Here is a 57,671-nt window from a genome sequence, read left to right on the forward strand (position 1 = left end):
GTCTACTTCCTTCCTTTAATGCTTGTGTCGTGTTAGCTGAAAGCGCGCACATTTTTTATTTAAAATATTTTATCATTTCTATCAAAATTATATCTTTTTTACCTAATTCTATTTCTTTTACTTTCTTAAATCCAAATGAGTTATAAAATTGCTTAGCATATATTGTAGACCAAGTTTTTATACTTTTTATACCTTCTTTTTTAGCTTCATCTAATATTTTATTTAATAATTTTTTACCTATACCACATTTTTGATATTTGATATCTATAAATAAAGTATGAACTTTTTCTTTATCATATCCACAAATTCCTATTACTTTTTCATTTTCAATCGCAACAAAATATTTTACAGTTTTTGATCGATTAATTAAATTTTCAGGACTATTCCCCCATATTTGTAATTCAATTCCTTTTTTTGTATGCCCTCTAATATTTAAATTAAGAAAACATTCTTTAATGATTTGACTTACTTCATTAGCATTTTCTTCTTTAAATTTTTTAATTTTCATAAAAATTAAATCTCATGCAAGCACTTTCACTTCTCACAATGATATTGATAAGCATGGTGTTACTGTCTTTTTTAATTGGTCTAAACAGAGTATTGAAAACTGTAGAAACAGGTCTTTACCTGTCTGCCGTCAGGCAGGGACCTGTTAATAACAGACCTAAAGGTCTGTTTCTACATTTATTTGAAAATCTTATTTGAAAACTTTGGGTGGGCAGAGACGTCCACCCCTACTGAACTCAGGTGATATAAACTCTATCAACTCGTCCACTGACACCGCAGAGGACTTCGTAGGGGATTGTGTCGAGTTTTTCTGCGATTTCGTCAGCGCCTATGAATTCATTTCCCTGGTTTCCGATGAGTATGACCTCATCTCCAACCTTTACATCAGGAATATGGGTTACATCTGCCATGAACTGGTCCATGCATACTGTGCCGACAATTGGCGCCCTCATACCTTTTATGAGGACTTCTCCAAGGTTGGTTAGTTTCCTGTTAAGCCCGTCTCCATAGCCTGAAAAGATTGTAGCTATTTTTGACTCGCGGGTTGTAAAAAATTTTCTGCCATAGCTAATGCTCTTGCCAGCGCTTAGGGTTTTCAGATGCAAAACTTTTGTTTTAAGAGTCATTACAGGTTTTAAAGAGATTTTGTTTTTAAGCCTTTTGTGGGGATGGTAACCGTACATTGCGATTCCGATACGGGCAAGGTCAAACCGTGCCTCTGGAAATCCAAGAAGGGCAGCGCTATTGGATGCATGGACAGCAATTTCATTAAAATCTTTTTTTATTAATTCAACGGCTTTTCTGAAAATATCCATCTGATACATTGTATAGGATGGGTCTTCAGCCTCTGACTGGGCAAAGTGGGTCATGACTCCTTCAAGTTTTAGATTTTCACTTTTTTTAATTTCAGAGAAAAATGTTTCTAATTCATCAGGGCTTATTCCAAGCCTTCCCATACCTGTTTCAATTTCAATATGAAACGGGAGGAGTTTATTCTTTTTTTTAGCTTCAAGGTTGAGTTTTTTGATTAAAGGAACAGAAAATACAACAGGGGTTACTTCAAGCTCAATTACCTGAGAAACTTCTTCTTCAAAAAGGGATCCAAGGACAAGTATTTTTCCTTTGATTCCTGCATTTCTCAGGATAGAAGCCTCTTTTAAAGAAACAACTCCGAGAAATGAGGCACCTTCCTGAAGGGCTTTTTTTGCCACTTCAGCATAACCGTGCCCATATGCATTAGCCTTTACAACAGACAAAAGTTTTTGAGAAGGGGAAAGAAGTTTTTTTATTTGTGCTAAATTGAATGCAAGATAATTAAGATTAATCTCTGCAACAGTTGGGTTCAATATGCTCATTATATGCTTACCATAATTTGAAGAGAAATAATTGCAAGTTCAAATATCAAAATCCAGATATCAAATCAAGCAAGAATGTAAAATGACAAATCAAAATTTGAAGATAAGTCGGATTGAGGAGGCTTTTCTTTTTGACTTGAATATTTGATTTTTAATCTCTGTTTCAATCTATTCCCAGGGTTCTTCCTGGAAGCTCAGGTTTTCAAATTTGGTGCATTCGCTCCTGAAAGCAAGCTTCACTGTCCCGATAGGACCATTTCTCTGCTTGCGGATTATGATTTCAGCTATATTCTGGTCTTCAGTGTCCTTGTTGTAGAGTTCGTCCCTGTATATAAATGCGACCAAATCAGCGTCCTGCTCAATTGCGCCTGATTCCCTTAAGTCAGATAAGATTGGCCTGTTGCCTGACCTGCCCTCAGGTGCCCTGTTTAGCTGTGAAAGGGCAATTACCGGAATCTTTAATTCCTTTGAAAGGGCTTTCAGCGCGCGGGAGATTTCAGAAATTTCCTGCTGCCTGTTCTCAACTCTTCCGTCTCCTCTCATAAGTTGCAGATAATCAACTATGAGAAGCGATAAGCCAACATTGTTTTTCAATTTTCTTGCCTTTGCCCTCAATTCAAGCATAGAGATTGCAGGAGTATCGTCAATATAAAGCGGCGCTTCAGAAAGCTTGCTGGCTGCAAGAGTAAGTTTTGAATAATACTTAGTTTCCAAAAAACCGGTTCTCAGTTTATGAGAATCAATCCTTGCCTGGGAACACAGGAGCCTGAAAAACAATTGTTCATCAGACATTTCAAGGCTAAAGATTACAACAGGCAGGTTTTTTACCACTGCTATGTGTTCTGCAATGTTAAGGCAGAAAGCAGTTTTCCCCATGCTTGGTCTTCCGGCTATAATGATTAGGTCCGACGGATGCAATCCAAGGGTTAGCTTGTCAAACTCAAGAAACCCTGTTTCAATCTCTGATACCAAACCTCCCTTTTTATAAATATTGTCTATTGTTTCAAAGCTATTATGGATTATATCCTTCAACGGAATCGGTCCTTTGGATACAGACCTCTGGGATATATTATAAATACTTTTCTCTGCCTGAGTAAGAAGTTCTGTAGAATCTGAACCACCTTCATAACAAAGATTGGCGATGCTGGTTGTTGAGGAGAGGAGTTCTCTTAACAGGGATTTTTCTTTTACCAGTTTTGAATAATAAGAGATATTGCTTGCAGTTGGCACTGTTTCAAGGAGTGATGAGAGATAAGTGATTCCACCTGCTTCATCCAGTTTGTTTAAATTTTTAAGGGCTTCTTTGAGAGATACAAGGTCTATGGGTATTCCTTTGTTATCCAGCTCAGCCATTGTGGAGAAGATTATCTTGTGGGATCTTTTGTAAAAGTCTTCTTCTTTGAGAATTTCAAGTACACTGTTTATTGAGCTGTTTTCGAGCAGTATTCCTCCTAATACCGACTTTTCAGCCTCTAAGTTTTGTGGAGGAATTCTTTCTGTCAGATTGCCCAAGATAGCCATAGTAGCGAGTGTTTCTTAAATTACGCAAATTATTATAGCAAGGATATTTTTAAAGTTCAAATATCAAAATCCAAAATTTTAAAATTTGTAATTTGAATTTTTAATTTTATTTGAACTTTGAGCTTTGACATTTGGAATTAACCTGTAAAAAACCTATTCCTTAAATAAAAGGGTTGATAGCCTTTATTCTTCTTTTTCTTTAACAACCCAAATATTAACTTCAACTGTTATTTCCTGATGAACCTTAACAGGAATATGGTATATTCCAAGTTTTTTTATTGGCTCATCTAGCAAAATATTTTTTTTATCTATCTTAAATCCTTCGTTTTCGATGCTTTCAGAAATATCCATGGCAGTTACAGAACCAAAAAGTTTGTCTTCTTCTCCTGCGTGCCTTACAATAGTACAAGAGATTTTCTTCAGCTTTTCTGCTATTTCCATGGCAGCTTCTTTAATTTTATCATTCTTTTTCTCTTCTATTATTTTTTCATGCTGAAGAATTTTTAAGTTTTTATCAGTGGCTGGAACTGCCAAGCCTTGTGGCGAGAGGTAATTTCTCCAGTATCCATCCTTTACCTTTACTACATCCCCTGATTTTCCAAGATGTTTTACCTCTTTTTTTAGTAATACTTCCATGTTGTTTGCACTCCTTGTTTCTTCGCTTTATGCGAAGACTACTTATTATCACTTTTTGTTAGTTGAATTGAAAATCTAAATTAAATACTAAATCCTAATTTCTAAGTTCTAAACAAATCCAAAATTCTAAATTCAAATATTCAAAAATGTTTTGAATTTTTTATTTTGAACATTTGTGCTTGTTTAGGATTTAGTGCTTAGAATTTATCTTTAATTAACCCCTTATTACTTATTCACAGTAAACGGGAGAAGAGCCATATTCCTTGCTCTTTTAATTGCTGTTGTCAGGGATCTCTGGTGTTTAGCGCAATTGCCTGAAATCCTTCTTGGCATTATCTTACCCCTTTCTGTGACAAAGCTTTTAAGCTTTTTTATCTCTTTATAATCTATATCAGTATTTGTGGAACAGAATCCACAAAATCTTTTCTGCAGAATAATTCTTTTTTTCTTTTGAAATTTAGGTCTTTTCATTATTCTCCTCTATTGAGCTATAAGCTGTGAGCTATAAGCTATAAGGTATTAGTTTAAGGTTAAAATGGTGTTTCCTCCTCCTCCCCAAGAGAAACATCGTTGCCTTCTTCTTTTGTTGCCGAATTTCTGCTCTCTTTTGTTGGAAGGAATACAACATCATAAGCTTCAATCTTTATTTTTGACCTGCGGTTTCCTTCTTCATCTTCCCATCTGTCTTCCTTAAGCCTGCCTTCTACCAGAACCGGAGAGCCTTTTTTTAAATACTCTCCACAATTTTCTGCCAATTTTCTCCATGCGGCTATCTCAAAAAAGCTCACTTCTTCTCTTTTTTCGCCTTCTTTTGTTGTGTAAGCCCTGTTTACAGCTACGCTAAAATTAGTAACCGCGATCCCTCCGGAAGTATAGCGGAGTTCCGGATCTTTGGTTAGGTTTCCAACAAGAATAACCTTATTGAAGCATCTCATATCTCATCCTCCTTGGGGAGTTCCACTACAGCTATATTTTTTTTCAAGTCCTTTTCTTTGAGACTAATGGTCATAAATCTTAAAATACTTTCATTAATCTTGAAATTCCTTTCAAGTTCAGTTACCAGAGCAGGATTTCCTTTGATCTGATAAAGGATATAATAACCATCCTCATGTTTTTTTATGTTATATGCAAGTTTTCTCAATCCCCATTTTTCAGTTTTCAGAATTTCTCCGTTGTGCTTTTCTACAACCTGATTAACTTTTGTAAGGATTTTTTCCTCTATTGTGTTTTCATCAATATCGGGTCTAACTATATAAAGAATCTCATATGGTTTCACAGCAATCACCTCCCCTCGGATTTATCAGCCCATAATAAAGAACAGAGAGCAATTATGCCCTGTTTTTATGAGCAGGGAGTTTAACTTCTTCTGTTAAACTCATTCAATGTGGCTGTTATACCGCTTGTTAATAAAGTTTCAACTACTTTTATTGCTCTGTCTGCAAGAGACTGGAGCCATTCTTTGTCCTCTTCACCAAATGCAGAAAGAACATAATCTGCAATATCTTCTTTTGTATCAGGTCTTCCGATTCCTAATCTTATCCTCAGAAAATTATCGCTTTGAAGTTCACTGATTATTGATTTAAGTCCGTTATGCCCTCCGTCACCGCCACGCTGTTTTATTTTCAAGGCTCCTTTTTCCAAATCAATGTCATCATGTACAACTACAAGGTTTTCAACAGAAAAAGAAAAAACATCAAGAAGTTTTTTTACAGCTTTACCACTGTTATTAACATATGTCTGTGGTTTGGCTAAAACTATATCAGAAGACTTAATATTCCCGGTTCCCACCTGCGATAAGGCTAATTCCCTGTTTATTTTTATTCTGTGAGCCTTGCCGAGACTCTCAACGATTTTAAAACCAATGTTATGCTTTGTGTTCTTATACTTGGTTCCGGGATTTCCTAGTCCAACTATTAATTTCAGAGATTTCATCAGCTGGAAGCTTTAGTTTCGCCTTTGCCTTTGGGAACTTTCTGTTCGCCAGGAGCAGCTTTCGCTTCGGTTTCTCCTTCTTTTGGAGCTGCAGCTGCAGCTTCAGCTTCAGCAACTGGGACTTCCGCTTTTACTTCAGTCTCTACGTGAGGCGCTGTTACAGAGACAATCGGAGCATCAGGGTCACCGAGAATCCTTATTCCTTTACCTGCTTTTAAATCTCTTATGTGCATGGAGTCATTTATGTCCAGGCTTGTAATATCAACCTGAAGGCTTTCAGGCATAGCTAATGGAAGACATTCAATCTCAATCTCTCTGCTTATGAAGTTGATCACTCCTCCATTTTCTGCCACGCCTTTGGATTTTCCTGTTAAAACAACCTCAACCCTGACTTTTATCTTTCTGGTCATATCAATATGCTGAAAGTCTACATGGAGTGCCTCTCCTGATACAGGGTCATGCTGCGTATCTTTTAAAAGCACATGAGGCTTGTCATTTTCTCCTTCAAATTCCAGCTGGATTATCGGGTGCTCGGAAGGGTTTTTCTGGAGTATGCCCTGAAGGTCTTTCTTGTTAAATACAAGAGGGACAGAATCTTCTCCTTTACCATAAAAAATCCCGGGGATGAAACCTGTGGTCCTGAACCTTCTTGATGTGGCTTTCCCAATCTGTTCGCGTTTTTTAACTTTTAAACTTGCAATTTCCATTCCTATCATTCCTCCTAGATAAACAGGGAGCTTACTGAGCTTTCTGTGTGTATGTTTTTTATTGCTTCTGACAAGAGCTGTGCTATTGAAAGAACTACTATCTTTTTTATTTTTTTACTGTTATCAAGCGCTATAGTATTTGTTACAATTACTTCCTCAAGGGAAGAATTATTAATCCTTTCTATGGCAGGCCCTGACAATACTGCATGAGTGCAGCTTGCAAAAACTCTTTTTGCCCCATTTTTTTTCAATGCCTCTACTGCCTGAATCAGAGTTCCGGCAGTATCTATTATATCATCTACAACTATTACATCTTTTCCCTTAATATCTCCTATGATATTCATTACTTTTGCTACGTTTGGCACGTCTCTTCTTTTATCAATAATTGCAAGAGAAGCGTCTATTCTTTTTGCTATTGCTCTTGCCCTTTCAACTCCTCCTGCATCAGGAGAGATGACAACAAGGTTATCAAAGTTTTTGTTATTAAGGTAATCAATTAATACCGGTGCAGCATAAAGGTGGTCAACCGGAATATTGAAAAACCCTTGTATTTGTCCTGCATGAAGGTCCATTGTCAGGAGCCTGTTGGTACCTGCAGCCTCGACTAAGTCAGCCACAAGTTTTGCGGTAATCGGAACACGTGGCTGAACCTTGCGGTCCTGTCTTGCATAGCAGTAATAGGGCATTACAGCAGTGATTCTGGCTGCTGAGGCTCTCTTAAAAGCATCAATCATTATGAGAAGCTCCATTAAGTGCTGGTTAACGGGATTAGAAACTGATTGAAGAACAAATATATCCTTCCCTCTCACATTTTCATTTATCTGCACCTGAATCTCGCCGTCGCTGAAAAGCGTTATGTCAGCATTTCCAAGAGGTATTTCAAGGTATTTGCTGATTTCCAGAGCTAAGGCTCTATTTGCATTTCCTGTAAATATTTTTAATTCATTTTCCATTTTAAAATTCTTACCCTTATAATAAATTTGAATTAGCTCGGGGGCAGGGACTCGAACCCCAATAAAGGGCTCCAAAGGCCCTTGTCCTACCATTAGACGACCCCCGAATATTCAATTTGGGAACCTGTTTAAGCAAAGTCATCTTATACTTTTACAATACTCAATAAGAGATTCACTGCGACTTATTTCAGAAAATCTCCAATGGTGAGGAGTGTTTATCTATTTATTTCTGCCAACCCGGCAGGTTGAATCAGGTTAAATGGCTTTATAGCTATTTTTAAAAAACAATTAACTTGCTGTAGTACTGCTGTGCACCTCTTTTTTCAAAACCTCTTTATTATATTCTGCAAGGATTTTATCCTCAATTTTTTTTCTGGTTCCGTTATCAAGCGGATGCGCAAGGTCTTTAAATGTACCATCCTTTCTTTTACGGCTTGGCATGGCTACAAAAAGGCCACTTTTCCCATTAATCACTTTGAGGTCCCTGACGACAAAGCAGTCGTCAAAGACGATAGTCACATATGCCTTTAACTTTTCTTCCTCAACAGGGAAAACACGTACTTCAGTAACTTCCATAGAATAGACTCCCTAAAAAAAAGTTGAGATTAATTTAGTTTAACGACACCCTTATATTGAAACGGATTTAAATTATCAATATATTTTTTTATTATTTGATTACACATGTTTCTTTGTTAAAATCAGCCTTTGTAACCTTTTTATAATTTCTGCAATCATTAAATCAAAAGGTCAATAAAAATTTAAAGATTTTTTACAAGAAAAACGCTTCCAAATTCTCTGTCCTTTAAAGCATTGTAAGCTGTCAAGGCTTTATTTCTTGAAGCAAAAACGCCAAAAACAGATGGCCCGCTTCCAGACATCAGAACATTCAAAGCCCCGTTTTCCATAATAGCATTTTTAATCTCTGTCAGTACCGGGAATTTCCGCAAGGTCACGTTTTCCAGGTCATTGAGGAGGTATTTGCTCCATAAATCAGGGCTTTTACCTTTTTTTAACAAAGAAAGTAATTCATTATTATTTTTAGTTTTTTTTGTCAATGCCAAATTTAAATTCTTGTAAACCCAGGCAGTTGAGACAGGAAACCCGGGGTTTACCAAAATTAACCAGAAATCCCTTTTAATTTTAATTGGATAGATTTTTTCTCCAATCCCCTTTGCAAGGGCTGGTTTTCCGTAAATGAAGAAAGGGACATCTGCTCCGAGTTTTAAGCCCAATCGCATTAATTCTGTTCTGGAAAACCCGGTTTTCCAGATTTTATTTAATGCAATAAGAGTTGATGCTCCGTTGCTGCTTCCTCCTCCCAAGCCGGAAGATATAGGTATATTTTTTTTAAGCTTTACCAGCACTCCTTCCTCCCACCCTGTTGTGTCCCAGAGAAGCTTGACCGCCTTGTTGATTATGTTTCCATTGTCTACAGGTAATTCTTTGTTATCACAGATGATTTTTATCTGTTTCCTGTTGGTGCTGGAAATCTCCATTTCATCCCACAGAGAGACAGGAACCATTATTGTTTCAAGATTATGATAGCCATCTTTTCTTTTTGAAACCACATTGAGAATCAGGTTGATTTTTGCAGGAGATTTTATGATTGCAGGTTTTTTTTCAGAAAACCTTTTCATCGAGGTTAAAAAACCTTGCCTGTTGACAGGACTGACATTCCTGTCCTTACTGTTTTCATGTTTTGTAACCTTGCTGGTCATAAACGGATTGTTTGAATTCATTCCTGATAAATTATCTTGAATCCTGAAGGATTTTGATTGCTGAAAAGATCAAAAGGCATTTCAGTATTCAGTGATATATCTTTGAAATTTATTTCAATCGAAATGTTTTTTAAAAAGAAGCCGCAGATTATTTTTTCAGGCAAAGGGCAGTTGTCAATATTTTGATATTCTGAATAATTTACTTCATAAACGATATTTCCATTACTGTCAGAGACTTTAATTCTTAATAGATTAAAGTTTTTGCTGTCAATCCAATATTTTCTTGTCAAATTATCAGAGTCAGGTCCTTCAGTCAAAACATATAGATTATTATCTTTATCAAGCTGTATTGTTCTTTGATTGCTTTTATTGAATGATATAGTTCCTGTAATTATTTTAAGTAGTTCCTGTGGCATCAAGGGGATTCCGAGAAATTTTTCAGATGAAGAGATTGAAACAGGAGTAAGAATTATGCGAGAGTTTTTCAGGTCTGTTTGATGGATGTTTTGTCCATCGCTTGTAATGAATGTTATTACCTGACCAAAGGGGTTAAGGATTTCAATTCTTAAAAGGTCAGGGTTTTTCAAGGCAATAACTGCATTAAAAGAATTTTCTTTTTTGCCTATTTTTAACTTTATGCGGACAACCCCTTTGAGGTTTTTGAAGTATTTTGCTTTTTCTTCTAAAGACTTTTCAATAAAAGAAGTGTCTTGAAGTGTTTCTAAATTTTTTGACTCTCTTATTAATGCTTTTTTTGCGGAACATCCTGAAATTGAAATCAGGTTGAGAAAGGAAAGAAATAAAATAAAAAAAGAGATGATTACTGATGACTTAAGGGTTTTCATTTCTAACCGTATTGAAGCATTATAATGACTTAATCATATCAAAACTAACCTCAGGCTATAATCCAGTTTTGCTTTTGTCAAGATATTAACAAATTATTAATCTGTGCAATTAGATATTTTTTATAAAAGTTATTGATGAATAAATCAATTTACAGGGGATGAAATATAAGTTTGGCTGTGAGAGCAGAACTAGTCGGGATATATTTTTACTCCATTCCGACCATCTTTTTTAGCCATATACATTGCTTTGTCAGACAAATCAATGAGCACTTCAGGGTCAGTCGAATGGGTTGGGTATGTGGCAATTCCAAAGCTTGCAGTTATATTGATTATTAGATTATTTTTTCCATAAAATTCTGTGTTTGAAATTATCTTTCTCAATCTCTCCGCAACATATTTTCCTTTTGCTTTATTTGTCTGCGGCAGAATAATTACAAACTCATCTCCTCCGAAACGGGCTGATATATCTGTTTTTCTTAAATATTTTTTCAAAAGGGCTCCAATCCTGCTGAGTACGCTGCTTCCAACAAGATGACCATGGGTATTATTTATTTTTCTAAAAAAATCTAAATCAAAAAAAACAAGAGAAAAAGGCTTTAATGTCCTGTCGGCTCTTTCCCTTTCAATTGTCAGGAGCTTTTTAAAATGCTTCATATTATAACGCCCTGAAACATAATCAATAATTGACAACTCAAGGGCTTTTTCATAGAGGAGGTGATTCTCTATTACAATTGCAATAATATCTTTTACAGAACCTATTAATAGACAGTCTTTTTCTGTAAAAATCCCGGAACCGGCTTTGTTTATAAACTCTATTACTCCAACAGGTCCTCTTTTGCTGGATAATGTGGCAAAAAGGGTTGATATGGGTATCTTTCCCTCCATGTGAATAGCCTTTGATTTATCAATGAACCTGGTATTGTTTTTCATCATTACAACTGCCTTCCCGCTTTCAATTGCATTCCTTACAGCTTCCTCATCTATTGGCAGCAAGCTTTTCTTTGCCTCTGTTTTTTTTCTGTCATCTGAAAAGTAAGATTCCAGTTTCTGGGTACTGCTGTCAAGCAAGTGAATAATCTGAACTTCAGGTTTAAACATTGAATCCAAAATGTGCATTATGTTTTTTAATGTTTCTTTTAAAGTTGATTTTGCTGTGACTGAACGGGTTAATTCGTTTATAAAATGGAATTTTTTTGAATCAATCGATTCAAAAGATTTTGAGGTTATGGACAGATGTTTTTTTTTGGTCTCTTCCCTGCTTTTAGGTTCAGTCATATTGAACAAGATCTCAGTTTGATGGGTTTTGCTTCTGGCAATCTGTTAATTTTTCAAAAAGCTTTGCATTTTTGATTGCTATGGTAGCGTGGCTTGAAAGGGTAGAGAGTAGTTCTTCATCCTGTGCTGAAAAGGCATTGGGGCGAACACTGTCAACATTTATGACTCCTATGATTTTTCCTTCCAGCAACATTGGAACAGCAAGCTCTGAGTTTACTTCCTTTAAGGCTGAAACATAGTATGGATTTTTCAAAACATTTCCTTCTCTGATAGGCTTTCCGGTTTTGGCTACAATACCGGTTATTCCCTGTCCAAGCTTCAGCTTGATTTTTTCAGGAGCATCAGGCTGGAGCCCTCTTGCTGATTTTATGATTAGAACATCGCTTCCTTCTTCTATCAGAATCAGCGACCCGCTTGTTGCAGAAGTAAGATAAATTGCTTTGTCGATTATCAGGTCCAGAAGCCTCTGAAGTTCCAGAGTTGATGTCATTGCCATTCCTATTTCAAACAGTGCTGTAAGTCTTTCGTTTTTCTTGCGCATCATTTCGTGAATTCTGGCATTCTGGACATCTATAGCCGCAAGACCTGCGAGAACATTAAGAAGCTTGAGGTCATCTTCTGTGAAATCGCTTCTGTCAGTTTTTGAATCCGCTGTAATAACTCCAAGGACTAATTCTTCTATTTTTAATGGCGCTGCTATAAAAGATGATACGCCAAGTTCATTTTTTGGTTCTAAACTCTGGTCTTTTACAAGCTTTGGCTTTCCATCTTTTGCAACCTTTCCTATAATTCCTTCTCCAATATTTATTTTGAAATTTTTTATAAACTCATTTGTTACCAGACCGCTTCCGGAACGGATTGTAAGGCATTTATTCTCTTCATCTATTAACATCAGAAGACTTCTTTCGACTTCAAGTATATTTGGTACTGAAGAAGTTATCAGTTCAAGGGTATGCTGAAGGTCTTTTATGGAGCTGTTCATAGCCTTTCCGATTTCATAAAGCATTGTAGTCTGAATCTGGTACTTCGAATGCTTTTGAAACTCAGAAGGTTTCAGGAAAAGATTTTTTATTTTTGAAATCATTCAGAAAACCCCTAAATCATTTTTGTTTTTGTCCTTACATCGTCACCCATATCACATAGGGTGATTATTTTTCAATCAATTATAATAGTTGAGAGTTCTTTTTGTGTTCTTGTATATAATTTTATGGTATTAAATATTTATCTCAAATTCCTGACATTTTCTCATTAAAGTATTGCGGTGGATACCCAATACTTCTGCCGCCGCACTTCTGTTTCCCCGGTTATTCTTCAAAACTCTTATAATGTAGGCTTTTTCCAATTCTTTGATTGAAAGCTTGCCTTCAAATATTTGATTTAATTTCTGGAAATCATTTTCCTCTTTCATAAGAGAAAGTGACGGAATCTGGCTTATTGAACTTTCTTTTAAAACCTTTGGTATGATTTTTTCTGAAGCAACCAGATGGATTCCGTTCACTTTATTTTTTATTTCCTTGACTAATTCAGATGCAATGTGGATTCCTTCCATTATGGAATTTTTTGCTTTCCCAAGCCTTTCTATTATTTCAGATGTTATCGGTTTTTCATGTTGGGAATGGTTGACCCTTCTTGCTGCCTCAACAGAAAGAACAGGCATTACCCCAGCAATAATTTTTACTCCTTTTCCTTCAGTATACTGGATTAAATTTTCAATCTGTCTGATACTGTATATAGGAGTTGTGATTATAAATTCAATTCCTGCCTCTATTTTTTGTTTTATGGTTTCCCCGCAGGATTCTGAGTTGCCGTTTTCAAGATTAAGAAGTGTCCCGACTGTAAAGGAAGGTTTTTCTCTTATATTTTTGTTTGAAAAGTCTTTTCCTTCTTTTAGGCGGTGAATAAAGTTAATCAGTTGTAGTGCATTGACTTCTTTTGTTTCTGATGTTTCGCTTTTACTTTTTATTATGGAAACTTTTTCTGATGTTATGCAAAGGTTTTTTATTCCAAGCATCCACGATGTCATAAGAAAGGCTTCAAGAAGCTTTTTTGTTTTTCCGCTGCATGCAATATGAACAATCGGGTCAATACCGCTGTCTTTAAGAAGATGGCATATTGCGATTGACCCTATTTTTGAATTGAACTGCAGTTCATCGCTTATAAGCATTCCATTTATAAAACTACTAAAGAAATTAGCGGTTTTAATGGCATCAAAGGCGTCATCCGGGCAACAAGATTCTAAATGAGTTGTTACCAGAAAATCATTTCTTTTAATAGATTCTGAAAATTGCATTGATATATTAAGATATAGAATTAATTTTTATAATAGATTTAAAACAGAAAAAGTCAACAGCAATTTATTATAACGATTATACGGATTATAAATTGACACAATATGGAAATAATATAAATTATTTACTAAATTGATTATGTAAAATCAGGCAATGTTTCGCAAAAAAACTTATAACTTACTACTTATAACTTGTAAGAGAGAAAGCAGATATGTTTGTAAGCAGTATTGTCAATAAACTGATATATTCCTTCTGGGCTGATTGCATAGGATTGTATGAAAATGGCACAGGAACATTTGAGGATATAGACAAGCTCTGCAGATTTGGTTTTGGTCATAAAAAAGGACCTTTTGAGATAATGGATGAAACAGGGCTTGACAGGGTAGCGGATGATTTAAAAATACTCTTTGAAAGAACAGGCGATGAGAGGTTTCGTGCTCCTGAATTGTTAAATAAAATGAGAAAGGAAGGAAAACTTGGGAGAAATTCAGGAGAGGGTTTTTACAACTGCATCAAAAAAAAATCTCAGAGTTCAGAAGATGATAGTTCCAAGCCTAAAAAATCTTTTGCTGGAGTCAAAAGAGTTGGAGTTGTTGGTTTCGGATCAATGGGCAGAGGAATTGTACAGGTTGTTGCTGAGAGTGGATTTGAAGTAGTTGTCAGAGAAGTAAGTCCTGACCTTTTGGATAAGGGAATAGGTTTCATTGAAAAAATTCTGACAGCCAAGCTTGATAAAGGAAAAATCAGTGAATCCGGAAAAAAAGAGATAATGGAGAGAATAAAAGGAACAATTGATTTAAGCGTGCTTAGAGAAAGTGATATAGTGATTGAAGCTGTTTTTGAAAAAATGGATTTAAAAAAGGAAATCTTCTCATGGATTGATAATATAGTTAAACCTGAAGCTATTCTTACCACAAACACTTCCTGCTTATCTGTGACTGAAATCTCTTCTGCTACAAAAAGGCCTGACAGGGTATGCGGGCTTCACTTCTTTAACCCTGTCCCTCTAATGAAACTTGTTGAAGTAATAAAAACAGAAAGGACATCTGAGGAAACATACAGAAAAACTGTGGATTTTGGAATTGCTTTGGGGAAGGAGACAGTTAAGTCCAAGGATTCTCCTGGTTTCATTGCAAACAGAATCTTATGCCCATATCTCTATCTTGCAGTGCAGGAATATGCTGACGGCTTATTTACAAAAGAAGAGATAGACGGTTCAATAAAGCTTGAAGCAGGGTTTCCAATGGGACCTTTTGAGTTGATTGATTTGATAGGAATTGATGTCTGTCTTGATATAGGTGAGGCAATGTACAAAGAGACAGGTATTCAAGAGCTCAATCCGCCAGCATTATTGAAAGAGATGGTAAAAAAAGGGTGTTTTGGAAGAAAATCAGGCAGGGGGTTTTATGATTATGGTTGATAAAGTTCGGAGTTTTGTGTTCAGACCACATCCCTAAGATCATCAATAACCATCGGTATTAAAATTCCGGATTTTTCATGAATTGCATAATCAGATTTTTGGATTCAGGATTTTGGTCATTTGAATTTGTTTGCCCCGCTTAGAAATTTTAATTTCTAACGGGGTTTAGGATTTAGAGTTTAAAATATTTTACCAACTATTTCTTACACGGCAGTTTGATATAAAAAGCTGTTCCTTCTCCGAGACTGCTCTCAAAACTTACCATTCCGGCATGTTTCTCAACAATCTGGTGCACAATTGAAAGGCCGAGGCCTGTTCCTTCACCGATTTTTTTAGTTGTAAAAAAAGGTTCAAATATTCTGTCTTTTATATCTTCAGGAATCCCGCATCCGCAGTCTTTAATCTCCACTAAGGCATAGTTCTTATCTGTGCCATCCATATAGGTTTTTATTGAAATGCTTCCCTGTTGTCCTTTCGTAGCCTGAGAGGAATTAAGAAGAAGGTTTAAAAATACCTGGCTCAGTTCCCCTCTGTTTCCGTAGACTTCACTGAGATTATTTCCATAACTTCGTTCAATTTTTAGGTTCATAATCTGGAACTGGTAATCAACAAGGTGAATTGTGGTTTCAATACATTCATTTATATCAATAAAATCGAAATCAGAGGCTTTGGACTGCCTTGAAAAAATAAGCAGGTTTTGGACTATGCTCTTGCACCGTATTCCTCCTTTTGATGCAGTCTGAAGCCATCGGTTTTTCTTTTCTTCGTTTTTCATGATGTTCTGGAGGATTTTATCAATCTCAGAAAGCCTTTCTTTATCTTTTATTTCTGATTCGCATATCTTCATTATATGTTTATAATGGCTTTCAGTGAAGGAGTCGAGATTGAGGATATGTTCCAGATTGGTTACAACGCCGCCAAGGGGGTTGTTTATCTCGTGCGCCACTCCTCCTGCAAGCTGGCCGAGGGCAGCCATTTTTTCGGACTGGAAAAGCTGTGCTTGGGTTTGCTCTAATTTATTTGATGTTGAAAGAAGCCTTTTATTCTTTTCTTCTGTCAGCTTTGCGTTTTCAACTGCTATGCCTATCTGGCTTGCAACAATAGAAACATGTTCTAGGTCAGTTTCATCAAAGGGCTGTTTGTCCTTTCTGTCCATACTGATAATTAACCCAACGGTTTTGCTTTTTGACACTACAGGGATAAGGAGGAAATCTGCAACCTGAGGAACAGATTTTTTAATTATTTCCTGTGACTCAAGATTTTCAGGCAATTGTTCATTGATTTTGAATTTATTGAGTACAAGGGCTTTGTTCTGATTTAAAACAAAGGTTACCAGAGAGAACTGATTTGCATTAAATGATTTCAGATATTCATTGATTCCTCCGCCTATTCCATAGTTAATATCAAGACTTCCTGTCTCTTCATTGATTATCAGCAGTGTCTGGGCTTCACAGGGTATTAGTTCATCTATGCCATGAACAGAGAGTTGAAGAAGCTCGTTTATATCAAGGGTTGAGCAGATTTTATTTCCCAGCTCACTTGTCTTTTTTAATTCTGACAGGAGTTCCTTGTTAAAGTCCGCAACGGTTTTATATTTTGATGCATTTCTCAAACTTATAGCCAGAAGTTCTGATAACTTTCTTAAAATGCTGAAGACCCTCGGCGTTATCTGGGTATTTCCCTCTTCTTCTTCTGCATAAGCGGATAGAATTCCGACAACTTTTTCATCAAGAACCACAGGAAATAGTGCAATTGATTTAATCTTCCCGAATTTTGACATATTCTGAAAGCTCTTGTTTGGATGGACTTTGACATCCTCAACATAGATCTCCCTGCGTTCCGAGTAAAGAGTCTCTGAAAGAGAGAAATCCTTTATATTAGAATGAGGGAAACGTTTAAGAAGCTCACCTGAAATCCCCCTGCTATCCTTTATCCGCATGGTACCATCCTGGCTTATATCTATGTAAGCACATTGTTTTATTGGGAGCTTATTGATAATCTCATCAAGAACTGATGAAATTATTTTATCAAAGTTAAGGCTTGAGACAATTGTCTTTGTAATTGTTGAGAGAATTTCCATATCTACTTCTTTTTCTTTAAGCGCAGCTATGGTCAGGGATTCTTTCTTTATCAGGTTAAATTTATTTGCAAGCTTTTTTATCATCATGCAAAAGTTTTCAGTCATGATAGGCTTTATAATGCATGCAGCATTGCTGTCAGTCTTGAAATATGACCTTGCTGTATCCGCGTAATCGATTTCAGTGAGGATGACAAGATAAGTGTTTGGAAATTCTTTTCTCAAGGCAACGAAGAAATCCTTTGGAGAGATGTCAGGGATGGTATTTTGAAAAACTATTACAGAGAATTCTCCATGCTTTTTTACATCCGAGAACGCCTCCTTTGCAGTATGCGTATAGGTTATGTTGAGGTCATATTCAGTGGCTAATTGAGAAATCTCTTTTTCCCAGTCAGGCCCAAACTCCCCGACAATCAATACTCTGTTGTTCTGTTCAAAATCTATCTCGTATGGAGATGATTTAAGAATTGTTATATTGTTCAAAGTATTTTGCATAAAAAAGTTGTATAGACTGTTTTTATTTCCGGCTTGATTGGTATATCAATCAGGAGGTTTTGTCAATAGAGCTGGAAAATGTCTTTCTCTTTATGTTTGACTTATTGACAATGGGATTTTGAGATTATATTTTAGGGGTTGTCATTTGGATTTTGAAATTTGAACTTATTATAAAATAGGCAGGACAAGAAAACCCCGCTAAAAGGACTTCTAATGAAACTTATAAAAAACAGATTGTGCAGGATTATATTGTTAATCATTTTTACTTTCTTATTCTTCTGTTCTTCAAAAGAAAAGCATGAAGACAAGGTTAGGCTTGGCTATCTGGATAATGACCTCCACCATCTGGCTGCCTTTGTTGCCATTGAGAAGGGGTTTTTCAGGGAAAGCGGAGTTGATGTTGAAGTGGCAGGGGTTTTCAAGGCAGGACCTGAGGAGATGTCAGCTTTTGGCGCTGATGCCCTTGATATTGGTTATGTTGGACTTGCTCCTGCAACAGTAGCAAAGAGCAATGGAGTGGCTGATGTTAAAATAGTTGCTCAGGCTAATTGCGAGGGTTCATCAGTTGTTGTTGGCAGAGATTCTGCTGTAACTGCTGTTTCTGGGCTGAAAGGGAAAATAATTGCTATTCCCGGAAACGGAACTGTACAGGATTTATTAATCCACAAACTCCTTGATGAAAACAGGATTTTAGACGGAGTAAATATTGTAGTTATAAAACCACCTGAAATGGCACCGGTTCTGTTGAAAAAAGAGATTGACGGGTTTATTTCATGGGAACCTTATCCGTCAAAGGTTGAGAATGAAGGAACAGGCAGGGTTCTGATAAATACCGGGCAGATATGGGAGAACCATCCCTGCTGTGTTCTGGTTGTAAGCAAAAAACTTTTTATGAAAAGCCAGAAAACTATCGGAGGCATTGTGAAGGCTCATATTAAAGCTACTGATTACATCAACAGCCATCCTGATGAGGCAGCCAAGATAGCAGAAAAATATACCGGTATGAATACAGATGTTATAAAGTCCGCAATGAAAAGAATAAAGTTTGTCTGGCTGCCTGATAAAAAAAGGGCAGAGGATTACATTTCTTTTTTAAATAAAATGGGCTATATCAAAGAAGAGAATTCAGAGAAATTTCTTGGTGAGTTTATAGATGAAAGTTTCTGCAAAAGATAAAGGGTTTAAAAGGTTTTCTGTCCTGATTTTAATTATTCTTTCATTGCAGATTTTATCTTCTCTGGGGATAATTTCTAAAATGAGTTTTCCTTCACCTCTGTCTGTTTGCGCTGGGATAGGAGAACTTATTTTAACAGGAATGCCGCCGGGGTATCGTCTTTTAACCCACATTGAAGAAAGTCTTGTAAGAGTTTTTCTTGGTTTTATACTCGCTTTAATGACTGGGTTTTTACTCGGTATAATCATGGGATGGTCAAAAAGAGTCAGTTTTTATTTCAATCCTGTTTTAGAACTGCTGAGACCAGTTCCTCCGCTTGCATGGCTGCCGCTTTCTGTGCTCTGGTTTGGGATTGGAATAATGTCCAAGTCTTTTTTAATTTTTCTCGGGGCATTTTTCCCAATACTTGTAAACACGATATTGGGTGTTAATTCAATTGAGAAATCTTTGATTGACGGGTGTTATTCCCTCGGGGCAAGCAGGAGAGATATTATTTTCAAGGTGGTAATTCCGGGTTCAATGCCATCTGTTTTAACAGGAATCAGAATTGGAATGGGAATAGGATGGATGACGCTGGTTGCTGCAGAGCTGACAGGTGTAAAAAGCGGATACGGGCTCGGCTATATGATAATGACAGCAAGGGACCTTCAGAGAATTGATTTGGTTGTTGCAGGGATGGTTACAATAGGCATTGTCGGATACCTTCTTGATGCAGGGGTCAGGCTTGTTGAGGAGAGGGTGTTGAAGTGGAGAATGTAGGTATTAATGAGTATCTTTGAAGTTAAAAACATTAAAAAAATATTTCAACCCACTAACAACGGAGCTTCGCTTTTAGCCATAGAGAATGTGAGTTTTAAGGTCAGGGCAGGGGAGTTTGTTTCCATCATGGGTCCGACAGGGTGCGGTAAAACAACCCTGCTAAAAATAATTTCCGGGCTTGAATTTCCCACTGAGGGGGAGGTAAGTTTTGATGGACAGAAGGTCTCAAGTCCAAAAAAAGAGATTGTCCTGATTTCTCAGAGCGAGGACCTTTTGCCGTGGAGAACAGTAACCAGAAACATTGAATTCGGGCTTGAAGTAAGAGGGGTTGGCAGAGAGGATAGAAGAAAAAAATCAGGAGAGATGATAAAGACTTTCGGGCTTTCAGGGTTTGAGGAGTTTTATCCAAAAAATCTTTCAGGAGGGATGCGAAGAAAGGTTTCTTTTATACGTTCAGTAATAACAGACCCTGCTGTGATGCTGATGGATGAACCTTTTATATTTCTTGATGAAAACACAAAAGATGAGCTGCAGGTTTTTTTGCAGAATCTCTGGATGAAAACAGGCCAGACAATAATTTTTGTAACCCATAGCCTTGAAGAGGCAATCTTTTTAGGGGAAAGAATTGTTGTACTTTCAAAAAGACCTTCAAGGGTTGAAAAAATATATGATGTAAGCATTGGATTCCCAAGAGACAGGTTTGAGCAGGAATTTATGGATATTAAACGGGAAATAGGAAGGGAATTGCAAAGGAGAGATATAATTTGAACAGGTCAAATATTTCCTATTATATCGCTTCCTTTCTTTTCCATCTGGTTTTTCTGCTGCTGGCTTTTTTTATAATCAAGCCATCTGTTGAAAAGCCATTGAAACAAAAATTTGATGTGCTTTTATACCATGAGCCAAAATCTCAGGTACTAGGACAGAAGGGAGCTTCTGTACTTACTGCGCAGGATAAAAGCAGAGGTGCGGCAAAACTTGCAGAAGATAAGGAAATTGAGGCTGTAAAAGAGGGACTGAAAAAGGGAGTTGAAATTGCAGAAAAGGAGGCAATGAGTCAGGGGTCAGGAGCCAGAAGCCATGAATCAGATGTAGCCGCAGGTTTTAGCCTGCGTAGTAGAGTTCAGAGTAAGAGTGAGAGAAATAAAACTTCAAAATCTAAAAGTCAAAAGTTTGAAGAAAAATTGAGCCAGAGCAATGATGGACTCAAAATAGCAAAGAAGAAAACTGAAAATCGGGAGATTGATAAAGAGGCGAGGAACCTTGGAAAATCTGAAGAAAAAACTGGTGGTGGCAGTGTAGCATCCATCGGGGAGTCTGGAGACGGCAAGAAAACAGGATTTTCTGCCAGGAAAATTGACAAAGACCTTTTGGCAAAATATGTAGGGTCTTATAATAAAGACGGGCTTGGGGGAGAGGATGAAGACGGAGAAGGAGGATTTGATAAGGTTGGAGGTGCCGGAAAGGTACTGGATTTAAACACAAATAACCTGAAATATATTTCATATTTTAAACATATCAAGGACTTAATAGAAAATGTCTGGGTATATCCAAGGGAGGCAAGAGAGAGGGGTATTGATGGACGTCTGGTTATAAAATTCACGATTAAGGAGAACGGAGAGCTTGGGGATGTTGAAGTAATAAGCTCTTCAGGCTACAAGTTTTTAGATAACGCTGCTGTCAGGGCTCTCAACGATGCTTCTCCCTTTCCTGAACTTCCTAAAACATGGAAGAAAAAAGATTTAACTATTTCAGGGAATTTTATATATTATCTCACAAGGGGAGGAATATTTTACTGAAGTCTTGGTCTAATCCCCACTTACTCCACCTTGCAAAAAAAAGGGGGGGGAATTTTAAGGGTTCGAGGGAAACTCTTTTAGTCATTGCGAGTGAATCAATCCCCCTTTAGCAAAGGGGGATACAGGGGGATTTGCTGATAGCTGAAAGCTTAATTGACAAGGATTGATATAGACTCATGATAGCTGAAATTGTTTGCATCGGAACTGAGCTTTTGCTGGGGCAGATAGTTGATACTAACTCTACATTTCTTGCTGAAAGGCTTGCTGCAATCGGAGTTGACCTCTTTCACAAGACAGTTGTTGGCGACAACATAAGGCGCATAGAAGATGTTTTGAAGCAGGCTCTTTCACGGGCTGATTTTGTTATTACTTCAGGGGGGTTGGGACCAACAGAAGATGACTGTACAAAGGAGGCAATCTCCAACATTACTTTTTCCCCTCTTGAGTTTGACAAGGAAGTTCTTGAGCGTATCAGAGAAATATTTTCAAGCCGCAATGTTGAGATGCCAAAAAACAATGAAATACAGGCTATGTTTCCGAGAGGTTCAAAAGTCCTTTCAAATCCAAGGGGTACTGCTCCGGGATTTGTGCTGGAATTCAATGGCAGGGCAATTATATCCCTGCCGGGTCCTCCAAGAGAATTAAAGCCAATGGTTGATAAGGAGGTAATTCCATATATATGCTCAAAACTTAAAAACCCTGCAATAATAAAATCAAAGGTCCTGAAGGTTGCTGGAATTTCAGAGTCAAAGCTCAGCGAGATATTAAAGGATATTTTCATGGGTTCATCAAACCCAACACTTGCATATCTTGCAGGAGAAAAAGGGATTACTGTGAGGATAACTGCAAAGGGAAAGGATACGGAGAAAGCAGACTCCCTGATTTCTAAAATGGAAAAGCAGGTAAGGGAAAGAATTGATAAACTTATTTTTGGTGTAGATGATGATACACTTGAGGGTGTTGTCGGAAGGATGCTTCGTAAAAAAGGACTAACCCTTGCAGTTGCAGAGTCCTGTACAGGAGGGCTTATTTCTGACAGGATAACAGATATTCCGGGGAGTTCTGAATATTTTATGATTGGGGCTGTAACATACAGCAATAGGGCAAAAAGTGAAGTTTTAAAGGTTCCTGAGGATATGATAAAAAGATATGGTGCTGTGTCAAGAGAGGTGGCACAGGCAATGGCAGAAGGAATAAGAAAAATTTCAGGGACTGATATAGGAATCGGAGTTACAGGTATTGCAGGTCCATCAGGAGGGACTCAGGAGAAACCGGTTGGGCTTGTACATATTGCCTTATCTGCTGAGGATAAAATTTGTCACAGGGAATACCGTTTTGGCGTGGAAAGGCTCAGGAACAAATCCTTTACAGCTTATATGGCGATTGAGATGCTCAGAAAATATTTGCTTGGATATTTAGATGAATAATAATGATTGCATAGATTAAGTTCAGATTACACAGGCGATTGAGAATAAAATGAATTCAATCATTCTAACATCTAATTCTGTAAACGATACCATGTCACTTGGCAGGGATATTGGAGCTATGCTGGTTCCGGGTGATTTGGTTGCCCTTGTTGGAGAGCTTGGAGCCGGCAAGACCTACCTTACAAAAGGGATAGCTTCAGGGCTTGGTATTGTTGAATCACAAAAAATCGTGAGTCCAAGCTTTACGATTATCAACGAATATACCTGTCCTTCAATGGAAGAGAAGTTTACCAGAAAGATTTCAATTTACCATATAGATTTTTACAAGGTAAACCGTGCTGAGGAGATGGAGGTAATAGGTATATTTGAGTATTTTGATGATAAAAATGCAATAAAGGTAATTGAATGGGCTGATAAATTCCCTGAGTTTCTGCCAGAGGAGTATTTTCAGGTTACAATAAAAGCATTGGATGAAAGCAGAAGAGAGATAAAGATAAATGCAAAAGGCAAAGACTGTGAGAAAAGACTTAAGGATATGAAGTCTTCAAAGACCAATGTTACCCATATGATGGAAAAAAGGCTTCCGGGAAAAATATCAGACTATTTTAACCAGATAGGGAGAATCGCTGATGAACTTGGAGTAAATGCCTATGTGGTTGGGGGTTTTGTGCGGGATTTGATACTGGATGAGGATAATTTTGATCTGGATATTGTTGTGGAAGGCGACGGGATAAGCCTTGCAAGAGAATTTTCAAGGAGGCTTGACGGCAAGTGCAAAGTCCACAGAAGATTCGGGACATCGGTTGTTCTTTTTTCTGACGGGGACAGAATTGATTTTGCAACTGCAAGAAGTGAATACTACAAATCTCCTGCTGCTCTTCCTGTTGTTACACACAGTTTGATAAGGGATGATCTTTTCAGGCGGGATTTTACCATTAATGCTCTGGCAATAAAGCTTGGAGGGAACGGGTCCAATGTGCTTGTTGATTATTTTGGAGGACAGAGGGACATCAGGGAAAAGAAAATCAGAATACTCCACAAATTAAGTTTCGTGGATGACCCAACAAGGGTTTTCAGGGCAATAAGATTTGAGCAGAGATTAACATTCTGTATATGCAAAGAAACGGAGAAGCTGATTAGGGAAGCAGTGGGAAAAGAAATGTTCCACAGGCTTTCAGGAAAAAGGCTTTTTGCTGAACTTATTTTAATTCTTAAGGAAAAACATTGCTACAGGTCTATATGGAGAATGAGGGAATTCGGGCTTTTGCAGTTTTTTCAGCAACAACTTGATTTTACCAAAACAAGGGAAGGTTTGATTAAAAGAATAGATGAGGTCATTAACTGGTACAGGTCGTCAGGTATTAAGAGGGAATGCCATGAGTGGCTTGTTTATTTAATGGGGCTGGTTATTATGCTTGAAGAAAGGGATTTAAAAGAATTTTCAGACAGGCTTGCTGTGCCACACAAGTTTCGCAGCAGGATTAAGGATGTGAAAGAGAGATATGAGAATATCCTTAAAAAGTTTAAAGATAAAAGAAAATTAAAGCCAAGTGAAATAGCAGGTATTTTGCAGGGCTTGGATATTGAAGGGCTTCTTTTCCTGATGGCATCTGCAAAGAACAAAAAATCCAAACAGTACATATCAGACTATCTGACAAGGCTGATGGAAGTTAGAAGAGAAATCAACGGCGATGATTTAAAAAAGCTCGGAATAAAACCGGGTCCTGAATATAAAAAAATTCTTAATGACGTATACAATGCAAGACTTGACGGACTTATAAAATGCAGGAATGAAGAAATAGAGTTAGCAAAAAAATTGGCTGAGAGGTATAAAAGTTAATTTCAAATTTCAACAGCCTGTTGAAAAAGACATTGAGTGTCATTGCGAGGAGCGATTTTAGCGACGAAACAATCTCTAACTAATTGATATTAATATAACCGAGATTACTTCGCTTCGCTCGTAATGACAGTAACCTGAGTTTTTCAACAGCCTGTCAAAATCCAAAGTTCAAAAATAATATCCAAAATATTTTACTATTTTTCGTTCCCACGGAAGTGGGAATCCAGTCCTTCGACAAGCTCAGGATACATGGTGAGCCTGTCGAACCATGGATTCCTGCTGGAGTTTACCCTCATGGAAATGGGGGTGGGAATGACATTAATTACCCCTCACCCTTCCCTCTCCCGCAAGGGGAGAGGGAAAAATGATGGGCAGGGTCAAACCCTGTCCCTACATCAAATTAGGAAAATTTGAGATTGCCACGCTCCCTGCGGTCGCTCGCAATGACATTTTCCGAAAAAACCCTTGAACCCTCGAACCCTTGACCCCTTCTTACACACTATTCTGCGCATCAACAACTGCAATTGAAGCTATATTGACAATGTCGTTGACTTCTGCCCCACGCTGTAGCACATGGACAGATTTTCTCATTCCCATCAGTATTGGTCCGATTGCCTCAGCACCGCCGAGCCGCTGGAGTAATTTATACGCAATGTTTCCTGATTGCAGGTCAGGGAATATAAGTACGTTTGCCCCATCCTTTAAATCAGAGAAGGGATATGTATTTTTGATTATTTCAGGAACAACTGCTGTATCAGCTTGCATCTCGCCATCTATCACAATATCGGGCCTTCTTTGCTTTACAATTTCAACTGCCTTTTTAACCTTTAAGGGAAAAGGATGCTTTGTGCTTCCGAAGTTTGAGAACGAAAGCATTGCAACCCTTGGCTCGATGTTAAACCTTTTTGCAAGGTCTGCTGAACAGATTGCAATCTCTGCCAAATCCTCTGATGATGGCTCAATGTTCACAGTTGCATCAGCAAAAAAGAAAACCTTTTCCTTTATTATCATCATGTAAAGCCCGCTTACTTTATTTAAATCATCTTTCTTTTTGATTATCTGAAGCGCAGGTTTTATTGTGTCAGGATAATGAAGTGTCAGTCCTGAGACAAGCCCGTCAGCATCTCCCATGTGGACCATCATTGAACCGAATATGTTCGGGTTATGCATCAGATTTTTTGCTTCATTTAAAGTAACCCCGTAGCGCTTTCTCAGATTGTGAAGCTCTGCTACATAGGTATCAAACTTTTTAGACTTTAACGGATTTACTATTTCTATACCATCAAGGGCGATGTTAAAATGTTTTGCTTTTGATTTTATTCCCTCTTCCTTTCCAAGAAGTATTGGGTGGGCTATTTCTTCATCAATCAGTATTTGGCTTGCCTTCAAAATCTTTTCCTGCTCGCCTTCAGGGAAGACAATCTTTTTTGGTTTTGCCTGTGCCTTGTGAATGATAGTCCTCATTACCTCTCTTGACTTTCCAAGCCTTGCCTCAAGCCTTTCCCTGTATTCATCTATATCTATTTTTGTCCTTGCGACCCCTGACTCTATTGCAGCTTTTGCGACAGCAGTTGACTCCCAAGTGAGTACTCTGGGGTCAAAGGGTTTTGGTATTATGTATTCAGGACCGAATTTGAATGTCTCATTTCCATATGCCTTGCAGACTGATTCAGGGACATCCTCTTTTGCAAGGTCTGCAAGGGCATGGCAGGCAGCAATCTTCATCTCCATGTTAATAGCAGTTGCCTTCACATCAAGGGCTCCGCGGAAGATGAAAGGAAAGCCTAACACATTGTTCACCTGGTTCGGGAAATCGGACCTCCCTGTTGCCATGATTATGTCATCCCTTGCGCTTTTTGCATCATGGTATGTAATCTCAGGGTCAGGATTAGCCATGGCAAACACAATTGGTTTATCATTCATTGTTTTTACCATTTCTTTTGTAATCGCATCCTTTACTGATACTCCAACAAAGACATCTCTTCCCTCCATTGCTTCCTGAAGAGTGCGAAGTTTTGTATCAACGGCAAATCTATCTTTATAAGGGTTCATACCACTTTTTCTTCCTGTATATATAACTTCCTTTGTGTCGCACATTATAATATTTTCTTTTTTGACACCAAGGGAAAGATACAGTTCAGCGCAAGCAATTCCTGCAGCTCCTGCGCCATTGAAAATAACTTTTACTTTGTCTATTGGTTTCCCGACTATCTCCAAGGCATTGAGAAGCGCTGCTCCTGAGATTATTGCTGTTCCGTGCTGGTCATCGTGGAAGACAGGAATTTTCATTTCTTTTTTCAGGGTCTCTTCTATGTAAAAACACTCCGGAGCCTTTATGTCCTCTAAATTTATTCCTCCAAATGTCGGTTCAAGGAGTTTAACGACTTTTATAATATCGTCAGGATTTTCAGAGTCAACCTCAATGTCAAAGACATCAATGTCAGCAAATCTTTTAAATAGAACTCCCTTTCCTTCCATAACGGGTTTGCCGGCTAAAGCTCCGATATTTCCGAGTCCAAGCACAGCAGTCCCATTGCTTACAACTGCTACAAGGTTTCCTTTGGCAGTGTAGAGATAGGCTTTTTCCGGGTCTTTTTCTATTTCAAGACATGGCTCAGCAACACCCGGTGTATAGGCAAGTGAGAGGTCTCGCTGGGTTGAGCAGGGTTTGGAAGAGATAACTTCAATTTTCCCTTTCCTTCCCTGAGAATGATAGTCCAAGGCATCCTGTTTTCTAATCATTTTTCTGCTCCAAAATATAATTTTTACAAACCAACCTAATACACATTTACCTCTTAACAGAGATGGTTTTATATGATAAATGTTTAAGAAATGTCAAGAAGTGTTTGTTGAATAAAGTTCATAATGGAGTCATTGCCTGCCTACCGCAGGCAGGCGAGGAGCGATAGCGACATGGCAATCTCAAATCCCACTATATCCCCCTTTTTTTAAAGTGGGAGAAAGGGAAAATTGCGGAACAATGTCATTGCGAGCGAAGCGAAGCAATCCCCCATGTTTTCTTAAGTGATTATACTCAAATAAAAAGTTTCCAAGATTCATTATAAGATTTTTTATAAACTTCCAGCTTTATCTTTAAATTGCATTCAGGCCTCCTTTGGTTTATATCTGATTTTAATTATACCAAAAGAGTTACCTGATTAGTGAGCATTAACAACCGTCCCCTTTATTTCCTTTTATTTCTCCTTGCCTGCGTACAAATCAAGGTAGGAGAGGGCGGCTTTGACAAAGTCCCTGAAGAGGGGATGGGGATTGTGGGGAGTGGATTTGAATTCAGGATGAAATTGGGAGGCAATAAACCACGGATGCTCTTTTAGCTCTATTATTTCCACATATTTTCCGTCAGGTGAAAGCCCTGAAAAACAAAAACCATTTTTTGAGAATACTTCTCTGTAATTGTTGTTAAACTCATAGCGGTGGCGGTGCCTTTCATTTATCAGCTCGCTCTGATATGCATCAAATGCCTTTGTTCCTTTTTCAATCCTGCACGGGTATGAGCCAAGGCGCATTGTTCCGCCTTTTTCCTTAACCTCTTTCTGCTCTGTTAAGAGGTCTATAATGGGATCTGGAGTGTTTTTATCAAACTCACTGCTGTTTGCCTCTTTAAGATTACAAACATTTCTTGCAAATTCTATGCTTGCAACCTGCATTCCGAGGCAGATGCCAAGAAAGGGAACATTGTTTTTCCTTGCATAAGTGACAGCTTTGATTTTTCCTTCTATGCCTCTTTCTCCAAACCCGCCGGGGACCAGAATTCCGTCCACATCAACAAGGTGTTTTTCTTCTCCTTCTGTGATGATTTTTTCAGCATCAATCCATTTTATATTTACCTTTGCGTCGTTTGCTATTCCGCTGTGTGCAAGGGATTCGGTCAGGCTCTTGTAGGATTCACGGAATTCAACATATTTTCCTACTATCCCAATTGTTACCGAATAGGTTGTTTTTTTGATTTTTGCAACAATGTTTTCCCATTTGGAAAGGTCAGGAGCATTTGTGTTAAGACTTAAAAGCTTTACAATTATACCGTCAAGCCCTTCATTGTGAAGGTTTAATGGGACTTCATATATGCTTTCAACATCCTGCGCTGTTATTACTGCATTTACATCAACATTACAGAATAGACCGATCTTTGCTTTTAGTTCTTTTGAAATGAATTTATCTGTCCTGCACAGCAGTATATTTGGCTGGATACCTATTGAGCGCAGTTCTTTGACGCTGTGCTGTGTTGGTTTTGTTTTCAGTTCTCCTGCAGTTTTGATATAAGGTACTAAGGTGAGGTGTATAAAGATGACGTTTTCTCTTCCCTGTTCAATCCACATCTGTCTTATTGCTTCAAGAAATGGTTGGCTTTCAATATCTCCGACTGTACCTCCTATTTCTGTGATAACAACATCCATGCCATCAGCTATCTTTAATATGTTTGACTTGATTTCGTCTGTTACGTGCGGAATCACCTGTACTGTCCCGCCAAGATAATCACCGCGCCTCTCTTTTTTTATGACCGAGTTATAAATCTGCCCTGCTGTGAGGTTATTCAGTTTGCAGGTGCGCGAGCTGACAAATCTTTCGTAATGTCCAAGGTCAAGGTCTGTTTCAGCCCCGTCATCGGTGACAAATACTTCTCCATGTTGGTAGGGATTCATTGTGCCCGGGTCAACATTGAGATATGGGTCAAGTTTCTGGAGCGTTACTTTCAATCCACGGCTTTCAAGAATAGCTCCTATTGAAGCTGATGCAAGCCCCTTTCCGAGAGAAGAGACAACACCGCCGGTAATGAATATGAATTTTGTGCTCATTTAGTTTCTTTTATAACGTCTTCAACTACTTTTACATCTTCAGGTGTATCAACGCTTATCGGGTTGTACTCTGTATCAAGAACTTTCATCCTGAAACCATTCTCCAAAACCCTTAACTGCTCAAGCCCTTCAGCCCTTTCAAGAGGTGATGGGGGAAGGGAAGAGAATTTTAAAAGAAATTCCCTGTCAAATGTATATATCCCAATATGTTTATAATAGAAAATTTTTTCTTCCTTCTGTCCGCGGGGGAAAGGTACCGGGTGTCTTGAGAAGTAAAGAGCAAATCCATTCCTGTCAGAAACAACCTTTACCACACTCGGGTCATTGATTGCATTATGGTCTGAAATCTGTTTTCTGAAAGTGCATACCTTTACTCTCTTATTGGCTTTCATAAAAGAAAGGGAATTATCTATCAATGACGGGTCTATCAACGGTTCATCTCCCTGAAGATTCACGATTAAATCATATTTTAAACTTTTTGCTATTTCTGCAATACGGTCTGTTCCTGAAACATGAGAAGCGGAGGTCATTCTGACTTCACCGCCGAAATTTTCGACTTCTTTATATATTCTTTCATCATCAGTAGCAACGATTATTTTATCAGCCTCTTTTGATTCAAGGGCTCTTTCATAAACGCGCTGAATCATTGTTTTTCCCCTGATTACAGCAAGAGGCTTTCCGGGGAATCTTGATGACCCATAACGGACAGGTATTATGACTGAGGATTTCAAAAAAATCTCCTTTAACATTAATTTCAAATGTCAAAGCTCAAATATCAAATGAACGTCAAAGTTTAAAGTTTAAAAAAAATTTACCATTTTGTTATTTGAAATTCTTTTGGTATTTGGATTTTGACATTTAAAATTATAATTCTATATTACTTATATCCTATTTCCAACAGCGAATCATACAATTTTTTAAAATCAAAAACAGATAAGGTTTCAGCTCTCAATTCAGGGTCTATCCCTGAAGAGCTTAAAAGCATGTCAATCAGATGAGGAGATTTTTTTACTTCATCTAAATTTTTTAAATTATTTCTCAATGTTTTTCTCCTCTGAGCAAATGAAGTTTTTACAAGTTTAGAAAATAAATCATAATCCTTGATTTCTATTCTCGGAGCAGGGAGTGGGGTTATTTTGATGACTGCTGAATCAACCTTTGGCTGAGGGTAGAAACAGGTTCTTTTTACTTCAAAGCCTACTTTTATGTCGGCGTATGTTTGAAGCAAAACTGTCAGGCTGCCATAGTCTTTTGTTCCGGGTTCTGCCAGTATTCTTGCTGCAAGCTCTTTCTGAAGCATAATGATTATATCACTAACATATCTTTTTACCTTTAGCAATTCAAACAGAATCGGCGTGGAGATGTAATAGGGAAGGTTTCCGGTTACTCTTGTCTTTTCTCCCGGGGATAATCTGTTATCAAAAAAATCTTCAAGGTCAGTTTTAAGAATATCCTGTTTTATGAATTCTATATTATCTGATTCCTGTTTCAGTTCTTCTGCAACCGCTATCAGCCTTCTGTCGGTTTCAATGGCAAAAACCTTTTTTGCTTTTCTGCAGAGCGGAAAGGTAAGGGTTCCGATTCCGGAACCTATTTCCAAAAATATGTCGTTTTCCAAGGGGTTAATGAAGGAGATGAGGTTCTTTAATATATCATTATTATTTAGAAAATTCTGCCCAAGGGATTTTTTGAGAGTGATTTTATTATTTTTTAAAATTGACCTGAGGCTGTTAGTTAGCAAAGGGATTGCTTCCGGTTTTTCTTGGAGTTGATTATATTTATTAATGAACCTGCAGCCTCGAAAACCTCTTTGACCTGAACTTCTTTCATGCACCTGACAGAATCGCAGGTTCTTTTGTAACAATTTTTGCATTCCAGATCTTTCTGAACTATTCTGTTCCAGTTTCCATAAGGTCCATTTTTTTCAGGGTCAGATGGACCAAATATCGCAACAGTGGGAATTCCCATTGCAGATGCCATGTGAAGGGGTCCGGTGTCTCCTCCTATAAATAAGTCAATACGGCTTAAAAGTGCTGTCAGTTCTTTTAATGTTGTTCCGCATATTACAAGAGCCTTGTTCCCTGTTTTCCTGTTTATTTCTTCTACCAGAAATTCCTCTCCCTTTCCTGATATAAGCAGGACTTGGGGATCAAATTTTTCTTTTAACAAGTCAAAGAGCATTGCAAATTTATCTATTTCCCATCTTTTTGTAACCCATCCACCTCCCGGATAAATTCCAACAGTGAATTTTCTCTGGTCAAGATTATATTCCAAAAAGATTTTATCAGCCAGTTTCTGTATTTCCAAATCAGGATATATGAGCCTGAACTCACTACCATTCACTCTTATTCCCAGCTTTTTCAGGAGGCTCAGATTTTTATTAACCATGTGATTATCTCCCTTTGAGGGAGCAACCTTAATCTTTGTGAAAATGGCATTTAACGGTTCTCTGCAGTTTTCCTTGTCAAAACCTATTGAAAATTTTGCATTTGAAAAAAAGGTGATTATTCCGCTTTTTATGAGTCCCTGAAAATCGAGTGCCAGGTCGAAATTTTCATTTCTTAAAATTTTAAAAAACCCTTTGACTTCTTTTATGAGAGGTAAAAATGATGCCGGTTTGCGTATCTCTTTTCTCCACCGTTTAGTGTCAACGATATACAGCTTGTCTATATTCTTGTTACCTAAAAGAATTTCCTTGGACTTTTCTTCAACAACCCAGCTTATTTTTGCATAAGGAAAAACGCTTTTGATAGCGTTCAGGCTTGGCAGTGTGTGGATTATATCTCCGATTGAACCAAGTTTGACAATTAAGATGTTATTAAAATCCATTTTTAAGCCAGGTTAATGAAAGGTTATTTGTTCTGAAAAATCAAAGGATGTTTTGTGTTTATACCTTCTGCTGTCTCTTTAATCAGAGACTCAATATTAATATTTTCACTTATCCAGCAAGATGTCAATTTTTTTATTAGGTTAATAATTATTTTCATCTATGATATAAGTTTGAAGCAGTCAAGCAAGATTTAAAGTTTTTTGTCAAAACCCAAAAGGGTTGACTTCCTTGCAGGTAAAAGATTACAAGAAACTGGTTATGAAAAGAATAAATCCTTTCAGAGTCAAAATTATTGATAAATACCTGATAAGGGAGATATTTTTCCCTTTTATATCACTTCTTTTGATATTTACCGTACTGATAATCCTTGGGAATATCAGAATACTTATTGACCTGATAGTAAACCGCAATATCGGGCTGATTTATATAATTAAGTTATTTATTTTCCTCATTCCACAATTCATAGGGTTCATCATTCCAATGGCACTTTTTATTGGCGTTATTACTGCAATGTTCCGTATGTCCTCTGATAATGAAATGACTGTGATTAAGGCTTCGGGGATAAGCCTTTACAGGGTATCAGCTTCAGTGCTGGTTTTTTCCTTTCTGTGCACACTTGCGTCTTTGATGATGATGCTTATAGTTACCCCTGTGTCTTACCGTTATTTCAGGGATTTTGCTCTGGAACTGATTCAGAATCAGGCTGTTGTAGGACTTCAGGAAAAAACATTCAATGAGATAACTGATGGTGTTGTTTTATATCCAAATGAAATTTCTTCAAAAGGGGTGCTTGATGAAGTTCTGATTTCAGACAGCAGAAATGAGAATAACAAGAAAACAATCTTTGCCAAGAAGGGAAGATTGATACCCGGGAAAAGTTCCTATGAGATAGCATTGATGCTTTCTGACGGCACTATTCATATTGGGAAAGGTTTGTCAGAAACATACAGGCTTATAAGGTTCTCATCTATGACTTTACGGTTAGACCTTCTAAAGAAAATTGACCCGAGTGAATTCAAGCCACAGCAGAAAATGATGTCTGTTGATGAATTATTGGAAAAAAGGGAAAACAAGAAAAGTAACTTAAAGAGGTACAATAGTATCACAATGGAGATACACCAGAAGTTTGCAATTCCATTTTCATGTATAGTGTTTGGAGTTGTTGCAATTCCGTTCGGAATAATTTTTCAGAGAAGCGGCAAAGAACCGGGGTATATAATCTGCATCTTTTTGATGTTAACCTATTTTATTTTTTTCATGGCAGGAAAGAGATTAGGAGAGGAAGGAATAATAAACCCGTTGGTTGCCACATGGTCTCCAAGCTTAATTTTTTTGTCAATCGGGGCTTATCTGCTTCAAAGAGTGGCTAATGACAAGAGCTCGTGGATACTTGAAATCTCCCAAAGAATCACTTATATATTATCTTCCATTCAAAGAAGACTGTTCAGAAAGGGTTTTTAGAAAGGTTTCTTAAAAAGCAGCAAGATTAGACCTCTATCTTAAGAGATCTATGCAGAGCTTTTCATAAGCCCTTGCTTCAATTTCGTTATCAAAATATTTCTCTGCGGTGAGCCGTGCTTCTTTCCCTGTTTTTATTCTTAGCTCCATGTCTTTTAAAAGAATGAGCAGTTTTGTTTTTAAATCTTCAATATCCTGATCTCTTGCAATCATCCCATTGGTTGCGTCTGATATGATTTCATTAATAGCTCCGAACCCGAAAGCTACTACCGGTTTTCCGCAAGCCATAGCTTCAAGGGCAGCCCTGCAGCTACCGTCATTTCCTTCACCAAGGAGAAGTAATATGTCCATTGCTGCGTAAAGCTCAGGAAGGTCATTTCTCCTATATCCAACAAAGATGACATTCTGATTAAGTTTCCGGCTTTCAACAGCTCTTTTTGTTTCTGCAAGAGTCTCTCCCCTGCCAGCAAAAATAAGCCTTATATCAGGGTAGCTTTCTTTTAAAAATGGCAGAACTTTTAAAATGAGGTCATGCCCTCTGCCCGGTTTAAACCTTGACACAAGCCCTATGACAGGAGAATTCTGCGGTATTGAGAGTTCCTCCCGTATTCTCAATGGAGACAGAGAGGAATTGAAGTATTTTGTATCTACAGAGCCATATATGACCTTTATTTTTTCATCATTGATTCTGAAATTTCTCAAAATCTGCGATTTATGAAATTCTGATATAGTTGTAATTGCATTGCAACCGCCGGAATATAATATTCTGCTGTCAGCTCTTTTTATTGCTGCCTTCTGGTTGTGGATTGTTCTGATGATTTTAGGCTTTGTTTTTGAGAGAAAAAGAGAAAGCATTGATATCCAGTGGTCATGGGAGAGATGGGTGTGAATGATATCGATTCTGTTTTTATCAATTATCCCTGAAAGCCTGCTGATGTCGCTTAATATCTTCAGAGGGTTGGCGCTTCTTTCAAGGGATAGCGATGTCTGAGCATTTACTCCGCGGTTTCTTGCATCCAGCACAAGGTTTTTCTTAAGAGAGCTGCAGAGAAAAATAATATTATGACCAAGCCTTTGCAGTCCTGAAGCCAGAGCAAGAGTTGGTGTTGCCGCTCCTGTCAGATGGTAGCTGCTGATAATCTGGACTATGTTCAGTTTTTGCAAAGATTTCTTTTATGAGGATTGAATATGTTCTGTAATCCTGTATTCTATAAAACAGTTTTCAAAAATATTTTTTTATTAAGCTCCATAGCATCTTTATTATTTATCAAGTTTTATTGCTTCTTCTATGAGCATAACCGGAATATCATCTTTTATCTGATACAAGAGTTTGCAGGAATCACAGATTAATCCGTCTCCTTTCTCATTCTGATAGATATCCCCCTTGCATTTCGGGCAGGCTAATATATCAAGCAGCTCTTTATCAATTGGCATAGAATCCTCCTCTGAGATTAATTTCTAAATCCTAATATCGTTCGACATTAATACCCCTCTAAATGTCAACGGTGGAGTCCCGAAATAATTTTTATAATATCCTTTGTTGAATGGTCCTTTGGGTCTCCTGTGATAGCAACCGTGCCTCCATAGCTTTTTACTGTCTCTTTTTCAGGCACGGAATCTTCAGTATAGTCAGAGCCCTTTGCGTGCACATCAGGCTTAAGCCTCAACAGGACATTATCCATATTGAGTTCTGAAAAAAGCGTGACATAGTCAACACACTCAAGGGCTGATATTATTTCAATTCTTTCCTGTTCAGTGGTTATTGGTCTTCCGTTTCCCTTTAATGCCCTTGTGGACTCATCACTGTTTAATGCAACGATTAGAACATCGCCGAGGTTCTTTGCTCCTGTCAAATAGCGTATATGCCCGACATGGAGGATATCAAAACAGCCATTGGCGAGAATGATTTTCTTTTCCTGCTTTTTTAAGCCTTTTACGATGAGCTCAAGGCTGTCAAGGCTTTTAAATTTAGGAGCCTGCTCAGGCATTCAATACATCCTTTAATTCTTTCTGTGTTACAGTTGCAGTTCCCCTTTTCATAACTACTATTCCGGCAGCATAGTTTGCCAAATTCATTGCTTCTTCAAGTGTTGCCCCTGCCACGAGCGAGAGTGTAAATACGCTGATTACCGTATCTCCGGCGCCTGTTACGTCTGCAATCTCATCAGAACCAAAAATCGGCATGGAAGTTATTCTTCCGTTTTTTTCAAATAGCCTCATACCCTTTCTTCCGCGGGTAATCAGGACAGCAGCCGGGTCAATCATTTCCATAAGTTTTTTCCCTGCTTCATTAAGTGTGCCGTTGTCTTCATCTCCAATCGCAATGCCTGCGCACTCTGATGCTTCGGGTTCATTTGGTGTTACCGCAGAAACATTTCTGAACTGGGAGAGGTTAAACCTTGAGTCAACTGTTATTATGGTATCAGTGTGATTTTTTGCCATGTTGTTTATTTTATCTATTACTGCTGGCGACAAGAGCCCAAGCCCGTAGTCCGAAACCATTACTGCGTCAACTTTTTTTATCTTTGAATCAAGAAAGTTTATAATCTTCTCTTCAGTGCTGTTTTTTATCATTGAATCAGGCTCTCTGTCAATCCGGATAACCTGCTGCTTTGTTGTGTGGTAGCCTCCTGCAAGAATCCTTGTTTTTCGTGTTGTGACCCTGTTTTTTTCAGAAAAAATCCCTTCTGCAGGAATTCCCATTTTTTTTATATTTGATAAAATTATTTTTCCAAAATAATCGCTACCTACTACCCCAACAGGAATTACCTTGCATCCAAGGCTTTTGAGGTTGTTTAAAGCGTTTCCTCCTCCTCCCAAAAAAATATGTTCAGAGTCAAAACTGAGAATCAGCACAGGGGCTTCTCTTGAAACCCTGCTTGTACTTCCATATATATACTCATCAGCTATTATATCTCCAATTGTAAGTATTGTAGCTGATTTAAACTTATCCAAAAATTTTATGAGTTTATTCCTGTTGACCATTTTGACCTTTCAGAACCGCACAGTTTTGTCTGTTGTTTCTATTCCTTCCTGTGAAAAAATCCATAAGACAGCTTCAAGCAGGTCTTCAGCTATAAAAAGAGGTTTTATGGATGAATCTGACCTGTTAAGTTTCAGTTCTCCTTTCCCGTAACCGCTCTTTACAATTATTGGCATTGCGCCTGCGTTTTTTGCAAAATCCACATCGCTTAACTTGTCACCTATAACATAAGATATTGATAAGTCCAGATTAAAATCCCTTGAAGCCTTAAGAAGCATTCCGGGTTTTGGCTTTCTGCAATTACATTTGCTTCTATAAGGTTTTTTGCCTGTTTCAGGATGGTGCGGGCAGTAATAGATTTTGTCAAGAAATGATCCTTCAATCATAAGCAGTGTTTCAAGCCATCTGTTGACTTTAAGTACCATGCTTTCAGAAAAATATCCCCTTGCAACACCTGCCTGGTTTGTGGTCAGAATTGCTTTGAATGGAGACTGGTTAATCAGTTTTATAGCCTTTCCTGCCCTTGGCAGAAGAGTTAAACGATTTGGGTCGTTCACATATCCTACTTCTTCAGTAACTGTCCCGTCCCTGTCAAGAAATATTGCTCTGTCTTTATTTTGTTTTTTGCTTCTCATATAACTCCTTTTTGCGGGGTTAAACCTTAAAATTTATACCCAATCTCCTGATAAGTAAATTAATTTTTTCCATTACATCTTTTACTTCTATTGCTTCAATACAAGGGGGTTTATTATCAGCTGACGATTTACACTCTTTGAAGAAATTGTGCCTGCAGGGCCTGCATTCAAATGGTTTTATTACAAGTTCGTATTTTTCCTTTTCAAGATATGGTGCTGTTTTTTCAGGGACTGATGGACCCATGATTGCGACTATCGGGGTTTTAAAAGCAGCGGCAATATGCATGGGTCCGGTGTTATTGCCAATATAAAGGTCACTGTTTTTTATGATTGCCATTGATTCCCGCAGAGATGTTTTTCCTGCAAGGTTGATTGCCTTTTCTTCCATAAAGGAAATGATTTTTGAAGAAACTATCTGGTCAGCATTGCTTCCAAGAATTATTACCTGCGCGCGAAGATTTCTTACCAGCATATCGCATACCTTTGCATACCTTTCAGGATGCCATTCCTTCGGCTGAAGAGATGCGCCTGCGCATACGGTTATAATCATTTGTGCTGGCAGGAGATTATTTTTGCCAAAAAAATCTTTTGCAAAGGCTTCATCGTGTTCTGAAAGCCTGAGTGTCAAGTCTCTGCTCTGCGGCTCAATTCCAATTCCTTTAATAAGGTCAAGAAAGTATTCAACCTCATGTTTTTTTAATATTTCAGCAGTTGCGTGAATTTTCCTTGTGAGCAAAAAGCCCCTTCCATCAGTATCAAAGCCTGCCAGTTCAGGTATTCCCATCAGAAAAACTTCAAGGGCGGATTTAAAGGAATTGGTGAAAAGTATTCCAATGTCAAAATTATATTTTTTTCCCCACTCTCTGAAAAGCCTGAATCTGCTTAAAAGGTTATTGTTTGAGTTTTTTGAATCAAATACCAGAAATTCATCAATGCAGGGATTACCCCTTAGTATCTCAGCCACATACGGGTTTGCAGCAACAAATAGTTTTGCCTGAGGAAAGCTTTTTTTAATGCTGGAGATGGCAGGAGTTGTCATTATGGCATCTCCTATCCAGTTAGACTCGCGGATAAAGATTCTCTTTATTTTCTCTTTGTTCAGCATAAATCAGATATTAAAATTATAGTTTTTTTGCTTTCTGAAATTCATTGAGTATTTCCTTTTGTCTCTTTAGTTGCAACCCTTGGTCTTGTTTTCCATCTCCTGTGGACCCAGAACCATTGCTCAGGGTATTTCCTTATATAACTCTCAGTTATTGCAGTAATAGCCTGCGTAAAGTCTAAAATATATTTATTTCTATCTATTCCTTTTTCTATATCAATTGGTTTTTCAAACCTGATTCTGTGTTTTTCAAGCCCTTCTCTTATTATGAATCCCATGACAACAGGGACATCTGTGCGCAGGGAGATAAGCCCGAGCACAAAATTTGTACAGGCTTTTTTCCCGAAAAAATCCACAAACACTCCTTCGCTGTACTTCACATTTTGGTCATTCAGGGTCCCTATTATTTCCTTTTTCTGTATAGCTTTAAAAATATGCCTTAAACCGCTTTTTTTATCTATCAGTTTATTCCCGGAAAGCGAACGATACCTTGATACAAGCATATCAAGCGCGGCATTATCAAGAGGACGGACTACGATATTTAAAGGTTTGTAGTGGAGTGAAAATAGATGGGGCAGAATTTCCCAGCTTCCAAAATGTGCCGTAACAAGAAGCAGACCCTTTCTTTTTTTAAGCGCTTCATGAACATATTCAATATTTTCAATGGTAACAAACTTGTTTAAATTATCTTTTGTTATTTTAGGAATCCTGCAGAAATCAAGAAAAGTCAAAGTAAGGTTTTCAAAAACCCTTTTGGCAATCAGTTCTATATCTTCCTGACTCTTTTCATTCCCAAAGGCAACTTTAAGATTCTCTATGGCAATATTTCTGTGTTTTTTGTCAAGGTAATATGCAATACGGCTCAGGCGTGTCAGAACAAAACCAGATACCTGCAAAGGTATGGCACCTATTATTTTTATCAGCACAAGAAAAACCAGATACAGAGGTTTCATAGAGACTTAAAATGTTTTAAAATTATTTTCTCAATACAATCTTCATCAAGGGCTACAGAAAGTTTTAAGAAATATAAATTTTCAGCAAATGAAAAGATTTCAGGGGTTCTTTTAATATCCTTTTCAGTAGTGATTACTGCTTCAGCTTTTAATGTTTTGGCTTTTCTGTAAATTTCATTCACTTCATCAGGAGAGTAGTAATGATGGTCGTCAAATTCAATAAACCCGGCAATATTTAATCCAATTTCTTTTAATGATGAATGAAAAGAGGCTGGGTCTCCAATAGCTGAGAAGGCAAGTACTTTTTTATCCTTAAAGGAGCTTAAACTGAAAGCCCTTCCTGATTTGAACTCAATAACCCCTTCAACCCTGTGAACAGCTTTTTCTATAGAGGCAGTATGGTTATAGTGTTTTATAAAATCACGGAGCCTGTTTATATCCCTGCCAGCCTGATTGGTCTTTGTCAGCAGAATCAGGTCTGCCCTGCTGAGGGATTTGAATGGTTCTCTTAAGGTTCCTCTTGGGGTAAGCTTCTCCTTTTCAAAATCCTTGCTTGAGTCAATAAGAAGGATATTTAGGTCTCTTTCAAGCGCTATATGCTGGTAACCATCATCAAGTATCAGGGCTTTTGCGCCATAGTTTTTAATGGCAAATTTTCCTGTTGAATACCTGTCTTTTCCTGTTATTACTGGCACTCCTTTTAGGTTTTCTGCAAGCATGAGGGCTTCATCTGCGGCATATGGAGGTTTAAGAAGAATCGAATATTTGTCTGAGACGACATTTATCCTGCTTGTGTTTTCAGACTTGTACCCCCTGCTCAGGATTGCGTGGCTAATGTTATTCCTTGAAAGAATTTCCGAGACCTTTTCAGTAACAGGGGTTTTGCCTGTTCCTCCCCATGTGAGATTTCCTATGCTTATTACAAAGCACGGCAGTTTCCTTGTTTTAAGCAGTTTTATTTTATAAAAAAAGTTTCTTAGGTTAATTATTAACAGGTACGGGATGGAAGCCAGAGACAGAATTGCCCTAATCAGAGACGACAGCAGACTACCATCCGTCTCTATTATGATACGAAGATAATATTTTTTTATATTCATCATTTAATTAGGAAGAAACCTTTTGATTATCTCAATGTTTCTTTCTGTTGCTCCAAGGTTTTTTTCAAAAAGGGAGTAGGCTTTTTTCCCTATTTCTTCCTGCCTTTTAGGGTTTGATAGGAGGTTTGAGATTTCCTTCTCAATCTCTGATGGTTCAAAGACCTGAATTCCGCCTCCTGATTTAACAAAAAGCTCTGCAATATCCCTGAAGTTATGCATATATTTTCCAAAAAGCACCGGCTTTTTGAAAACAGCAGGTTCAAGAATATTATGCCCTCCAACAGGGACAAGACTCCCTCCCATGAATACTATGGTGGTAATGCTGTATATTTTTGGAAGATCCCCGATTGTATCAAGAAGTATTGCTTCTTTACCGGAGAGATTATTTCCTTTTATTTCCGTTCTCCTGCAAAATGCAATGGAGTTTTTTGTTAAAAGTTCTTCAACTTCCCTGAAGCGCTCAGGGTGTCTTGGAGCAACAATAAGAAAGAGGTCATGGAACTTTATTTTTAATTTATTATAAACAGATATAAGAATCTCTTCCTCTCCCCTGTGAGTGCTGCCAAGAACCAGGATTTTGCAGCCTTTTGGCAACATTAACTCTTCTGCTATGTTCTGATTCATCCGGGAACCAGATTTGAAGACCTGGTCAAACTTCAGGTTTCCTGTTACAAATATTTTTTCCTTTTCTGCTCCGAGAAGCATTATTCTTTCTGCGTCAGAATCGCTTTGCATGCTGAAGGCTGATATCTTCTTTAAAACATTTTCAAAAAATATTTTTCCTGTTTTATAGCCCCTGTATGATTTTTCTGAAAGCCTTCCATTAACAATGAGCACAGGGGTTTTATTCTCAGAAATGATTTTTAGGAAATTAGGCCAGAGTTCGGTTTCCATTATAATACATATGTCAGGATTTAAAAAACCCTTGAAACGGCGCACAGACCATCCAATATCAAGAGGGAAGAAAGTTATTATATCTGCCTCCTTTATCCTTTTCCTTGCTGTATTGTTGCCGGTTTCAGTAACTGTGGTTAATATTAAAGTTTCATCAGGCCATAATTCTCTGATTCTTTTTATAAGAAGTGATGCGGCAATCACCTCTCCGACAGACACAGCGTGTATCCATATTCTCCTTTTGCCCGGTTTCATCTCTTTAAATCTTCTGCCAAGAAAACCAAGCCGTTCTTTGATTCCTGCCCTGTATTTTTTAGTGGTTAATAATTTATAGATGAAATATGGAGATGTTATGAGGAAAAAAAGATATGTCAGAAACCCGTATATTACATACATATTATTATAATTAAAATCTGTGTAATTCAAAACCCTCCAGAATATCTCTATATTTCAAATATCAGAGCAACCGGAAAAATGCAATTTAAAAAAGGCTTGCAATTGCAGGGTTGAAAATATATAGAAATAGCTTATTTGAGTTTATGAAAAACACAACCTGAATGCGCTGTGCTGGAGCATGGGGATGAAAGAGTGACCTGTATATCATTCCGCCTGCCTGCGGTAGGCAGGCACCTTATGCGGAATCCCTCGACCACGCTATTTTGATTTTGATACTCTGTGGTTTCGGTACAGAGTAGTTTATTTTTGCCTTTTGAGTTTTGAGGTTTTAATAATGGGTATTTCAAAAGAAGAAGTAAAGCATATAGCAAAACTTGCAAGAATTGAATTCTCTGAAGATGAAATTAACAGGTTCACAGAACAACTCAGCACGATTCTGAATTATGTTTCAAAACTTGATGAGCTCAATACAGAAGATATCGTTCCTACATCCCATGTGATAGATTTAAAAAATTGTTTCAGGGATGATGAGATAAAAAGTTCTCTTCCCGTGGAGGAGTCCCTCAGGAATGCCCCGCAAAGAGAAAAATTTTTTTTCAAGGTGCCAAAGATAATTGAATAGAGGAGAAGCAATTGGAACTGCGCGGTTTAAATATACTTAAGCTTCACAGCATGCTTAAGTCCGGAGAAATCTCTGTAACTGAAATTGTCCGGTCAGTTTTGAAAAGGATTGAGCAGGTTGAGGGGAAAGTCCATGCATATGTAACAGTCCTTGGTGAAAGGGCTCTGGGTGAAGCAGAACTTCTTGATGAAAAGATGAAGAAAGATGGTGTTGGGGATTTTCTTTTCGGTATTCCACTTGCCATAAAAGATAATATGTGCGTCAGGGATGTGCCAACAACCTGTTCATCAAAAATACTTTCAAATTTTATTCCTCCATATAATGCTGGTGTTGTTGAAAGGCTGAAGGAGAGGCAGAGCATTTTTGTTGGAAAGGCAAACATGGACGAGTTTGCAATGGGGTCTTCAACAGAAAACTCTTTTTTGGGAACAACGAGAAATCCATGGAGCCTTGACAGGATTCCGGGGGGATCAAGCGGCGGCTCTGCTGCTGCGGTTGCTTCGGATATGTGCATTGCAGCACTCGGGTCTGACACAGGGGGGTCAATAAGACAGCCTGCTGCCTGTTGTGGTGTTGTAGGGCTGAAGCCCACATACGGACTGATTTCAAGATACGGGCTTGTGGCATTTGCCTCATCACTTGACCAGATAGGACCAATAACAAAAGACGTTACAGATTGCGCAATAGTCCTTAATGTAATTGCAGGCCACGACAGGAGAGATTCCACATCTGTTCCAAGAAAAATACCTGATTATCTTGATTCCATTGGAAAAAGTATAAGAGGAATACGAATCGGTATCCCAAAGGAATATTTCGTAGAAGGGATGGATGAAGATGTTAAGGCGGGTGTTGATGATGCAATAAAGAGGCTTGCAGGCGAGGGGGCTGAGGTAATAAATATTTCTCTCCCGCATACGGAGTATGCTGTCAGCACATATTATATCCTTGCAACAGCAGAGGCTTCATCAAACCTTGCAAGGTATGATGGAGTTAAATACGGCTATCAGTCAAAAAACACAAAGGACCTTATGGAAATGTACTGCAAAACCCGCTCTGAGGGTTTCGGGAACGAGGTAAAGAGAAGGATAATGCTTGGGACTTATGTCCTGAGTTCAGGCTATTATGATGCTTATTATAAAAAAGCCCAGAAAGCAAGGACGCTGATAAAGGAGGATTTTGACAGGGCATTTAAAGAAGTTGATATAATACTCACCCCTACAGCTCCAACAACTGCTTTTAAAATTGGAGAAAAATCAAATGACCCTCTTCAAATGTATCTTTCTGATATATTCACAATTTCAGTAAATCTTGGAGGTGTTCCGGCAATATCAATCCCCTGCGGGTTTGACAGGAATGGTTTGCCTGCCGGGCTGCAACTAATCGGAAAGCATTTTGACGAGGGGACAATTTTAAAAGTTGCATACTGTTATGAGCAGGCAACAGAGTGGCATTTAAGGAAGCCGGAATTGTGAGGGAAGGGGTTTATGGTTCGAGAGATCAATGGGTCAAGTGAAAATCGGATTTTCCCCCATTCCATCTTTCAGACTGTGTCACAATTCTTTTTGGTCATTGCGAGCGACTAACAGGAGCGTGGCAATCTCATTAAAAAGCGGACAGATAAAAGATTAGATTGCTTCGGTCGCTTTGCTCCCTCGCAATGACATTGCGACATAGCTTGTTTGCTAAAAGGGATAAGGAGGGATTATTAATCACTTTCTTTGGAGAAGAAACTAACATGCAATACGAAGCGGTAATTGGACTTGAGGTTCATGCGCAGATTTTAACCAAGTCAAAAATCTTCTGCCATTGCAGTACAAAATTTGGTGAGGAACCAAACTCCCTGACCTGTCCGGTGTGTCTTGGAATGCCAGGAGTTCTTCCGGTGCTCAACAGAGAGGTTGTTAACCTGTCAATGAAAACTGCTATTGCCTTAAACTGCACCATTGCCCGTTTCTGCCGTTTTGCAAGAAAAAATTATTTTTATCCTGACCTTCCAAAGGGCTATCAGATATCCCAATATGATGAACCCCTGGGGCTTAATGGTTATCTTGAGGTTGAAGTCAATGGAAAGCCCAAGAAAATAGGAATAACAAGAGTCCATATGGAGGAAGACGCAGGAAAAAACATTCACGAGAATATACCTGATGGGAGTTATGTTGACTTGAACAGAACCGGTGTGCCTTTGATGGAAATAGTGAGTGAACCTGACATAAGGTCTCCTGAGGAGGCAAAGGAGTATCTTGCAGAGTTAAAGAAAATCCTTATGTATTTAGAGGTGTGCGACTGCAACATGGAGGAGGGGAGCTTAAGGTGTGATGCAAATGTTTCTTTGAGACCTGTTGGACAAAAAAAGTTTGGGACAAAAACTGAGCTTAAGAATATGAATTCTTTCAGAAACCTACAAAAGGCGCTTGAGTATGAAATAATCCGTCAGAGAGAGGTTCTTGAAGATGGAGGAATAATTGTTCAAGAAACAAGGTTGTGGGACCCAAAAAGAGAAGCAACATCTTCAATGAGAAGCAAGGAGGAAGCCCATGACTACCGCTATTTCCCCTGTCCCGACCTTGTTCCGCTTGAGATTAATGATGAATGGGTTGAGAGGATAAGAAAAACACTTCCTGAGCTTCCTGCTGACAAGAGAAAAAGGTTTGCAGAAGATTACAAAATCCCTTCATATGACGCACAGGTCCTGACTTCCTCAAGAGCGCTTGCAGATTATTATGAGGAGTGTTTAAGATTCTATCCTGATTCTAAAAAAGTGAGCAACTGGATTATGGGAGACCTTTTAAGAGAGCTGAAGGGAGATGAAGAAAGGATAGAGAAATGCCCTGTCTCGCCAAAACACCTTGCAGGAATGCTGAAACTTCTTGATGACGGGGTTATAAGCGGGAAAATAGCCAAAACTGTTTTTGAGGAGATGTATAAAACCGGGAAAGAGGCATCAGAGATTGTAAAGGAAAAAGGACTTGTTCAGGTTACAGACACTTCGGAGATAGAAAAAATTGTTGATAAAGTGATTGAAGAAAATCCAAAACAGGCGCAGGATATTCTGAATGGAAAAGATAAAGTTATGGGATTTCTTGTAGGGCAGGTTATGAAGGAGAGCAAGGGTAAGGCAAACCCGCAGATGGTCAATGAGATATTGAAAAAGAAACTACAGGTAAAAAAGTAAAAAAAAATAGCCATTTGCATCTTTTATAAGGTCAGGCTGTTAAAACTCCTTTTAAATAATAAAAGAAGGGAGGTGATTATATGAAAATGTTGGTCAATATTCTCATTTACCTTGCAGCTATAGGCTTCATTGGTGCTATTCTTTGCCGTGCAGGTGGTTCTGGAGTTATTCCTTTTATCCCGTTCTTGAGTACTACTGCTTTGATAAAATTCGTGAATAGTTGCCTTGGATTCGTTATAGCATTAACCCTTATCCAGATTAGAGATAAGTAGACAGGACAGGTTTTAGAAAAAGGGGACGGCAGGCTGTCCCCTTTTTTCCTAAACCCAACAATTTTTGCGAGCTGGCTGATATAATTCAAGGAATTTGAGGCATGGATTCTGGCTGTAAACCGTTTAATCAACTTTTAACTATATCTTGTCTAAAATTAATATAAAACTATAAAAAAGTTAATAATTCAAATACTGAAAACGGGGAAATAAAAATCGAGGAAATTCCCTATAATGAAGATATCATAGAAGAAAAATTCATCTCGGTTAAAAAGTCGGAGCTTTCATTGTTTTCTGACAGTGAACTTAAAATTATTACTTTTGCAAAAGAGCATTTCAAAGATTTTAATGCCGGACAAATAATGCATTTTTCGCATAAAGAAAAAGGTTATGAGGAAACTTCAAACGGAAAGCCGACATCTTATCAGTGTGCCAACGAATTACAAATATAAAAAATTTTAATCTTTATGTGGGATTATCTTAATTCGAATAATCTTAATGTGAAATCTAGTGTCGCGAAAAAAGAATATAACTGGAACCTGCCATATTTGTGAAAAGTTTGGTGATTTGTCTTTCAAACACATTCCTCTAAGAGCAGCTTTTAATTGAAATAGATTTTCCATACACTCATAACATTAGGAATCTATTAAAGCTGTGCAACAAGGACTGGACTGAGGAACTTAAAGAAGCAGAACAACTAACCCCATTTGCAATTACAGCACGCTATCCAGGAGAAGATGAAGTAGTAACTAAAGAAGAAGCGAATAGTGCTATTCGTATTGCTATTCATGTACGCGAAATAGTACGAAATGCACTATCACATGAAGGACTGAATCTTTCAGAAAATGAAAACTAAATCTTTGTTAATGTCTTCCCTGCCTTAGTAATTGTTTCCTCAATATCCTTACCCGAATGAGCCTGAGAGACAAACCATGCTTCAAACTGTGATGGTGGAATGAATATTCCTTCATTAAGAAGAAGGTTAAAAAATCTGCTGAATTTTTTCATGTCACACTGGCAGATTTCCTGATAGTTGGCTGGAGGAGTATCTCTAAAGAATATTGTGAACATGGAACCAAATCTGGACAATGATGCTTTGATTCCGTGTTTTTTTATTTTTTCTGCAATTCCACTACAAAGTCTTTCAGATTTATCTTCTAATTGGTTGTAAAAATTCTTTTCTGATAATATGTTAAGCGTTGCAATTCCCGCATTCATTGCAAGAGGATTTCCTGAAAGTGTTCCTGCCTGATAGACATTGCCTGAGGGTGATACCATTTTCATTATTTCTTTTTTTCCTCCATAGGCGCCAACTGGTAATCCCCCGCCTATGATTTTTCCAAGGCAGGTGAGGTCAGGCTTTATTTTATAAAGCTTTTGCGCACCGCCAAAAGAGACTCTGAATCCTGTAATCACCTCATCAAAAATCAGAAGTGATTTATTTTTTTCAGTAATTTTTCTTAAAGCCTCAAGAAAACCTCTAACAGGCGGGATAACTCCCATATTTCCTGCTACTGGTTCCACTATTACTCCTGCAATAGTGTTTTTGTCTTTTGTAAAAATTTTTAGAATTGCTTCTATACTGTTATAGGGAAGACTTATTGTATTCCTGATAAAACTTTCAGGAACTCCTTGGCTTGTTGGTATGCCTGTAGTTGATGCGCCAGAACCTGCTTTGACAAGGAGACTATCAGAATGGCCGTGGTAGCAGCCTTCAAACTTGATTATTTTATCTTTCCCTGTATATGCCCTTGCAAGACGAATTGCGCTCATTGTGGCTTCTGTGCCGGAGTTTACAAAGCGCAGCATTTCTATTGAAGGCATTGCCTTTTTTATTATTGAGGCAAGTTCAATTTCATATTCTGTGCAGGCGCCAAAGCTTGTCCCCTTTTCTGCAACTTTTTTTATGGCTTTAATCACAGCAGGGTGAGAATGACCAAGAATCAGAGGACCAAAAGAACAAATAAAATCTATATACTGATTTTCATCTACATCAAGAATTTTTGAGCCTTTGGCTTTTTTTATAAAAAGAGGAGTGCTTCCAACAGTCTTGAATGCCCGGACAGGGCTGTTAACTCCACCGGGGAAATGTTTTAAGGAAATACTAAAAAGTTTTTTTGAAATTTTTCTCAATGGATGTCTCAGGAGATATTGGGAAACTCAGGTTGCTGTCATTGCGAGCGAAGCGAAGCAATCTCATTAGAAGACTTATAGTTGTCTTCTTCAAAACGAGATTGCTTCGTCGTTTTACTCCTCGCAATGACATTTTAAGTCTTTTCCAACAGGTTGTTAACAGATGTTCTATCCTCCTATTATCTGTACTACAATATTCCGTTTTCTTGAACGGTTGTCAAAATCAATAAAAACTATCTGCTGCCATGTTCCAAGGGTTGGTTTTCCGTCTTTTACAGGCACAGAAAAGGATGCTCCAAGAAGTGCTGCCCTTACATGGGAAAACCCGTTGCCGTCTCCCCATCGGGCATCATGTTTATAAGGGATATTTTGAGGGGCAATTTTTTCAATAGCATCTTTCAGGTCGTTTACTACTCCTGATTCATATTCAATTGTAGTGATTGCACCTGTTGAGCCGGAGATAAAAAGAGTGACAATACCGTTTTTGATTCCTGAGGATTTAATTTTCTGGCATACCTGAGGTGTAATATCAATTATATCGCAATAGCCTCTGGTACTTACAGAAATATCTTCGCTTAAAACATTCATAATACTATCTATCTTGCAAGAAAGGGTTCAATGGGTTTAGGGGTCAAGAGCTCAAGTGAGAATCAAATCCCCCCTTGCCCCCCTTCTAAAGGGGGTATGGAGGGAATAACTTTCTAACATATTAACACTTCAACAATTCCTGAGTTATCAGTTCCCCCATCTCTTTTGTACCAACAGGCTTTTTCTTTTCTTCCATGATGTCAGGTGTACGGTATCCTTTTTTGATAACAGCTTTAACAGAATTTTCAATTGCTGCTGAAACATTTTCAAGTCCGAAAGAGTATCTGAACATATCAGCAACTGACAGAATCATTGCAATGGGATTTGCCTTGTTTTTTCCTGCTATGTCTGGGGCGCTTCCGTGAACAGGCTCGTAGAGTCCGACTTTGTCTCCAATACTTGCAGAAGGAAGCATTCCGATTGAGCCTGTGAGCATTGCAGCTTCATCGCTTAGGATGTCGCCAAAAAGATTTTCAGTAAGTATTACATCAAACTGCTTGGGATTTTTCACAAGCTGCATTGAGCAGTTATCAACATAGAGGTGGCGGAGCTTTACATCAGGATAATCTCTGCTCAATTCAGTTACAGTTTTTCTCCACAGTTGTGAACATTCAAGGACATTTGCCTTGTCAGCAGAGGTGATTTCTTTTCTTCTTTTCCTTGCAATCTGAAAGGCAACCCTTGCTATTTTTTCAATTTCTTGTGTTGAATATGACATTGTATTAATTGCCTGATGACCATTTTTTATTTTTTTAATTCCCCGTGGTTTTCCGTAATATAATCCTCCAGAAAGTTCCCTGACAACAATCAGGTCAACGTCTTTTATTACCTCTTTTTTCAAGGAGGAGCTTTTCTCCATACCGGGAAATATTTTTGCAGGCCTGAGGTTTGCATAAACTCCAAGTTCTTTTCTCAGTCTTAAAAGTCCGCTTTCAGGTCTTTCAGAAGGGTTAAGCTTGTCCCATTTCGGTCCTCCAACTGCTGCAAGAAGAACTGCGTCAGAATTTTTGCAGAGTTTAAGGGTTTCAGGTGGCAGAGGATTATCTTTTTTATCTATGGCTGAACCGCCTATCAGGGCGTGGAAAAGTTCAAATCTGATATCAAATTTTTCTTCTGCAGCTTTTAATACCTGCAAACCTCCATCCATAACTTCAGGACCTATTCCGTCACCAGAGAGAATAGCGATTTTATATGATAAATCTCTTCTCATATCTTTAATTTTGATTCTATACTTATTCTTCTTTTTAGAGAATATTCTTTTGGACAGGCGGGACGCCTGTCCTGCCACAAACGGACAACAATTTCTCAGTAAGTTCAGTCACTTCTTCTTTCTTACCCACTTCATCAACCCTCCTGCTTTGATGATTCCCTGAACAAATTTTGGAAAACCTTGAGAGTTATAAGTTTTTCCTTTTGTCAAATTTCTGATTATTCCTCTATCTAAATCTACTTCCATTTTATCAAAACTATCTGCTTCCTCAGCAGCTTCAGCACATTCAAGGATTGACAGCCCTGTGTTTATTGAGTTCCTGTAGAATATCCTTGCGAATGATTTTGCTATTACACAGGAAACTCCTGCTGCCTTTATTGCAATTGGTGCATGCTCTCTTGAAGAACCACATCCAAAGTTTTTTTCTGCAACGATTATGTCTCCGGATTTTACCTTTGTGACAAAATCTTTATCAATGTCTTCCATGCAGTGCTTTGCAAGCTCTTTTGGGTCAGATGTGTTAAGATATCTTGCAGGAATGATTTCATCAGTATTAACATCATCACCGTATTTAAAAACATTGCCTTTAAGCTTCATTCTTGATCCTTGAATCCTCGAACCCTTTTTCTAACTATTTTCCTACTACTTCCTCAGGGCTTGCTATTCTGCCCTTGACTGCAGAGGCTGCTGCTACTGCAGGACTTGCCAGATATATCTCACTTTTCACATGTCCCATTCTTCCAACAAAATTTCTGTTTGTTGTTGCCACAGCCCTTTCTCCTTCTGCAAGTATACCCATATGCCCTCCAAGGCAGGGTCCGCAGGTTGGCGTGCTTACAACTGCTTCTGCATCAATGAAAATATCAATAATGCCCATTTTCATAGCCTCTTTGTATATTTCCTGTGTTGCAGGGAATATTAAGAGCCTCACATTGGGATTCACTTTTTTGCCTTTAAGGATTTTTGCTGCTTCAATCAGGTCTGTAATTCTTCCGTTTGTGCATGAGCCGATTATTACCTGGTCAATTTTTATCTTTCCGGCTTCACTCACAGGTTTTGTATTTTCCGGAGAATGGGGAAAAGCCACCTGTGGTTCAATTTTGGTACAGTTGAACTCAAGTATCTCTTCGCAAGAGGCGTCTTTGTCGCTGTTATAAATTTTATACTTTCTCTTTGCTCTTTTCTTCACATATCTCAGGGTTTCTGCATCAGGAGCGATTATTCCGTTCTTTGCGCCTGCTTCAATTGCCATATTGCATATTGTAAGCCTGTTATCCATATTGAGGCTTTTGATTGCTTCACCACAGAATTCCATTGCCCTGTAATTTGCTCCATCAACTCCTATTTTTCCTATTGTGTAGAGAATCAAATCTTTGCCTGATACCCATTTATTGAGTTTTCCGAAAAAAATAAATTTTATTGTTTGCGGAACTTTAAGCCACACCTTTCCTATTATCATTGCTGCTGCAAGGTCAGTGCTTCCGATTCCTGTGGAAAATGCACCAAGCGCCCCGTAGGTGCAGGTGTGTGAGTCAGCGCCAATAACAAGGTCTCCTGGCAGAACAATTCCCTTTTCTGGCAAAAGGGCATGCTCGATTCCCATTCTCCCGACTTCAAAATAGTTTGTTATCCTGTGCTTCAGGGAAAAATCTCTCAGCTTTTTGCACTGTGTTGCAGACTCAATATCCTTGTTTGGAGCAAAGTGGTCAGGAACAAAGACAATTTTATTTCTGTCAAAGACTTTCTTTGCTCCGGACTTTTCAAAAAGATTGATGGAGATTGGAGCTGTTATGTCATTTCCAAGAAGGATATCTGTTTTACAGTTTACTATCTCGCCCGGCTGTACTTTTTTTTTATCGGCGTGAGACGCAAGTATCTTTTCAGTTATAGTCATTCCCATGTTAGTTCCTTTGAAAATCAAATCCCCCTATCCCCCCTTTGCTAAAGGAGGGAATTAAGGGGGATTTTACTACCTTTTCTAAAGAGGGGTCAAGGGGGAATCCTCAAACCCTTCTATCAGAATCCTTAAATACCTTTCTTCTCCTTATCTTTGGACAAAAATTTATTAAGGGCGTTTAAATATCCTTTGGCGCTTGCAAAAATAACATCAGTGCTTGCAGCTTTTCCTGTTACCACTTTGTCACCGAACTTTACTTTCACAAGAGCTTCACCCACAGCCTCTCTTCCTGCTGATACGGAGCGAATCGAATAGTCAAGAAACTTTCCTTTTATCTTTGTTATCTTGTCAATTGCAACGCATGATGCATCAACAGGACCGTCGCCAATAGCAGATTCCTGAAAAATTTTGTTGCCTTTCTTTATCTTCACTGTAGCAGTTGAGGAGATTTTGTCTCCGCTAATTGCCTGAAGTCCTACGAGCTGGAATATCTCAGGGACGGTTCTTATCTCATCATCAATAATCGCCTCAAGGTCTTCATTGAAAATCACTTTTTTCTTATCTGCCAGTTCAGTGAATATGGTATAAGCCTTATCAATTTCTTCTTTTGTCATCTCATATCCAAGTTCCTTGTATCTTCTCGCCAGTGCATGCCTTCCTGAGTGTTTACCCAGAACGAGATTTGTTTCCTTGACGCCAACAAGCTTTGGCGTCATTATCTCATAGGTCAGAGATTTTTTTAACATGCCATGCTGATGGATTCCTGCTTCGTGTGCAAAAGCATTTTTCCCGACAACTGCTTTGTTAACCTGCACATGAAGCCCGGTTAATCTTGAAAACAGACGGCTTGAGTTGTAAATCTCAGTAGTTTTTATGTTTGTTTTAAACGGGAGAATGTCTTTTCTTGTGTAAATTCCCATTACAATTTCTTCAATAGATGCATTTCCCGCTCTTTCACCAATTCCGTTCACAGTACACTCAACCTGCCTTGCTCCGTTTTCAATTGCAGCAATTGAGTTTGCAACTGCCAGCCCAAGGTCATTATGGCAGTGAACGCTTATAACTGCCCTGTCTATGTTTGAAACCTTTTCTTTCAGATACCTGATTAATTCTCCAAACTCTGTTGGCATTGCATATCCGACTGTATCAGGAATATTTACTGTGTTTGCTCCTGCATCTATTGCCGCTTCAATTACTTCAGCAAGAAAATTCCTGTTACTTCTGGATGCATCTTCTGCTGAGAATTCCACGTCTTCAGTGTACTTTTTCGCAAGTTTTACAGACTTTACTGCATCGCTCAGAACCTCGCCTTTTGATTTTTCAAGCTTGTACTTCATATGGATGTCAGATGTTGCAATAAAAGTGTGTATTCTCGGCTTTTTAGCAAACTTCAATGCCTTCCACGCAATATCTATATCCTCTTTCTTCGCCCTTGCAAGCCCTGTAATGACAGGACCTCTCACTGATTTTGCTATTTCCCTTACTGCTTCAAAGTCTCCCGGAGAAGCAATAGGGAAGCCTGCTTCGATAATATCAACTTTTAGTTTTGCAAGTTGCTTTGCCATCTGGAGCTTTTCTTTTATATTCAGACTTGCCCCCGGAGACTGTTCCCCGTCTCTCAGAGTAGTATCAAAAATTTTAATTATTTCAATCTTCACGCGTCACCCCTTTTTTTCTTCTTCTGAAGATTGCTTTTTCTGCCTCCAGTCCTTCTTTTGCTGAAGTCAATCTCTTTACAAACAGATAAGTGCCTTCACAAAGACCAAAGGCAGCATAACTCCATGATATCAAAAAAACCATTATTTGCGGTTTCATTATTATTATAAATATAAAAAGTATTAACCCAAGCACTACATTAAAAGGCTTTCTTTTTTTAATATCAAATTCCTTAAGGCTTCTGAACTTAATTGTGCTTACCATCAGGAAAGCCAGAACATATACAACCACTACAGAGATTATTGCCCTGTATCGTAAAAAACCTTTAAGAGAGTCCCAGTAGCTGAAATAGAAGATTATAAGAGTTGCAATGACTCCTGCTGCTGCCGGAATTGGAAGTCCTGTGAAATATCTGCTTTTTCCCTCTGAAGCCTGCGTGTTGAAGCGGGCAAGCCTTAAGGCGCCGCATATTACAAAGAGTAAAGCTGCAAGCCATCCAATCTTCCCATAGGGCCTTAAAGCCCAGCAGTACACAAGAAGCCCTGGTGCAATTCCAAAGCTTATAAGGTCAGCAAGAGAGTCAAACTCCAAGCCAAACCTGCTTGTTGATTTCATAATCCTTGCAATCCTTCCGTCCAAGCCATCAAAGAGTATTCCAAAAATAATTGCATATGCAGATGAAATAAAAGCATTCTTTGCTCTTTCTATATCTCCTACTGAGTGGAGGGTTATTCCGTTTATGACTGACACAATGGAGTAGAAACCACATATGGCATTTCCTGTTGTACACAGGCTTGGCAATATATAAATTCCCTTTTTCATTTTAAAACTCCTATGATGGTTTTACCTGCTTTTACCGTTTCTCCTAACCTGATTTTCGTTTCAATCTCTCCGGGGATAAACATATCAGCTCTTGAGCCAAAGCAGATAAGCCCGAGCTTTTCTCCTGCTCTTACCTTCTGTTTTTCTGAAATCCGGCAAATGATTCTTCTTGCAATTATTCCGGCTATCTGTTTAACGACTATTTTTCTTCTGCCTGTATCTATAATTATAGAATTCTGTTCGTTGTCAAGAGATGCTTTATCTTTAAAGGCAGAAATAAATTTGCCTTTGTTGTAATTAATCTTTTCAACAGTTCCTGTAACCGGAACACGGTTTACATGGACATTGAAAAGAGACATAAAAATACTTATTTTTGTTACATTTTCTTTAAGATACCTGTTTTCATAAATCTTTTCAAGTTTTATTATCTTTCCGTCAGCAGGTGCAATTATCAGATTTTCCCCTTCAGGTGCTATTCTCACAGGATCCCTGAAGAAGAAAACCAAAAAGAAGGTTATAAGAAAGATAATAACTAAAGCAACATAATTTCTGCTGAAAATCAGGAGCAGAACAAATGCGGCTACAAAGGGGATAATGAAAAAAAAGCCTTCTTTTGCTATTGGGGAATGCATGTTACTTCAGAAAAATTCTTTATAAAAAGGTTTAACAGTTTATAAAAATCAAATTCCCCTAACCCCCTTTTTTTGAAGGGAGAAATTGGGGGATTATCGTGTTTTTAAAACTGAATGCTATTCACTGAATACTATTTACTTATTTACCGGCTTGCCTATCCAGCTCATCATCTTCCGGAGCTCTTTCCCAACTTTTTCTATCAAGTGTTCAGAGCCTTTTCTGGCAAGGGCATTAAAGACAGGCCTGTTTGCCTGGTTTTCAAGTATCCATTCCCGCGCAAATTCTCCGCTCTGGATTTCTAACAAAATCTTTTTCATTTCTTTCCTTGTTTCATCAGTGATTATTCTTGGACCTCTTGTCAAATCTCCGTATTCTGCAGTGTTGCTTATTGAGTAGCGCATATTTGCAATACCGCCCTCATATATAAGGTCAACTATGAGTTTTAATTCGTGAAGGCATTCAAAATACGCAATTTCAGGCTGGTAACCTGCTTCAATCAGAGTCTCAAAACCTGCCATTATAAGAGATGTGGCTCCTCCGCATAGAACTGCCTGCTCGCCAAAGAGATCTGTTTCAGTTTCTTCCTTAAATGTTGTTTCTATGATTCCTGCTCTTGCAGCGCCTATTCCTCTTGCATATGCCAAGGCAGTCTTTTTTGCATTTTTGGAAGCATCCTGATACACGGCAATCAGCGCAGGAACTCCTCTTCCTTCTGTGTAAAGTCTTCTTACAAGATGTCCCGGACCTTTTGGAGCAACCATTATTACGTCAATATCAGCAGGAGGCACAATCTGCCCGTAATGGATATTAAAACCATGGGAGAAGACAAGAACTTTACCTTTCCTGAGATTTCCCTTAATGAAATTTTTATATACAGCTCCCTGATGTTCATCAGGTACAAGCATCTGGATTATGTCTCCGGTTTTTGCGGCTTCCCCTGTGGTCATGACCTTCATTCCGTCTTTCTTGGCTTTTTCCCATTGCGGAGAACCCTCTATTTCGCTGACTACAACATTGAGTCCGCTATCCTTAAGATTCTGAGCCTGAGCATGTCCCTGGCTTCCATATCCGATTACAGAAATTGTTTTGTTTTTTAGCATCTTCATATCTGCATTTTTTTCATAATAGATCTTTGCCATGTTTCCTCCTAAAAAATTAATTTAATTTTTTATTTTTCCTTTTTAACTCCTCTGCTCATTGCAACACTTCCGGTCCTTGCTATTTCTTTTATTCCAATGGGTTTCAAAAGACCGATGATTGCATCAATTTTTTCATTGTCTCCTGTAACCTCAATTACATAGCTTTTGGGGCTTACATCTATAATTTTTCCGCGGAAAATATCCACTATCTCCATCATTTCAGTTCTGCTTTTGGAGTCAGCATTGACTTTGATTAAAACAAGCTCCCTTTCAACATAGCTTTCCTCAGAAAGATCTGTGACCTTAATAACATCTATCAGACGGCGTAACTGCTTAATAACCTGCTCTATTATCTGGTCGTCGCCTTTTGTTACGATTGTCATCCTTGATACTGAAGGGTCAGCTGTCTCGCCAACAGAAAGAGACTCTATGTTAAAGCCTCGGCTTGAAAAGAGCCCTGAGACCCTTGCGAGGACTCCAAATTTATTTTCTACAAGAATTGATATTGTGTGTCTCATAAATTAACTAATAACTTATGACTAATAAGTTATTTTCATTCAGTCAATCATCATTTCCTTTATTGACGCCCCAGCGGGTACCATTGGATATACCTTCTCGTCACGGTCAACCCTGAAATCTATAACAACAGTTCTGTCAGTTTCAAGGGCTTTTTTTATAACATCCTCAACTTCCTCTTCTTTTGTTGCACGAAGCCCAACAGCTCCAAAACTTTCTGCAAGCTTCACAAAATCCGGATTTCCGTGAAGGTCAGTTGCATAGTATCTGTTTTTGTAGAAAAGACTCTGCCACTGCCTTACCATTCCGTATGAACAGTTATTGAGTATAACAACTTTTACCTGAAGTCCGTAATGTACAGCAGTTGCAAGTTCCTGCATATTCATCTGAAAACTTCCATCACCGGTTATGTTTATTACTGTCTTTTTTGGCTGCGCCAGCTTTGCGCCTACTGATGCAGGAAGTCCAAACCCCATTGTTCCGAGTCCTCCTGATGAGAGAAAAGTCCTCGGTTCATCAAACTTGAAATACTGGGCAGACCACATCTGATGCTGTCCAACATCTGTACAAACTATTGCTTTCCCTTTGGTAAGCTCATAGAGCTTTTCAACTACAAACTGTGGTTTGATTAATTCATTTTTTTTATTATATTTCAATGGATGAGTTTTTTTCCACCCGTTAATTTCCTCAAACCATTCCTTTCTGTCAGGAAACTCTTTCAGACTTTCTTTCAGTTTGCTGTTCAATTCCTTTAATACTTCTTTTGCATCGCCAACAATTGGAATGTCAACCCTGACATTTTTGCTTATTGCTGAGGGGTCAATATCTATGTGGACTATCCTGGCATCAGTTGCAAACTTATCAACCCTGCCTGTTACCCTGTCATCAAACCTTGCTCCAACAGCAATTACCAAATCAGCATGGCTTATTGCCATATTTGCCCAGTAGTGCCCGTGCATCCCGAGCATTCCGAGAAATAGTTTATGTGAACCCGGGAATCCTCCCAGTCCCATCAGGGTATTGGCAACAGGAATTTGGGTTGCTTCTGCAAAGGAAAGGAGCTCTTTTGACGCTCCGGACAAAATAACTCCTCCTCCTGCATAAATTATAGGCCGCTTGCTCAG

Annotated in this window: 53 protein-coding genes and 1 tRNA gene (1 of these 54 running past the window's edge); 12 read left to right on the plus strand and 42 right to left on the minus strand. The window is 38.2% G+C overall.

The genetic code is table 11. From position 1 onward, the window contains the following. Positions 1–55: 55 nt before the first annotated feature. The 17 genes from A3H37_11590 to A3H37_11670 form a co-directional block, all read right to left on the minus strand. Positions 56–508 (minus strand): hypothetical protein, encoded by a 453-nt coding sequence (locus A3H37_11590; GenBank protein OGL51687.1) that lies wholly within the window; start codon positions 506–508, stop codon positions 56–58. Positions 509–743: 235 nt separating this feature from the next. Then, complete coding sequence (locus A3H37_11595; protein OGL51688.1) at positions 744–1,862, minus strand: alanine racemase; 1,119 nt, start codon at positions 1,860–1,862, stop codon at positions 744–746. Positions 1,863–2,030: 168 nt separating this feature from the next. Further along, on the minus strand, positions 2,031–3,365 hold the full coding sequence (locus tag A3H37_11600) for a replicative DNA helicase (protein OGL51777.1): 1,335 nt from the start codon (positions 3,363–3,365) through the stop codon (positions 2,031–2,033). Between the two features lie 201 nt (positions 3,366–3,566). Then, the gene (locus tag A3H37_11605) at positions 3,567–4,019 is read right to left on the minus strand and encodes a 50S ribosomal protein L9 (protein ID OGL51689.1); all 453 of its coding nucleotides are present in this window, start codon (positions 4,017–4,019) and stop codon (positions 3,567–3,569) included. A 225-nt stretch (positions 4,020–4,244) separates the two neighbouring features. Next, positions 4,245–4,490, minus strand: a complete 246-nt coding sequence (locus A3H37_11610) for a 30S ribosomal protein S18 (protein OGL51690.1) — start codon at positions 4,488–4,490, stop codon at positions 4,245–4,247. 59 nt (positions 4,491–4,549) lie between these two features. Continuing rightward, entirely contained in the window at positions 4,550–4,954 is a 405-nt protein-coding gene (locus A3H37_11615) for a hypothetical protein (GenBank protein OGL51691.1), read from the minus strand. Further along, on the minus strand, positions 4,951–5,295 hold the full coding sequence (locus A3H37_11620) for a 30S ribosomal protein S6 (protein OGL51692.1): 345 nt from the start codon (positions 5,293–5,295) through the stop codon (positions 4,951–4,953). Before A3H37_11620 ends, A3H37_11615 begins: the two co-directional genes overlap by 4 nt. A gap of 80 nt (positions 5,296–5,375) precedes the next feature. Beyond that, a complete protein-coding gene (locus A3H37_11625) occupies positions 5,376–5,951 on the minus strand; it encodes an aminoacyl-tRNA hydrolase (protein ID OGL51693.1) in 576 nt (191 codons plus the stop codon). Continuing rightward, the gene (locus tag A3H37_11630; GenBank protein OGL51694.1) at positions 5,951–6,667 is read right to left on the minus strand and encodes a hypothetical protein; all 717 of its coding nucleotides are present in this window, start codon (positions 6,665–6,667) and stop codon (positions 5,951–5,953) included. The genes A3H37_11625 and A3H37_11630 overlap by 1 nt, the downstream gene beginning before the upstream one ends. A gap of 5 nt (positions 6,668–6,672) precedes the next feature. Beyond that, positions 6,673–7,611: a phosphoribosylpyrophosphate synthetase gene (locus A3H37_11635; GenBank protein OGL51695.1), complete on the minus strand. Its 939-nt coding sequence runs from the start codon at positions 7,609–7,611 to the stop codon at positions 6,673–6,675. 33 nt (positions 7,612–7,644) lie between these two features. Beyond that, positions 7,645–7,718, minus strand: a tRNA-Gln gene (locus A3H37_11640). 181 nt (positions 7,719–7,899) lie between these two features. Beyond that, positions 7,900–8,187 carry a septation protein SpoVG gene (locus A3H37_11645; GenBank protein OGL51696.1) on the minus strand — a complete coding sequence of 96 codons (288 nt, stop codon included), beginning with the start codon at positions 8,185–8,187 and terminating at the stop codon, positions 7,900–7,902. Positions 8,188–8,369: 182 nt separating this feature from the next. Beyond that, entirely contained in the window at positions 8,370–9,248 is an 879-nt protein-coding gene (locus tag A3H37_11650; protein ID OGL51778.1) for a 4-(cytidine 5'-diphospho)-2-C-methyl-D-erythritol kinase, read from the minus strand. 98 nt (positions 9,249–9,346) lie between these two features. After that, positions 9,347–10,174 (minus strand): hypothetical protein, encoded by an 828-nt coding sequence (locus A3H37_11655; protein OGL51697.1) that lies wholly within the window; start codon positions 10,172–10,174, stop codon positions 9,347–9,349. 189 nt (positions 10,175–10,363) lie between these two features. After that, positions 10,364–11,449 carry a hypothetical protein gene (locus A3H37_11660; GenBank protein ID OGL51698.1) on the minus strand — a complete coding sequence of 362 codons (1,086 nt, stop codon included), beginning with the start codon at positions 11,447–11,449 and terminating at the stop codon, positions 10,364–10,366. 13 nt (positions 11,450–11,462) lie between these two features. Next, positions 11,463–12,533, minus strand: a complete 1,071-nt coding sequence (locus A3H37_11665) for a hypothetical protein (protein ID OGL51699.1) — start codon at positions 12,531–12,533, stop codon at positions 11,463–11,465. Between the two features lie 129 nt (positions 12,534–12,662). After that, positions 12,663–13,739 (minus strand): hypothetical protein, encoded by a 1,077-nt coding sequence (locus tag A3H37_11670; protein ID OGL51700.1) that lies wholly within the window; start codon positions 13,737–13,739, stop codon positions 12,663–12,665. A gap of 605 nt (positions 13,740–14,344) precedes the next feature. Between A3H37_11670 and A3H37_11675 the strand changes: the two genes are divergently transcribed. Then, positions 14,345–15,157: a 3-hydroxybutyryl-CoA dehydrogenase gene (locus tag A3H37_11675; GenBank protein OGL51779.1), complete on the plus strand. Its 813-nt coding sequence runs from the start codon at positions 14,345–14,347 to the stop codon at positions 15,155–15,157. Positions 15,158–15,353: 196 nt separating this feature from the next. Here the strand turns inward: A3H37_11675 and A3H37_11680 are convergent, their stop codons facing one another. Continuing rightward, positions 15,354–17,717, minus strand: a complete 2,364-nt coding sequence (locus tag A3H37_11680; GenBank protein OGL51701.1) for a hypothetical protein — start codon at positions 17,715–17,717, stop codon at positions 15,354–15,356. Positions 17,718–17,942: 225 nt separating this feature from the next. Here A3H37_11680 and A3H37_11685 point away from each other — a divergent pair, with 225 nt between their 5' ends. From A3H37_11685 to A3H37_11710, 6 genes are all read left to right on the plus strand, one after another. Next, on the plus strand, positions 17,943–18,905 hold the full coding sequence (locus tag A3H37_11685; GenBank protein OGL51702.1) for a hypothetical protein: 963 nt from the start codon (positions 17,943–17,945) through the stop codon (positions 18,903–18,905). Next, on the plus strand, positions 18,883–19,662 hold the full coding sequence (locus A3H37_11690; protein OGL51703.1) for an ABC transporter permease: 780 nt from the start codon (positions 18,883–18,885) through the stop codon (positions 19,660–19,662). Before A3H37_11685 ends, A3H37_11690 begins: the two co-directional genes overlap by 23 nt. Positions 19,663–19,668: 6 nt before the next feature. Then, positions 19,669–20,430: a hypothetical protein gene (locus A3H37_11695; GenBank protein ID OGL51704.1), complete on the plus strand. Its 762-nt coding sequence runs from the start codon at positions 19,669–19,671 to the stop codon at positions 20,428–20,430. Beyond that, positions 20,427–21,461, plus strand: a complete 1,035-nt coding sequence (locus tag A3H37_11700) for a hypothetical protein (GenBank protein ID OGL51705.1) — start codon at positions 20,427–20,429, stop codon at positions 21,459–21,461. Before A3H37_11695 ends, A3H37_11700 begins: the two co-directional genes overlap by 4 nt. Positions 21,462–21,637: 176 nt before the next feature. Beyond that, on the plus strand, positions 21,638–22,888 hold the full coding sequence (locus tag A3H37_11705) for a competence/damage-inducible protein A (protein OGL51706.1): 1,251 nt from the start codon (positions 21,638–21,640) through the stop codon (positions 22,886–22,888). Positions 22,889–22,937: 49 nt separating this feature from the next. Then, positions 22,938–24,728, plus strand: coding sequence for a tRNA (adenosine(37)-N6)-threonylcarbamoyltransferase complex ATPase subunit type 1 TsaE (locus A3H37_11710; GenBank protein OGL51707.1), 1,791 nt, complete (start codon positions 22,938–22,940; stop codon positions 24,726–24,728). A 492-nt stretch (positions 24,729–25,220) separates the two neighbouring features. Here A3H37_11710 and A3H37_11715 read toward each other — a convergent pair whose 3' ends face one another. From A3H37_11715 to A3H37_11735, 5 genes are all read right to left on the minus strand, one after another. Then, positions 25,221–27,470 (minus strand): phosphate acetyltransferase, encoded by a 2,250-nt coding sequence (locus tag A3H37_11715; protein OGL51708.1) that lies wholly within the window; start codon positions 27,468–27,470, stop codon positions 25,221–25,223. A gap of 452 nt (positions 27,471–27,922) precedes the next feature. Beyond that, the gene (locus A3H37_11720; GenBank protein OGL51709.1) at positions 27,923–29,542 is read right to left on the minus strand and encodes a CTP synthase; all 1,620 of its coding nucleotides are present in this window, start codon (positions 29,540–29,542) and stop codon (positions 27,923–27,925) included. Further along, complete coding sequence (locus tag A3H37_11725) at positions 29,539–30,273, minus strand: 3-deoxy-manno-octulosonate cytidylyltransferase (protein ID OGL51710.1); 735 nt, start codon at positions 30,271–30,273, stop codon at positions 29,539–29,541. Before A3H37_11725 ends, A3H37_11720 begins: the two co-directional genes overlap by 4 nt. A 146-nt stretch (positions 30,274–30,419) precedes the next feature. Beyond that, positions 30,420–31,289 carry a hypothetical protein gene (locus A3H37_11730; protein OGL51780.1) on the minus strand — a complete coding sequence of 290 codons (870 nt, stop codon included), beginning with the start codon at positions 31,287–31,289 and terminating at the stop codon, positions 30,420–30,422. Further along, positions 31,277–32,371, minus strand: coding sequence for a hypothetical protein (locus A3H37_11735; GenBank protein OGL51711.1), 1,095 nt, complete (start codon positions 32,369–32,371; stop codon positions 31,277–31,279). Before A3H37_11735 ends, A3H37_11730 begins: the two co-directional genes overlap by 13 nt. A gap of 229 nt (positions 32,372–32,600) precedes the next feature. On the opposite strand from A3H37_11735, the gene A3H37_11740 reads away from it, so the two are divergent. After that, positions 32,601–33,833 (plus strand): LPS export ABC transporter permease LptF, encoded by a 1,233-nt coding sequence (locus A3H37_11740; protein OGL51712.1) that lies wholly within the window; start codon positions 32,601–32,603, stop codon positions 33,831–33,833. A 33-nt stretch (positions 33,834–33,866) separates the two neighbouring features. On the opposite strand, the gene A3H37_11745 is transcribed toward A3H37_11740, so the two are convergent. The 8 genes from A3H37_11745 to A3H37_11780 all read right to left on the minus strand — a co-directional run bounded on the left by A3H37_11745 (position 33,867) and on the right by A3H37_11780 (position 41,890). Further along, positions 33,867–34,994: a hypothetical protein gene (locus A3H37_11745; protein ID OGL51713.1), complete on the minus strand. Its 1,128-nt coding sequence runs from the start codon at positions 34,992–34,994 to the stop codon at positions 33,867–33,869. Positions 34,995–35,329: 335 nt separating this feature from the next. Then, entirely contained in the window at positions 35,330–35,818 is a 489-nt protein-coding gene (locus A3H37_11750) for an ADP-heptose synthase (protein ID OGL51714.1), read from the minus strand. Beyond that, the gene (locus A3H37_11755; protein ID OGL51715.1) at positions 35,811–36,815 is read right to left on the minus strand and encodes a hypothetical protein; all 1,005 of its coding nucleotides are present in this window, start codon (positions 36,813–36,815) and stop codon (positions 35,811–35,813) included. The genes A3H37_11750 and A3H37_11755 overlap by 8 nt, the downstream gene beginning before the upstream one ends. 9 nt (positions 36,816–36,824) lie before the next feature. Further along, complete coding sequence (locus A3H37_11760; GenBank protein OGL51716.1) at positions 36,825–37,448, minus strand: D,D-heptose 1,7-bisphosphate phosphatase; 624 nt, start codon at positions 37,446–37,448, stop codon at positions 36,825–36,827. Positions 37,449–37,467: 19 nt separating this feature from the next. Next, complete coding sequence (locus A3H37_11765; protein OGL51717.1) at positions 37,468–38,553, minus strand: lipopolysaccharide heptosyltransferase II; 1,086 nt, start codon at positions 38,551–38,553, stop codon at positions 37,468–37,470. 41 nt (positions 38,554–38,594) lie between these two features. Then, positions 38,595–39,503: a hypothetical protein gene (locus tag A3H37_11770; protein ID OGL51718.1), complete on the minus strand. Its 909-nt coding sequence runs from the start codon at positions 39,501–39,503 to the stop codon at positions 38,595–38,597. Next, positions 39,500–40,603 carry a tetraacyldisaccharide 4'-kinase gene (locus tag A3H37_11775; GenBank protein OGL51719.1) on the minus strand — a complete coding sequence of 368 codons (1,104 nt, stop codon included), beginning with the start codon at positions 40,601–40,603 and terminating at the stop codon, positions 39,500–39,502. The genes A3H37_11770 and A3H37_11775 overlap by 4 nt, the downstream gene beginning before the upstream one ends. Beyond that, complete coding sequence (locus tag A3H37_11780) at positions 40,604–41,890, minus strand: hypothetical protein (GenBank protein OGL51720.1); 1,287 nt, start codon at positions 41,888–41,890, stop codon at positions 40,604–40,606. A 334-nt stretch (positions 41,891–42,224) separates the two neighbouring features. Between A3H37_11780 and A3H37_11785 the strand changes: the two genes are divergently transcribed. The 4 genes from A3H37_11785 (at position 42,225) to A3H37_11800 (ending at position 45,956) form a co-directional block, all read left to right on the plus strand. Further along, complete coding sequence (locus A3H37_11785; protein OGL51721.1) at positions 42,225–42,512, plus strand: asparaginyl/glutamyl-tRNA amidotransferase subunit C; 288 nt, start codon at positions 42,225–42,227, stop codon at positions 42,510–42,512. An 11-nt stretch (positions 42,513–42,523) separates the two neighbouring features. After that, positions 42,524–43,984 (plus strand): aspartyl/glutamyl-tRNA amidotransferase subunit A, encoded by a 1,461-nt coding sequence (gatA, locus tag A3H37_11790; protein OGL51722.1) that lies wholly within the window; start codon positions 42,524–42,526, stop codon positions 43,982–43,984. 263 nt (positions 43,985–44,247) lie between these two features. After that, positions 44,248–45,684, plus strand: coding sequence for an aspartyl/glutamyl-tRNA amidotransferase subunit B (locus A3H37_11795; GenBank protein OGL51723.1), 1,437 nt, complete (start codon positions 44,248–44,250; stop codon positions 45,682–45,684). Between the two features lie 80 nt (positions 45,685–45,764). Further along, positions 45,765–45,956, plus strand: coding sequence for a hypothetical protein (locus A3H37_11800; GenBank protein OGL51724.1), 192 nt, complete (start codon positions 45,765–45,767; stop codon positions 45,954–45,956). 849 nt (positions 45,957–46,805) lie between these two features. On the opposite strand, the gene A3H37_11805 is transcribed toward A3H37_11800, so the two are convergent. From A3H37_11805 to A3H37_11855, 11 genes are all read right to left on the minus strand, one after another. After that, a complete protein-coding gene (locus A3H37_11805; GenBank protein OGL51725.1) occupies positions 46,806–48,086 on the minus strand; it encodes a glutamate-1-semialdehyde-2,1-aminomutase in 1,281 nt (426 codons plus the stop codon). Between the two features lie 168 nt (positions 48,087–48,254). Then, complete coding sequence (locus A3H37_11810; GenBank protein ID OGL51726.1) at positions 48,255–48,674, minus strand: secondary thiamine-phosphate synthase enzyme; 420 nt, start codon at positions 48,672–48,674, stop codon at positions 48,255–48,257. Positions 48,675–48,795: 121 nt separating this feature from the next. Then, a complete protein-coding gene (locus A3H37_11815) occupies positions 48,796–49,884 on the minus strand; it encodes a 3-isopropylmalate dehydrogenase (protein ID OGL51781.1) in 1,089 nt (362 codons plus the stop codon). A 108-nt stretch (positions 49,885–49,992) separates the two neighbouring features. Beyond that, the gene (locus A3H37_11820; GenBank protein ID OGL51727.1) at positions 49,993–50,481 is read right to left on the minus strand and encodes a 3-isopropylmalate dehydratase small subunit; all 489 of its coding nucleotides are present in this window, start codon (positions 50,479–50,481) and stop codon (positions 49,993–49,995) included. 34 nt (positions 50,482–50,515) lie between these two features. Continuing rightward, positions 50,516–51,784 carry a 3-isopropylmalate dehydratase large subunit gene (locus A3H37_11825; GenBank protein ID OGL51728.1) on the minus strand — a complete coding sequence of 423 codons (1,269 nt, stop codon included), beginning with the start codon at positions 51,782–51,784 and terminating at the stop codon, positions 50,516–50,518. Positions 51,785–51,909: 125 nt separating this feature from the next. Then, a complete protein-coding gene (locus A3H37_11830; protein ID OGL51729.1) occupies positions 51,910–53,439 on the minus strand; it encodes a 2-isopropylmalate synthase in 1,530 nt (509 codons plus the stop codon). After that, positions 53,429–54,259, minus strand: coding sequence for a CDP-diacylglycerol--serine O-phosphatidyltransferase (locus A3H37_11835; GenBank protein OGL51730.1), 831 nt, complete (start codon positions 54,257–54,259; stop codon positions 53,429–53,431). The genes A3H37_11830 and A3H37_11835 overlap by 11 nt, the downstream gene beginning before the upstream one ends. Then, positions 54,256–54,891: a phosphatidylserine decarboxylase gene (locus A3H37_11840; GenBank protein ID OGL51731.1), complete on the minus strand. Its 636-nt coding sequence runs from the start codon at positions 54,889–54,891 to the stop codon at positions 54,256–54,258. Before A3H37_11840 ends, A3H37_11835 begins: the two co-directional genes overlap by 4 nt. 135 nt (positions 54,892–55,026) lie before the next feature. After that, the gene (locus A3H37_11845) at positions 55,027–56,031 is read right to left on the minus strand and encodes a ketol-acid reductoisomerase (GenBank protein OGL51732.1); all 1,005 of its coding nucleotides are present in this window, start codon (positions 56,029–56,031) and stop codon (positions 55,027–55,029) included. A gap of 29 nt (positions 56,032–56,060) precedes the next feature. Continuing rightward, a complete protein-coding gene (locus tag A3H37_11850) occupies positions 56,061–56,549 on the minus strand; it encodes an acetolactate synthase small subunit (protein OGL51733.1) in 489 nt (162 codons plus the stop codon). 39 nt (positions 56,550–56,588) lie between these two features. Next, positions 56,589–57,671 carry the 3' portion of an acetolactate synthase, large subunit, biosynthetic type gene (locus tag A3H37_11855; protein ID OGL51734.1) on the minus strand. Its footprint extends 603 nt past the window's final position, so the window shows 1,083 of its 1,686 coding nt (coding positions 604–1,686); the start codon falls outside the window, past its right edge; the stop codon is at positions 56,589–56,591.

It is taken from the genome of Candidatus Schekmanbacteria bacterium RIFCSPLOWO2_02_FULL_38_14 (genome assembly GCA_001790855.1).
Lineage (GTDB): Bacteria > Schekmanbacteria > GWA2-38-11 > GWA2-38-11 > GWA2-38-11 > 2-02-FULL-38-14-A.

Excerpts from the sequence above, each read along its gene's own strand:
- A3H37_11660 (OGL51698.1), bottom strand. The coding sequence starts at position 11,449 with ATGACTGAACCTAAAAGCAGGGAAGAGACCAAAAAAAAACATCTGTCC.
- A3H37_11850 (OGL51733.1), bottom strand. The coding sequence starts at position 56,549 with ATGAGACACACAATATCAATTCTTGTAGAAAATAAATTTGGAGTCCTC.
- A3H37_11810 (OGL51726.1), bottom strand. The coding sequence starts at position 48,674 with ATGAATGTTTTAAGCGAAGATATTTCTGTAAGTACCAGAGGCTATTGC.
- A3H37_11815 (OGL51781.1), bottom strand. The coding sequence starts at position 49,884 with ATGAGAAGAGATTTATCATATAAAATCGCTATTCTCTCTGGTGACGGA.
- A3H37_11755 (OGL51715.1), bottom strand. The coding sequence starts at position 36,815 with ATGGTCAACAGGAATAAACTCATAAAATTTTTGGATAAGTTTAAATCA.
- A3H37_11795 (OGL51723.1), top strand. The coding sequence starts at position 44,248 with ATGCAATACGAAGCGGTAATTGGACTTGAGGTTCATGCGCAGATTTTA.
- A3H37_11665 (OGL51699.1), bottom strand. The coding sequence starts at position 12,533 with ATGATTTCAAAAATAAAAAATCTTTTCCTGAAACCTTCTGAGTTTCAA.
- A3H37_11670 (OGL51700.1), bottom strand. The coding sequence starts at position 13,739 with ATGCAATTTTCAGAATCTATTAAAAGAAATGATTTTCTGGTAACAACT.
- A3H37_11840 (OGL51731.1), bottom strand. The coding sequence starts at position 54,891 with ATGCATTCCCCAATAGCAAAAGAAGGCTTTTTTTTCATTATCCCCTTT.
- A3H37_11845 (OGL51732.1), bottom strand. The coding sequence starts at position 56,031 with ATGGCAAAGATCTATTATGAAAAAAATGCAGATATGAAGATGCTAAAA.
- A3H37_11690 (OGL51703.1), top strand. The coding sequence starts at position 18,883 with ATGAAAGTTTCTGCAAAAGATAAAGGGTTTAAAAGGTTTTCTGTCCTG.
- A3H37_11775 (OGL51719.1), bottom strand. The coding sequence starts at position 40,603 with ATGATGAATATAAAAAAATATTATCTTCGTATCATAATAGAGACGGAT.
- A3H37_11595 (OGL51688.1), bottom strand. The coding sequence starts at position 1,862 with ATGAGCATATTGAACCCAACTGTTGCAGAGATTAATCTTAATTATCTT.
- A3H37_11825 (OGL51728.1), bottom strand. The coding sequence starts at position 51,784 with ATGGGAATGACTATAACTGAAAAGATACTTGCGTCTCACGCCGATAAA.
- A3H37_11685 (OGL51702.1), top strand. The coding sequence starts at position 17,943 with ATGAAACTTATAAAAAACAGATTGTGCAGGATTATATTGTTAATCATT.
- A3H37_11780 (OGL51720.1), bottom strand. The coding sequence starts at position 41,890 with ATGTATGTAATATACGGGTTTCTGACATATCTTTTTTTCCTCATAACA.
- A3H37_11605 (OGL51689.1), bottom strand. The coding sequence starts at position 4,019 with ATGGAAGTATTACTAAAAAAAGAGGTAAAACATCTTGGAAAATCAGGG.
- A3H37_11630 (OGL51694.1), bottom strand. The coding sequence starts at position 6,667 with ATGATAGGAATGGAAATTGCAAGTTTAAAAGTTAAAAAACGCGAACAG.
- A3H37_11710 (OGL51707.1), top strand. The coding sequence starts at position 22,938 with ATGAATTCAATCATTCTAACATCTAATTCTGTAAACGATACCATGTCA.
- A3H37_11615 (OGL51691.1), bottom strand. The coding sequence starts at position 4,954 with ATGAGATGCTTCAATAAGGTTATTCTTGTTGGAAACCTAACCAAAGAT.
- A3H37_11800 (OGL51724.1), top strand. The coding sequence starts at position 45,765 with ATGAAAATGTTGGTCAATATTCTCATTTACCTTGCAGCTATAGGCTTC.
- A3H37_11650 (OGL51778.1), bottom strand. The coding sequence starts at position 9,248 with ATGAAAAGGTTTTCTGAAAAAAAACCTGCAATCATAAAATCTCCTGCA.
- A3H37_11635 (OGL51695.1), bottom strand. The coding sequence starts at position 7,611 with ATGGAAAATGAATTAAAAATATTTACAGGAAATGCAAATAGAGCCTTA.
- A3H37_11785 (OGL51721.1), top strand. The coding sequence starts at position 42,225 with ATGGGTATTTCAAAAGAAGAAGTAAAGCATATAGCAAAACTTGCAAGA.
- A3H37_11750 (OGL51714.1), bottom strand. The coding sequence starts at position 35,818 with ATGCCTGAGCAGGCTCCTAAATTTAAAAGCCTTGACAGCCTTGAGCTC.
- A3H37_11820 (OGL51727.1), bottom strand. The coding sequence starts at position 50,481 with ATGAAGCTTAAAGGCAATGTTTTTAAATACGGTGATGATGTTAATACT.
- A3H37_11760 (OGL51716.1), bottom strand. The coding sequence starts at position 37,448 with ATGAGAAGCAAAAAACAAAATAAAGACAGAGCAATATTTCTTGACAGG.
- A3H37_11735 (OGL51711.1), bottom strand. The coding sequence starts at position 32,371 with ATGGATTTTAATAACATCTTAATTGTCAAACTTGGTTCAATCGGAGAT.
- A3H37_11835 (OGL51730.1), bottom strand. The coding sequence starts at position 54,259 with ATGAAAAAGGGAATTTATATATTGCCAAGCCTGTGTACAACAGGAAAT.
- A3H37_11695 (OGL51704.1), top strand. The coding sequence starts at position 19,669 with ATGAGTATCTTTGAAGTTAAAAACATTAAAAAAATATTTCAACCCACT.
- A3H37_11765 (OGL51717.1), bottom strand. The coding sequence starts at position 38,553 with ATGCTGAACAAAGAGAAAATAAAGAGAATCTTTATCCGCGAGTCTAAC.
- A3H37_11675 (OGL51779.1), top strand. The coding sequence starts at position 14,345 with ATGGGCAGAGGAATTGTACAGGTTGTTGCTGAGAGTGGATTTGAAGTA.
- A3H37_11645 (OGL51696.1), bottom strand. The coding sequence starts at position 8,187 with ATGGAAGTTACTGAAGTACGTGTTTTCCCTGTTGAGGAAGAAAAGTTA.
- A3H37_11610 (OGL51690.1), bottom strand. The coding sequence starts at position 4,490 with ATGAAAAGACCTAAATTTCAAAAGAAAAAAAGAATTATTCTGCAGAAA.
- A3H37_11655 (OGL51697.1), bottom strand. The coding sequence starts at position 10,174 with ATGAAAACCCTTAAGTCATCAGTAATCATCTCTTTTTTTATTTTATTT.
- A3H37_11705 (OGL51706.1), top strand. The coding sequence starts at position 21,638 with ATGATAGCTGAAATTGTTTGCATCGGAACTGAGCTTTTGCTGGGGCAG.
- A3H37_11770 (OGL51718.1), bottom strand. The coding sequence starts at position 39,503 with ATGAAACCTCTGTATCTGGTTTTTCTTGTGCTGATAAAAATAATAGGT.
- A3H37_11625 (OGL51693.1), bottom strand. The coding sequence starts at position 5,951 with ATGAAATCTCTGAAATTAATAGTTGGACTAGGAAATCCCGGAACCAAG.
- A3H37_11590 (OGL51687.1), bottom strand. The coding sequence starts at position 508 with ATGAAAATTAAAAAATTTAAAGAAGAAAATGCTAATGAAGTAAGTCAA.
- A3H37_11720 (OGL51709.1), bottom strand. The coding sequence starts at position 29,542 with ATGAGCACAAAATTCATATTCATTACCGGCGGTGTTGTCTCTTCTCTC.
- A3H37_11715 (OGL51708.1), bottom strand. The coding sequence starts at position 27,470 with ATGATTAGAAAACAGGATGCCTTGGACTATCATTCTCAGGGAAGGAAA.